The sequence below is a fragment of the Rhizobium sp. 01T417 genome (assembly GCF_056398905.1).
This window is the reverse complement of sequence record NZ_JBFTQH010000007.1, coordinates 164,750-220,743: the sequence shown is the minus strand read 5'-3', so window position 1 is coordinate 220,743 and position 55,994 is coordinate 164,750. Positions and strand designations below refer to the sequence as shown.

The 55,994-nt window shown below is 59.8% G+C and carries 55 protein-coding genes, 2 tRNA genes and 1 pseudogene (2 of these 58 running past the window's edge); 21 read left to right on the top strand and 37 right to left on the bottom strand.

The annotated features are described in order from the left end of the window. Together AC1DPR_RS10705 and AC1DPR_RS10700 are read right to left on the bottom strand one after the other, a co-directional pair. Positions 1-199, bottom strand: partial view of a GDYXXLXY domain-containing protein gene (locus tag AC1DPR_RS10705; RefSeq protein ID WP_018859361.1) — the 5' end (the start) only. Its footprint begins 389 nt before the window's first position; 199 of the gene's 588 nt are visible here — the first part of the coding sequence; it begins with the start codon at positions 197-199; its stop codon lies off the left edge, out of view. Then, positions 196-1,299 carry a DUF2157 domain-containing protein gene (locus AC1DPR_RS10700; RefSeq protein WP_018859362.1) on the bottom strand — a complete coding sequence of 368 codons (1,104 nt, stop codon included), beginning with the start codon at positions 1,297-1,299 and terminating at the stop codon, positions 196-198. Before AC1DPR_RS10700 ends, AC1DPR_RS10705 begins: the two co-directional genes overlap by 4 nt. An 869-nt stretch (positions 1,300-2,168) precedes the next feature. Between AC1DPR_RS10700 and AC1DPR_RS10695 the strand changes: the two genes are divergently transcribed. The 3 genes from AC1DPR_RS10695 to AC1DPR_RS10685 all read left to right on the top strand — a co-directional run bounded on the left by AC1DPR_RS10695 (position 2,169) and on the right by AC1DPR_RS10685 (position 3,141). Next, positions 2,169-2,315: a DUF1127 domain-containing protein gene (locus AC1DPR_RS10695; RefSeq protein WP_018859364.1), complete on the top strand. Its 147-nt coding sequence runs from the start codon at positions 2,169-2,171 to the stop codon at positions 2,313-2,315. A 296-nt stretch (positions 2,316-2,611) separates the two neighbouring features. Beyond that, positions 2,612-2,755 (top strand): DUF1127 domain-containing protein, encoded by a 144-nt coding sequence (locus tag AC1DPR_RS10690; RefSeq protein WP_018859365.1) that lies wholly within the window; start codon positions 2,612-2,614, stop codon positions 2,753-2,755. A 182-nt stretch (positions 2,756-2,937) separates the two neighbouring features. After that, positions 2,938-3,141 carry a hypothetical protein gene (locus AC1DPR_RS10685; RefSeq protein WP_026372073.1) on the top strand — a complete coding sequence of 68 codons (204 nt, stop codon included), beginning with the start codon at positions 2,938-2,940 and terminating at the stop codon, positions 3,139-3,141. A gap of 58 nt (positions 3,142-3,199) precedes the next feature. Here AC1DPR_RS10685 and AC1DPR_RS10680 read toward each other — a convergent pair whose 3' ends face one another. Further along, the gene (locus tag AC1DPR_RS10680) at positions 3,200-4,087 is read right to left on the bottom strand and encodes a LysR family transcriptional regulator (RefSeq protein WP_026372074.1); all 888 of its coding nucleotides are present in this window, start codon (positions 4,085-4,087) and stop codon (positions 3,200-3,202) included. Positions 4,088-4,198: 111 nt separating this feature from the next. On the opposite strand from AC1DPR_RS10680, the gene AC1DPR_RS10675 reads away from it, so the two are divergent. The 4 genes from AC1DPR_RS10675 (at position 4,199) to AC1DPR_RS10660 (ending at position 9,129) form a co-directional block, all read left to right on the top strand. Beyond that, a complete protein-coding gene (locus AC1DPR_RS10675) occupies positions 4,199-4,816 on the top strand; it encodes a glutathione S-transferase family protein (protein ID WP_018859368.1) in 618 nt (205 codons plus the stop codon). Between the two features lie 48 nt (positions 4,817-4,864). Then, positions 4,865-6,934 (top strand): 2Fe-2S iron-sulfur cluster-binding protein, encoded by a 2,070-nt coding sequence (locus tag AC1DPR_RS10670; RefSeq protein ID WP_018859369.1) that lies wholly within the window; start codon positions 4,865-4,867, stop codon positions 6,932-6,934. A gap of 76 nt (positions 6,935-7,010) precedes the next feature. Continuing rightward, the gene (gene trmFO / locus AC1DPR_RS10665) at positions 7,011-8,444 is read left to right on the top strand and encodes a methylenetetrahydrofolate--tRNA-(uracil(54)-C(5))-methyltransferase (FADH(2)-oxidizing) TrmFO (protein ID WP_477816248.1); all 1,434 of its coding nucleotides are present in this window, start codon (positions 7,011-7,013) and stop codon (positions 8,442-8,444) included. An 88-nt stretch (positions 8,445-8,532) separates the two neighbouring features. Then, the gene (locus AC1DPR_RS10660) at positions 8,533-9,129 is read left to right on the top strand and encodes a class I SAM-dependent methyltransferase (protein ID WP_018859371.1); all 597 of its coding nucleotides are present in this window, start codon (positions 8,533-8,535) and stop codon (positions 9,127-9,129) included. On the opposite strand, the gene AC1DPR_RS10655 is transcribed toward AC1DPR_RS10660, so the two are convergent. The 8 genes from AC1DPR_RS10655 to yajC all read right to left on the bottom strand — a co-directional run bounded on the left by AC1DPR_RS10655 (position 9,102) and on the right by yajC (position 16,032). Further along, positions 9,102-9,284, bottom strand: a complete 183-nt coding sequence (locus AC1DPR_RS10655) for a GDCCVxC domain-containing (seleno)protein (RefSeq protein WP_312867262.1) — start codon at positions 9,282-9,284, stop codon at positions 9,102-9,104. The two genes, AC1DPR_RS10660 and AC1DPR_RS10655, sit on opposite strands and share 28 nt — an antisense overlap. A gap of 76 nt (positions 9,285-9,360) precedes the next feature. Beyond that, positions 9,361-10,398: an MBL fold metallo-hydrolase gene (locus AC1DPR_RS10650; protein WP_018859372.1), complete on the bottom strand. Its 1,038-nt coding sequence runs from the start codon at positions 10,396-10,398 to the stop codon at positions 9,361-9,363. 36 nt (positions 10,399-10,434) lie between these two features. Next, the gene (locus tag AC1DPR_RS10645; protein WP_018859373.1) at positions 10,435-11,094 is read right to left on the bottom strand and encodes a peroxiredoxin; all 660 of its coding nucleotides are present in this window, start codon (positions 11,092-11,094) and stop codon (positions 10,435-10,437) included. A gap of 191 nt (positions 11,095-11,285) precedes the next feature. After that, entirely contained in the window at positions 11,286-11,753 is a 468-nt protein-coding gene (locus AC1DPR_RS10640) for a hypothetical protein (RefSeq protein WP_018859374.1), read from the bottom strand. 68 nt (positions 11,754-11,821) lie between these two features. Beyond that, positions 11,822-12,673 carry a phytoene/squalene synthase family protein gene (locus AC1DPR_RS10635; protein WP_018859375.1) on the bottom strand — a complete coding sequence of 284 codons (852 nt, stop codon included), beginning with the start codon at positions 12,671-12,673 and terminating at the stop codon, positions 11,822-11,824. Between the two features lie 2 nt (positions 12,674-12,675). Next, positions 12,676-13,062 carry an Mth938-like domain-containing protein gene (locus AC1DPR_RS10630; protein WP_113470175.1) on the bottom strand — a complete coding sequence of 129 codons (387 nt, stop codon included), beginning with the start codon at positions 13,060-13,062 and terminating at the stop codon, positions 12,676-12,678. Positions 13,063-13,066: 4 nt separating this feature from the next. Further along, positions 13,067-15,628, bottom strand: coding sequence for a protein translocase subunit SecDF (gene secDF, locus AC1DPR_RS10625; protein ID WP_018859377.1), 2,562 nt, complete (start codon positions 15,626-15,628; stop codon positions 13,067-13,069). 56 nt (positions 15,629-15,684) lie between these two features. After that, positions 15,685-16,032, bottom strand: coding sequence for a preprotein translocase subunit YajC (gene yajC, locus AC1DPR_RS10620; RefSeq protein WP_018859378.1), 348 nt, complete (start codon positions 16,030-16,032; stop codon positions 15,685-15,687). Positions 16,033-16,240: 208 nt separating this feature from the next. Here yajC and AC1DPR_RS10615 point away from each other — a divergent pair, with 208 nt between their 5' ends. After that, positions 16,241-17,113 carry an ATP-binding protein gene (locus AC1DPR_RS10615; RefSeq protein ID WP_018859379.1) on the top strand — a complete coding sequence of 291 codons (873 nt, stop codon included), beginning with the start codon at positions 16,241-16,243 and terminating at the stop codon, positions 17,111-17,113. A gap of 52 nt (positions 17,114-17,165) precedes the next feature. Here the strand turns inward: AC1DPR_RS10615 and AC1DPR_RS10610 are convergent, their stop codons facing one another. The 13 genes from AC1DPR_RS10610 to AC1DPR_RS10550 form a co-directional block, all read right to left on the bottom strand. Further along, positions 17,166-18,719, bottom strand: a complete 1,554-nt coding sequence (locus AC1DPR_RS10610) for a peptidoglycan DD-metalloendopeptidase family protein (protein WP_477816247.1) — start codon at positions 18,717-18,719, stop codon at positions 17,166-17,168. Positions 18,720-18,856: 137 nt separating this feature from the next. After that, positions 18,857-19,510 carry a protein-L-isoaspartate(D-aspartate) O-methyltransferase gene (locus AC1DPR_RS10605; RefSeq protein WP_477816246.1) on the bottom strand — a complete coding sequence of 218 codons (654 nt, stop codon included), beginning with the start codon at positions 19,508-19,510 and terminating at the stop codon, positions 18,857-18,859. Between the two features lie 6 nt (positions 19,511-19,516). Beyond that, positions 19,517-20,284, bottom strand: coding sequence for a 5'/3'-nucleotidase SurE (gene surE, locus AC1DPR_RS10600; protein WP_477816245.1), 768 nt, complete (start codon positions 20,282-20,284; stop codon positions 19,517-19,519). 4 nt (positions 20,285-20,288) lie between these two features. Beyond that, positions 20,289-21,572, bottom strand: a complete 1,284-nt coding sequence (gene serS / locus AC1DPR_RS10595) for a serine--tRNA ligase (protein WP_018859383.1) — start codon at positions 21,570-21,572, stop codon at positions 20,289-20,291. 91 nt (positions 21,573-21,663) lie between these two features. Next, positions 21,664-22,491, bottom strand: a complete 828-nt coding sequence (gene tatC / locus AC1DPR_RS10590) for a twin-arginine translocase subunit TatC (RefSeq protein ID WP_018859384.1) — start codon at positions 22,489-22,491, stop codon at positions 21,664-21,666. Continuing rightward, positions 22,488-23,105, bottom strand: coding sequence for a Sec-independent protein translocase protein TatB (gene tatB, locus AC1DPR_RS10585; protein ID WP_477816244.1), 618 nt, complete (start codon positions 23,103-23,105; stop codon positions 22,488-22,490). The genes tatC and tatB overlap by 4 nt, the downstream gene beginning before the upstream one ends. A gap of 49 nt (positions 23,106-23,154) precedes the next feature. Beyond that, a complete protein-coding gene (locus AC1DPR_RS10580) occupies positions 23,155-23,352 on the bottom strand; it encodes a twin-arginine translocase TatA/TatE family subunit (protein ID WP_007532194.1) in 198 nt (65 codons plus the stop codon). Positions 23,353-23,537: 185 nt separating this feature from the next. After that, a complete protein-coding gene (scpB, locus tag AC1DPR_RS10575; protein WP_051085621.1) occupies positions 23,538-24,218 on the bottom strand; it encodes an SMC-Scp complex subunit ScpB in 681 nt (226 codons plus the stop codon). A gap of 32 nt (positions 24,219-24,250) precedes the next feature. Beyond that, positions 24,251-25,111 (bottom strand): segregation and condensation protein A, encoded by an 861-nt coding sequence (locus AC1DPR_RS10570; RefSeq protein WP_477816243.1) that lies wholly within the window; start codon positions 25,109-25,111, stop codon positions 24,251-24,253. A gap of 21 nt (positions 25,112-25,132) precedes the next feature. Beyond that, entirely contained in the window at positions 25,133-26,146 is a 1,014-nt protein-coding gene (gene nagZ / locus AC1DPR_RS10565) for a beta-N-acetylhexosaminidase (protein WP_477816242.1), read from the bottom strand. A 108-nt stretch (positions 26,147-26,254) separates the two neighbouring features. Next, on the bottom strand, positions 26,255-29,197 hold the full coding sequence (locus tag AC1DPR_RS10560; protein WP_477816241.1) for an SPOR domain-containing protein: 2,943 nt from the start codon (positions 29,195-29,197) through the stop codon (positions 26,255-26,257). 59 nt (positions 29,198-29,256) lie between these two features. Then, positions 29,257-31,014 carry an arginine--tRNA ligase gene (gene argS, locus AC1DPR_RS10555; protein WP_062369581.1) on the bottom strand — a complete coding sequence of 586 codons (1,758 nt, stop codon included), beginning with the start codon at positions 31,012-31,014 and terminating at the stop codon, positions 29,257-29,259. Positions 31,015-31,079: 65 nt separating this feature from the next. Next, positions 31,080-32,297, bottom strand: coding sequence for a deoxyguanosinetriphosphate triphosphohydrolase (locus AC1DPR_RS10550; protein WP_018859391.1), 1,218 nt, complete (start codon positions 32,295-32,297; stop codon positions 31,080-31,082). A 215-nt stretch (positions 32,298-32,512) separates the two neighbouring features. Here AC1DPR_RS10550 and erpA point away from each other — a divergent pair, with 215 nt between their 5' ends. Further along, positions 32,513-32,845 (top strand): iron-sulfur cluster insertion protein ErpA, encoded by a 333-nt coding sequence (erpA, locus tag AC1DPR_RS10545; RefSeq protein ID WP_018859392.1) that lies wholly within the window; start codon positions 32,513-32,515, stop codon positions 32,843-32,845. A 120-nt stretch (positions 32,846-32,965) separates the two neighbouring features. Next, positions 32,966-33,757, top strand: coding sequence for an exodeoxyribonuclease III (gene xth / locus AC1DPR_RS10540; RefSeq protein ID WP_112641435.1), 792 nt, complete (start codon positions 32,966-32,968; stop codon positions 33,755-33,757). 38 nt (positions 33,758-33,795) lie between these two features. Here the strand turns inward: xth and exoR are convergent, their stop codons facing one another. From exoR to AC1DPR_RS10515, 5 genes are all read right to left on the bottom strand, one after another. Continuing rightward, on the bottom strand, positions 33,796-34,599 hold the full coding sequence (gene exoR, locus AC1DPR_RS10535) for an exopolysaccharide production regulator ExoR (RefSeq protein WP_018859394.1): 804 nt from the start codon (positions 34,597-34,599) through the stop codon (positions 33,796-33,798). A gap of 707 nt (positions 34,600-35,306) precedes the next feature. Then, complete coding sequence (locus AC1DPR_RS10530; RefSeq protein WP_026372078.1) at positions 35,307-36,581, bottom strand: OmpP1/FadL family transporter; 1,275 nt, start codon at positions 36,579-36,581, stop codon at positions 35,307-35,309. A 402-nt stretch (positions 36,582-36,983) separates the two neighbouring features. Next, positions 36,984-39,827 carry a valine--tRNA ligase gene (locus AC1DPR_RS10525; protein WP_113470170.1) on the bottom strand — a complete coding sequence of 948 codons (2,844 nt, stop codon included), beginning with the start codon at positions 39,825-39,827 and terminating at the stop codon, positions 36,984-36,986. Between the two features lie 117 nt (positions 39,828-39,944). Then, positions 39,945-40,820: a DUF2497 domain-containing protein gene (locus AC1DPR_RS10520; protein ID WP_113470169.1), complete on the bottom strand. Its 876-nt coding sequence runs from the start codon at positions 40,818-40,820 to the stop codon at positions 39,945-39,947. Positions 40,821-41,040: 220 nt separating this feature from the next. Then, a complete protein-coding gene (locus AC1DPR_RS10515) occupies positions 41,041-41,706 on the bottom strand; it encodes a protein-L-isoaspartate O-methyltransferase family protein (RefSeq protein WP_018859399.1) in 666 nt (221 codons plus the stop codon). A 367-nt stretch (positions 41,707-42,073) separates the two neighbouring features. Between AC1DPR_RS10515 and AC1DPR_RS10510 the strand changes: the two genes are divergently transcribed. Next, a complete protein-coding gene (locus AC1DPR_RS10510; RefSeq protein WP_018859400.1) occupies positions 42,074-42,220 on the top strand; it encodes a hypothetical protein in 147 nt (48 codons plus the stop codon). 219 nt (positions 42,221-42,439) lie between these two features. Here the strand turns inward: AC1DPR_RS10510 and AC1DPR_RS10505 are convergent, their stop codons facing one another. From AC1DPR_RS10505 to AC1DPR_RS10495, 3 genes are all read right to left on the bottom strand, one after another. Continuing rightward, on the bottom strand, positions 42,440-42,622 hold the full coding sequence (locus AC1DPR_RS10505; RefSeq protein WP_018859401.1) for a hypothetical protein: 183 nt from the start codon (positions 42,620-42,622) through the stop codon (positions 42,440-42,442). A gap of 596 nt (positions 42,623-43,218) precedes the next feature. Next, positions 43,219-43,292: transfer RNA gene (locus AC1DPR_RS10500), tRNA-Cys, on the bottom strand. A 123-nt stretch (positions 43,293-43,415) separates the two neighbouring features. Then, entirely contained in the window at positions 43,416-43,880 is a 465-nt protein-coding gene (locus AC1DPR_RS10495) for a BA14K family protein (protein ID WP_113470111.1), read from the bottom strand. A 193-nt stretch (positions 43,881-44,073) separates the two neighbouring features. Here AC1DPR_RS10495 and AC1DPR_RS10490 point away from each other — a divergent pair, with 193 nt between their 5' ends. Then, on the top strand, positions 44,074-44,715 hold the full coding sequence (locus AC1DPR_RS10490; RefSeq protein ID WP_113470110.1) for a DUF47 family protein: 642 nt from the start codon (positions 44,074-44,076) through the stop codon (positions 44,713-44,715). After that, positions 44,716-45,720, top strand: a complete 1,005-nt coding sequence (locus AC1DPR_RS10485; RefSeq protein WP_018859404.1) for an inorganic phosphate transporter — start codon at positions 44,716-44,718, stop codon at positions 45,718-45,720. Here the strand turns inward: AC1DPR_RS10485 and AC1DPR_RS10480 are convergent, their stop codons facing one another. After that, entirely contained in the window at positions 45,721-46,017 is a 297-nt protein-coding gene (locus tag AC1DPR_RS10480; protein WP_025659101.1) for a hypothetical protein, read from the bottom strand. It lies immediately after the preceding gene. Between the two features lie 117 nt (positions 46,018-46,134). Between AC1DPR_RS10480 and AC1DPR_RS10475 the strand changes: the two genes are divergently transcribed. Beyond that, a tRNA-Asn gene (locus AC1DPR_RS10475) sits at positions 46,135-46,209 on the top strand. Between the two features lie 1,086 nt (positions 46,210-47,295). Then, positions 47,296-47,466, top strand: coding sequence for a hypothetical protein (locus AC1DPR_RS10470; RefSeq protein ID WP_162763386.1), 171 nt, complete (start codon positions 47,296-47,298; stop codon positions 47,464-47,466). 464 nt (positions 47,467-47,930) lie between these two features. Here the strand turns inward: AC1DPR_RS10470 and AC1DPR_RS10465 are convergent, their stop codons facing one another. Continuing rightward, positions 47,931-48,242: a hypothetical protein gene (locus AC1DPR_RS10465; RefSeq protein ID WP_113470183.1), complete on the bottom strand. Its 312-nt coding sequence runs from the start codon at positions 48,240-48,242 to the stop codon at positions 47,931-47,933. A 281-nt stretch (positions 48,243-48,523) separates the two neighbouring features. Between AC1DPR_RS10465 and AC1DPR_RS10460 the strand changes: the two are divergent. Beyond that, positions 48,524-48,833: pseudogene (locus AC1DPR_RS10460) on the top strand (hypothetical protein). A gap of 432 nt (positions 48,834-49,265) precedes the next feature. Here the strand turns inward: AC1DPR_RS10460 and AC1DPR_RS10455 are convergent. Both AC1DPR_RS10455 and AC1DPR_RS10450 read right to left on the bottom strand, forming a co-directional pair. Further along, entirely contained in the window at positions 49,266-50,099 is an 834-nt protein-coding gene (locus AC1DPR_RS10455) for an SDR family NAD(P)-dependent oxidoreductase (protein WP_018856950.1), read from the bottom strand. A gap of 100 nt (positions 50,100-50,199) precedes the next feature. Further along, positions 50,200-50,841 (bottom strand): ChrR family anti-sigma-E factor, encoded by a 642-nt coding sequence (locus tag AC1DPR_RS10450; protein ID WP_113470182.1) that lies wholly within the window; start codon positions 50,839-50,841, stop codon positions 50,200-50,202. A 230-nt stretch (positions 50,842-51,071) separates the two neighbouring features. Here AC1DPR_RS10450 and AC1DPR_RS10445 point away from each other — a divergent pair, with 230 nt between their 5' ends. The 5 genes from AC1DPR_RS10445 to AC1DPR_RS10425 all read left to right on the top strand — a co-directional run bounded on the left by AC1DPR_RS10445 (position 51,072) and on the right by AC1DPR_RS10425 (position 54,879). Continuing rightward, positions 51,072-52,112: a cysteine synthase A gene (locus tag AC1DPR_RS10445; protein WP_113470107.1), complete on the top strand. Its 1,041-nt coding sequence runs from the start codon at positions 51,072-51,074 to the stop codon at positions 52,110-52,112. A 6-nt stretch (positions 52,113-52,118) separates the two neighbouring features. Continuing rightward, positions 52,119-52,856 (top strand): alanyl-tRNA editing protein, encoded by a 738-nt coding sequence (locus tag AC1DPR_RS10440; RefSeq protein WP_113470106.1) that lies wholly within the window; start codon positions 52,119-52,121, stop codon positions 52,854-52,856. Positions 52,857-52,874: 18 nt separating this feature from the next. Next, positions 52,875-53,744 (top strand): 3-mercaptopyruvate sulfurtransferase, encoded by an 870-nt coding sequence (gene sseA, locus AC1DPR_RS10435; protein ID WP_477816240.1) that lies wholly within the window; start codon positions 52,875-52,877, stop codon positions 53,742-53,744. Between the two features lie 4 nt (positions 53,745-53,748). Beyond that, positions 53,749-54,312 carry a GNAT family N-acetyltransferase gene (locus tag AC1DPR_RS10430; RefSeq protein ID WP_025659110.1) on the top strand — a complete coding sequence of 188 codons (564 nt, stop codon included), beginning with the start codon at positions 53,749-53,751 and terminating at the stop codon, positions 54,310-54,312. A gap of 99 nt (positions 54,313-54,411) precedes the next feature. Beyond that, positions 54,412-54,879 carry a DUF1203 domain-containing protein gene (locus tag AC1DPR_RS10425; protein WP_018856956.1) on the top strand — a complete coding sequence of 156 codons (468 nt, stop codon included), beginning with the start codon at positions 54,412-54,414 and terminating at the stop codon, positions 54,877-54,879. A gap of 52 nt (positions 54,880-54,931) precedes the next feature. On the opposite strand, the gene ald is transcribed toward AC1DPR_RS10425, so the two are convergent. Next, on the bottom strand, positions 54,932-55,994 hold the 3' portion of the coding sequence (gene ald / locus AC1DPR_RS10420; RefSeq protein ID WP_018856957.1) for an alanine dehydrogenase. The gene runs 56 nt beyond the window's last position; only the last 1,063 of its 1,119 coding nucleotides appear in the window; its start codon lies off the right edge, out of view; it ends in the stop codon at positions 54,932-54,934.

Here is a 55,994-nt window from a genome sequence, read left to right as displayed (position 1 = left end):
AGTTCAGCACGACATAGTCACCGCGCAGAAAGTCGCGCGGATCGACGGGCGCGGTCTTCAGCAGAGCGTCGGTACCGCTGCGCAGAATCGACGCACGGCTCTCGATCGCATAGCCAAGAACGGCGGTCTGCAGCGCCGCTACGATGATTGCAGCGACGATGTAGCGGCTGCCTGAGCCTTGCGGCGAGAAAATGCTCATACGCTTGCCTCCGGAGTTCTGAGGGCAAATCGCCGCTCGAGGCGAATGACGAGCCACGCGACGGCCGCAACGAAGAGCCCCGAGAACAGGAAGAGGCTCGATGTCCCGAGAATCGACCCGACGGTCACCGACGCAAGGTAGAGCATCTCAGCGGCAAAGGCGGCGTAGGCCAGATAGCGCACCGCACCGTTGTTTCGTCCCTGGAGCGCAATGGCAACAACTGCGGCGCCCAGCGTCACCAGCGCCAATGTCACGAACTGCCAGCCATGCTCCAATTCAATATGGAGCAGAAGGAGACCGATGATGGCGACGAGGAAAGTGTAAAAGGCAGGAGCCGATCCGGCAGTCCTGAGAAGCGCGGAACGTCGTGCTACCGGCAGGCTGACGAGAACAAAGGTGAGCATGCCGCCGATAGCATAGGCGAGCGCGAGCCAGAAATTCTCGTTCACCGCATAGAGCCAGGTAAGCCAGGCGACAAGCAGCAGATACGCGAGATGGCGCGCGCGATCCGCGCCGGTGAGGTGGACGAGACCAATGACAACCGCTGCCATGAGCGGCACAATCCAGGGATCGAGGCCGACCCAGCGCGTATCGTAGGTATCGAGATAGGCCGCGAAGCTGCCCCAAGACAGAAAGCCTGCCACCGCGGCGACGACGCCGGAGCGAAACAGCACCGCCGAAACCACTGCCATGCCAAACCACAGGTACATGACCGTCAGTTGGTCTCCCGACAGATGATACATCTGCCCGATCAGCGAAATCGCTCCACCGAAGGCCAATGTCCCGATCACCAGCAGTCCGCCCGCTGCGCCGGTTGCGCCGCGCCTGAGCATGACCGCCGCGCCGAGATGCACGACCCAGATGATTGCAAGAATGACGGCGACGCGCACAAGACGCGGGATGGCTTCCCAATTCGAAGCGACAACCAGCAGGATCGCCGCCCCTAGCAGGATTGCCGCGAGGATCATCAGCACGTTGCCAAGGCTGAAGCTTGCCGGGCGCGCGTCATATTCCTCCAAGAGCGCTCCTGCAGTTGCCTCCGGCAAGAGCCCCTTTTCCACCCAAAGCGAGAGGTCTCGCTCCAATCGACCGCGATACATGCCCTACTCCGCCAAACGCGCGACTACGCGCTTCCTCTCTTTGCTTTATAGCCGTTGATCGAGCACGAGGGAAATATTCCCATACGAATTCGTCATTGGGCGAATTTGGGGTGCTTTTTAACCGATCCATAACGGCAGGTTGCTAATATACACTCCATACTCGCAAGCCATGCGATTTCTGCATGGGCAGCATGATTATATTGCACTGCAAAATACCAGTAAGACGATTTATATTACTAATCAGAAGGCAAGGGGACGGCGCCCTGCCCCGGGTTACCGGAAAAGCCTGCGAAGATGATCTTCGTAACGAAATTCGGAGCAGCGCACTCCTCCTCCCAGCGCCCTCCGATAGACTGACGACACTCCTCCTCCTCCCGGTTGTCAGTCACCCTAACGACGCCCACCGGATCCTCCCCCGGTGGGCGTTTGGTTTTCGACAATATCGCAGCGTGGTTTTCCAATGCCTGTTGGACAGCGGTGGCGGATGTGCCTCCCGCAGGTCGCGCCGGTCTAATGGCCTGGCAGCAGGCTCATCGGAGGCAGCAACGACCCCGCAGCCGCTGACCGCCGAACCAAATTTTGCTGCGACCTCCTTGTCGTAGCTGAATATGCCAACCGGCGGCCACTCTGCCTCGCAAGGAGAAAAGGCAACGCGGGCCGGCATACACCAACCATTCTGCCTAATGATTAACCACATAGGCGCGAAATCACGGCGACTAGCACTTGAGACTTGCGCTTAGTGCATAGGTGATCTGAAATCTTGTCTCTGCTACGACTTCGCAGCGCAACATATATTGCAGTCATCAAATAGAGGTCAGCGCCGATCGGCGGCAGCTGGCAGATCGCAAGCCCTAGGAAAGGGGACAAAAATGAACTTCTCTCGCTCTTTCAACAACTGGCGCAAGTATCGTCAGACTGTTTCCGAACTCGGCCGCATGACCAACCGCGAATTGCACGACCTCGGTATCGACCGTTCTGACATCCATCGTGTTGCTCGCGAGGCTTCTGCCCGCTAATCCAAGCGACTTGCTATCCTCCCAAGCAAGATCGCCTTGATAAAACGCCCGCTGCCCCTAGCAACGGGCGTTTTCTTTTGCCTGGCTACCAGCTTCCGCGATAGTTGCAGTCAATTCCCCGTCCCTTTTGGCGTGGCTCAGAAAACAATCGCTGCATTCGGAATGAGCATCACATGCACAATTGCATAGCAGATGCCGCTTCTTTGCACTGCACAATATGACAGAGAAGACTTATATGAACGTCAACGATGAGACGGCGATGGGGCCGCTCTGACGATCATTCTGAGGAAAAGAACATGAACCCGATCCGCATTGCAAAGAACTGGATGAGCTATCGCCGCACGCTCAGCGAACTTGGCAGCCTCTCCAACCAGGCGCTCGCTGACATCGGCGTTACCCGCTACGACATCCGCAATATCGCTTCCCGCTCGTTCCGCTAATAGCGGCAAGCGTGAAGCTTCCAAGACGGCGCCTTTGGCGCCGTTTTTGATTCTGAGCCCCTTCACGGCGAGCGCGCCCGCCACGGGCATGGCTGTTAATACCGCACTTCCATCATCCTTTAGGATGGACTCATATTAGTCATTGTGAAAGTATCCGGCATTACCCAAGGGAGACATGCGTAATGTGCCGATATAATCTTCGCATGGAGGACGGACTCTGGACCGTTGTCGATGCCACGACACAACGGCCGGCGGAGTTGAACAACGTGCAGATGGCTCGGATGACGTGGCGCGAAGCATGCGATATGGTCGATATCCTGAACAACCTCGATCGTATAAGCTCCCTGTCCGAATGCTACGAAGCCTCGGCCAAGGCCATGGCATAAATGCCGCCTTTGCGGCACAGCGTATCGGGCTGATATCTACCTCGACATCGGTCTGCCTCTAGAGGCCGAGCGCCTTTATCTTCTGAACAGCAAAGTCCACGAAAGCACGTGTCTTGGCTGAGACGTGCCTGCCCTCTACGTGGACCACGTGGATCGGCAGTGGCTCTTCCTCGTACTGATCGAGCACCGTCCTCAACCGACCGGCAGCAAGATGCTCCGCCACCTGATAGGACAAGGTCCGCGTCAGGCCCCACCCCGTCAACGCCGCGGAGATCGATGCATCGACGGTGTTGCAGTACATGCGCGGGTGAAGCTTGACGGGCGTATGGTTGGGCGCGAAGTGCCAGTCCAACGGCGCCGATGATCCCGTATTGACGATGGTCACGTGCCGGGTGAGATCCGCCGGCGTTACCGGCTCGCCATGACGCGCGAAATAGGCCGGCGCGCCGCAGACAACGCGGCGCACGCCGCCGACTTTGTTCGCCTGCTGGTCCGAGTCCTGCAGGTGGCCGATACGAATGGCGACGTCGATGCCCTCCTCCACGAGATTGACCATCCTATCGAAGAACAGGACGCGCCCGGTGACCGCCGGGTGCGTGCTGAGAAACGCGGTCAAAATCGGGACGACATGGATCTGACCGAACAATACCGGCGCAGTGATGCTGAGGATTCCGGATGCCGTTGAATGGGATCCACCGGCAGAGGCTTCCGCCTCGTCGATATCACTGAGAATCCTTCGGCAGTCGTCGGCATATCGGCTGCCTGATGGCGTCAGCTTCACCGAGCGCGTTGAGCGCACGAACAGCCTAGCACCTGTAGTTTCCTCCAGATAGGCAACTGCGCGCGTAACGGCCGGAGCGCTCATGTGAAGTTGGCGTGCAGCCTGCGCAAAGCTTGCCGTCTCGGCGACCTTGACCAAAACCCTCATGCATTGAAGCCGATCCATAGGATATCCCGCAATATTCCACAAATTGAAATAGTGACTTTCATATTATCGCAATTCAACGCGCAGCAGGAAACAATTATTGTTTGTTCACCTCAATCGGAGATCAGATCGATGAAGCTGTACTCGCATCCTCTATCGGGCCATGCCCATCGCGCCCGCCTCTTTCTGTCGCTTATCGGCGTCGATGCCGAAATCGTGGAGGTCGACCTAGCGGCGGGAGAACACAAGAGCCCCGATTTCCTGGCGCTCAACCCATTCGGGCAGCTGCCGGTGCTTCAGGACGGCGACACCGTCGTCAGCGACTCCAACGCCATTCTTGTCTATGTCGCCAAGACGTATGCGCCGGAGGGATGGCTGCCGGAGGAGCCGGCAGCGGCGGCTGCGGTTCAGCGGTGGCTGTCGGTCGCGGCGGGCGAGATCGCCTATGGTCCATGCGCGGCCCGTCTTGTGACCTTATTCGGCGCGAAATTCGATACTGAAGAAGTGATCGCGAGAGCTCATCGCATTCTTGGCCTTGTCGATGCCCAACTGACCGGTCGTGAATGGATCGTCTCAACGAGACCGACGATCGCCGACATCGCCCTCTACAGCTACATCGCACGGGCGCCTGAGGGGAACGTCGACCGGTCTGCCTACCGTAGCGTAACGACCTGGCTCGAGCGCATAGAAGCTCTTCCCGGCTTTCAGCCTTTCCAGAAATCACCCGTCGGCATTGTCGAGGCCGCTTAAGGCGCCGCATCGCACCGCACCCGACCAAAAGCCGTGAAGGAGCCAGTTATGCCCACCGAGGCACAGAGCACCACCTCCTCTCCCTGGCATGCCGGAGAGATCGCACTGCAGGAGAAGGTCGGCGTCGCGAAGCGAATGGACGAAGTGGGCCGCCGCGTGCTGCGAGATCACCTGATCGATCAGCATCGGCAGTTCTACCCGCAGCTGCCCTTCATCGTACTTGGGGCGGTAGATGAAGACGGCAACGCATGGGCGACACTCCGTGCCAATCGTCCGGGCTTCCTTCAGAGCCCGGACGTCCACACACTGAGTGTCGACCTTCCCCGTGAGCCGCTCGACCCGGCCGACGCGGGAATGGACGACGGCAAGGCCATTGCCATGTTGGGCATCGAGCTCCACACGCGCCGTCGCAACCGGCTGAATGGCACTATCCATCGAACCGGGCAGGACGGCTTCGATGTGCGTGTTGGGCAGGCCTACGGCAACTGCCCGCAATATATCCAGCTGCGCGATTTCGAGTTTACACGGGATCCAATGCAGCCCTCCGGGTACGACCCGGTCAGTTTTGGCAATCTGGAGGGTCGGCCTGCCGAAATGATCGCCAAGGCGGATACATTCTTCGTCGCCTCGTATGTCGGCCGCGACCATGAAGGGCGCCAAATCGATGTTTCGCATCGTGGCGGCCGGCCCGGCTTTGTCAGGATTGGCGAGGACAGTGTTCTGACGATCCCGGACTTTGCCGGCAATCTCTTCTTCAACACGCTCGGCAACATTCTTGCCAATCCGCGGGCGGGGTTGGTCTTCGCGGATTTCGAGAGCGGCGACCTGCTGCAGTTATCGGGCAGCGCCGAGGTCATTCTGGAATCGCCTGAGATAGCGGCGTTCCAGGGGGCGGAGCGTCTGTGGCGCTTTCGCCCGACACAGATCGTCTACCGGCAGGAAGCGTTGCCGCTGCGCTGGCGATCGCGCGCCAATGGTCCATCTCCCAACTCCCTGATGACCGGGAGTTGGGATGAGGCTGACGCGCGGCTTCAGGCGATTGCCCTCGCCAAGAGCTGGCGGCCCTTCCGCGTCACCCGGATCGTCGAAGAGAGCGCCAGCGTGCGCTCGTTCTATCTCGAACCGATAGACGAAGGCGGGATCATTCCGCATGTCTCCGGCCAGCACCTACCGATCCGCATCAAGCTCGAGGGATCGGATGTGCCGGCGGTGCGCACCTATACGATCTCCTCGGCCCCCTCCGACAGTATCTATCGCATCAGCGTCAAGCGCGAAGGGCTTGTCTCGGCGCATCTTCACGATGCCATCCGGCAAGGAGACATCATCGAGACACGCGCCCCGACAGGCGCGTTCACGATCGACCCCGGCGAGAGACGCCCTGCCGTCTTGCTGGCGGCGGGCATCGGGATCACCCCCCTGCTCGCGATGCTGCGGCATGTCGTCTACGAGGGGCTGCGAACCAGGCGGATACGACCGACCTGGCTGATCTATTCAGCGCACAACGCGTCGGAACGTGCATTCAATGCCGAGCTGCAGGCACTCGCCGCAGTGTCCGGCGGCGTCGTTAAGCTGGTCCGGTTGCTCAGCGATACTTCTGATACGGTCGCTGGTGAAGACTATGACAAGCAGGGGCGGGTCGACATGACCCTGCTCAGCAGCGTGTTGCCGTTCAACGACTACGACTTTTATCTGTGCGGTCCAGCCGGCTTCATGCAGTCGGTCTATGATGGCCTGCGTGGATTGAATATCTCCGATAGCCGCATCAATGCCGAAGCGTTTGGACCCGCGTCTCTCCAGCGATCGGGAGATGCGCTCCCGCGATCGCCCGCGCGCGCCGCCGCTGAAGAACCGCAGCCGGTCTATTTCATGCGCTCCGGTAAGGAAGCACGCTGGGAGCCAGGATCGGGCACGTTGCTCGAGCTTGCCGAAGCGCGCGGCTTGGCGCCCGAGTTCAGCTGTCGCCTTGGCAATTGCGGAAGTTGCAGGACGAAAATCCTGTCAGGCTCCGTCGCATACACGAAGGAGCCGACCGCCGACACCGCCGATGACGAAGCGCTGATTTGCTGCGCCGTGCCGGCGGCGAGCGACACGGGCGCTCGGCTGAAGCTGGATATTTGACGGCATCGGTGCCGGCATCGATCAGTCGCCAATTCTTCGGTTTCCTGCGCCAGCCCAGCGTGGTAATCAGCCGCGCATGAACAAGACCTTTTCCCATTCTCCCATCCATGTGGTCGGCGGCGGGCTCGCCGGCTCCGAGGCAGCCTGGCAGATCGCAAATGCCGGCGTGCCGGTTATCCTGCACGAGATGCGCGGCGTGCGTGGCACCGACGCCCACAAGACCGACGGCTTGGCCGAGCTCGTGTGCTCCAACTCCTTCCGCTCTGACGACGCGACCAGCAACGCGGTTGGCGTTATCCATGCCGAAATGCGCATGGCGGGATCGCTGATCATGGCGTGCGCCGACAAGCATCAGGTCCCCGCCGGTGGCGCGCTGGCCGTCGACCGCGACGGTTTCTCGGACGCCGTTACCAAAGCGATCCAAGAGCACCCGTTGATCAAGGTCGTTCGTGAAGAAGTAACCGGCTTGCCGCCGACAGAATGGGATCTCGCCATCGTTGCCACCGGCCCGTTGACGGCACCTTCCCTTGCAAGCGCCATCCAGGCCGAGACGGGCGCGGACGCGCTGGCCTTCTTCGACGCAATCGCGCCGATCGTTCATCGGGACAGCATCGATATGGATATCTGCTGGTACCAGTCGCGCTATGACAAGGTCGGTCCCGGTGGCACCGGCAAGGATTACATCAACTGCCCGATGACCGAAGAGCAGTACAACGCTTTCGTCGATGCCCTGATTGCCGGCGATACTGTCGGATTCAAGGAGTGGGAAGGAACGCCTTACTTCGACGGCTGTCTTCCGATCGAGGTGATGGCAGAGCGCGGCCGCGAGACGCTGCGGCACGGCCCGATGAAGCCGATGGGCCTGACCAATGCGCACAACCCGACGGTCAAGGCCTATGCCGTCGTTCAGTTGCGCCAGGACAATGCGCTCGGCACGCTCTACAACATGGTCGGCTTCCAGACGAAGTTGAAATACGGGGCCCAGGCCGAGATCTTCCGCATGATCCCGGGGCTCCAGAAAGCCGAATTCGCTCGCCTCGGCGGCCTTCACCGTAATACCTACATCAATTCGCCCACGCTGCTCGACCCGTCGCTCACGCTCAAGTCCCGCCCGGGCCTGCGCTTTGCCGGGCAGATTACTGGCTGCGAAGGCTATGTCGAAAGCGCCAGCGTCGGCCTCATGGCTGGCCGGTTCGCCGCTGCCGAGCGAAAGGGAGAAGGAGTATCCCTGCCGCCGGCCACGACGGCGCTCGGCTCGCTGCTCGGCCACATCACGGGCGGACACATCGTCAACGACGAGGAGCCGGGCAAGCGGTCGTTTCAGCCGATGAACATCAATTTCGGCCTGTTCCCCGAGCTGGAGCCCGGCTCGATCGTCAAACCCGAAGGCGTGAAGCGTTTCCGCGGCAAGGACAAGACGATCATGAAGCGGCAGCTGATCGCCAAGCGGGCGCTTGCGGATTGTGCCACCTGGCTCGGGCAGGACGTCAAGCTCGCGGAGAGTGCGTAATCGAGCCGGGAGCCTACCGATCTAGCCATCGACAGGCGTCTCGTCGCTGTCGAAATTCTGTGTGGTGAGACCTCCTCGGGGGCGTGACATGGCAGCATTGTTTCAAGGCACGTCCATGCCGGACAGGGATTGGTGGTCTGTGCTGTGGCCTGATCCCCAAGGGCTGCTTCAACAGATTGGCATCCGGCGGGGCATGAGCGTTCTCGACCTTTGCTGCGGCGACGGTTACTTCACCGGCCCGCTCGCAGCACTGGTCGACGGACGGTTGGCGGCGCTCGATCTCGATCCCGCCATGATCGAGCTGGCAAAGGCCGAAGTTGAGCGCAGCGGCGCGTCAGTTCGCCAGTGGATTTGCGCGGACGCCACGTCGGCGCTGGCGAAACACCTTGACGAACCGGTCGATTTTGTCTTGATCGCCAATACCTTCCACGGCGTTCCTGACCAAATAGGTCTCGCATGTTCCGTAAGGGAAGTTCTGAAACCGGACGGCCTGTTCTGCATCGTCAACTGGCACCCGGCTCCGCGAGAGGAAACGGTGGTCCTAGGCAAGCCCCGGGGACCGCGAACCGAGATGCGCATGTCGCCCGAAGCGGTTCGTACCGTTGTTGAGACTGCTGGCTTTTCCATGCAGCGGGTCGTCGATCTGCCGCCCTATCACTACGCGGCCCTGTTCGAGGTGGCCTGACAACACCGCGAGATCGCGCGGGTTTGGATCGGCGGGCACGGAACCGACCCGTATGAGCAAAAGACGCAGCAATCGCCGTGCTTCGCCTTAAGCGTCGCGCCGCAGCCCTGGCATTCGTGGAACCAAACGCAGGCATCGACCGGCACCGTTTCCACTGATCGGTGCCCTCAGATCGGACAGGTCAGAATCGATTGCCGCTGCACCATTGCATCGCTTGCCATAGGGCGCTCGTTAATGCGCGATCGGTCCGTCCGCCTTCTTCCAGGCGTCGATGCCGCCTTGAATATGAAAGGCCAGCGGAAGACCGGCGTCATGCGCTGCCTGCACGGCCATTGCCGATCGTTCGCCGAACGCGCAATAGAAAAGCAGCCTCTTGCGGGTTGAAGTTGCCAGCTCATGCAGCGTACCGCCAGCGCCTATGCTTTCCTCGAGCGAGGGATAGGGGACGTGAAGAGAGCCCGGGATCGTGCCGTTTCGCTGCCGTTCGGCATTCTCGCGCAGATCGACCAAGGCGACGTCGCCGAGGCCGACGACGCCCAGCGCTTGCTGCGCCGTCAGCGCCCAGCCATGGCGCATTACGTTGTCCTGGTTCATCCCGACCTTCATGTTAGCCGGAACGGCTACGTCCATCATCTTCGGATTGGCCAGTTTCAGATTGTTCATCAGATCGGCATATTCATCGGCGGATCTTACCTGCAGGCGTGGATTGAAGGCCTTTTCCTCGCCGATGGTCGAGACCGTATCGCCCTTGTAGTCGTGTGCAGGGAAGACCATCGTCGATTCCGGAAGCTTCAGCAGTCGGCCAAAGATCGACTCGTATTGCGCCCGGGGATCTCCGTTCTGGAAATCGGTGCGGCCGGTGCCGCGAATGAGCAGGGTGTCGCCGGTAAAAACACGGTCGGGCAAAACGAAACTGTAGGAATCGTCGGTGTGTCCCGGCGTATAAATCACATCGAGGGCGAGTCCCTCGATGGTCAGCTTCTCATTGTCCGACAGACGCATCGAAACGACGTCGGCCTTTGTTTGCTCTCCCATCACGGTAATACAATGGGTCTTGTCGCGCAGCGCGCCAAGACCTGTGATGTGGTCGGCATGGAGATGGGTATCTACGGCCTTCACGAGCTTCAGATCGAGCTCGCGGATGAGCTGAAGATAGCGATCAACCCTTTCCAACACCGGATCGATGATCAGCGCCTCGCCGCCATTCCGGCTTGCCAGCAAATAGGAATAGGTGCTCGACACCGGATCGAACAGCTGCCGGAAGATCATCCCCACCTCCTTCGTGGCGGCTTGCTTTGCGATTGCCTATCCGTGCGGTTGCGGCACGATCCTGATATAGGGCTTCGGTGCTCGCCAACCTTGCGGGTACTGCTTCTTTGCGTCGTCGTCGGAGACTGAACCGGCGATGATCACGTCCTCGCCGTTCTTCCAGTTCACTGGCGTAGCGACCTTGTGCTTTGCGGTAAGCTGCAGGGAATCGATGACCCGCAGCACCTCATCAAAGTTGCGCCCCGTGGTCATCGGATAGACCATGACCAGTTTGATCTTCTTGTCAGGCCCTATCACGAAGACGTTGCGGACGGTCTGATTGTCGGCTGGAGTGCGCTCGGTCGGATCGCCGGATACGAGCGCGGGCAGCATGTTGTAACGCTTCGATACCGCGTAATCGACGTCCGCGATCATCGGATAGTTTGGACGATAGCCCTGCGTTTCCTCGATGTCTATCATCCAGCTGGTGTGGCGTTCGAGCGGATCAACGGAAAGACCGATAATCTTCACACCGCGCTTGTCGAATTCGGGTTTGATCCGCGCCATGTAGCCGAGTTCGGTCGTGCATACGGGGGTAAAGTCCTTCGGATGCGAAAACAGCACTGCCCAGGAGTTGCCGATCCACTGGTGAAAACTGATCACGCCTTCGGTTGTCTGAGCTTCGAAATCCGGAGCGGTATCATTGATTGCAAGCATCACGCACCTCCATCGCGTTTGTGAATACAAACTCAAACTAATGCCGGATAGCGTAAATCTTGCGCCTATTTCGGACCGTAGGCAACGGCAAAACGGCCGCGGCGACGCATCGCGCGGGCCGCGCCGACGAGGATCATTGTGAATGCGGGACGGCCGCAGCGAAGGGATATCCCGGTTCGCCAGAACCTTTGCTACTGGCCGTTTGCGACCGTGGGATTGTGCGACGGCAATGCCTTGTCAGGCTCGGCCACGTAGTTGCCGAGCAGCCAAAGTGCGACCTCCGACGCCACCCTGGCGGACGCGAATTCAAAGGTGCCGCTGTGATGTGGTGCGTCGAGGAACTCTATGTTGAGGCCTCGCCCGGTTTCGGAGCCGAGCACACGCGCCCTTCCCGGCTCAAGAACATGGCACGAATAGTGCCGCTGCATATTCCGCATGATGCCGGCCTTGTTGTCATGCAAACGCACGAACACCGCCTGCCCATCGGCAGTCGCCTGCAACTGGCGGATTGCTTCGTTGGGGAAAGCCCGGTTGAACTCGATGATCGCGAGCCCGGTATCGTGCAGGCCATCTTCCTTGTTCTGCGCCGCCATGCGCGTCGAAATGAAGGCGATGAAGATGACGATCGCGAATATAACGCACCAGACGATTATGCTCACATCCCTCTCCGATCAAATCGACAACGGCGTCTTTATAACGCACGAGCCTTGCGCGAGTTTAAACAGGGTCAGATTTTCTTGCGCATCAGCGCAAGCAGCATGCCGGCCTGGCGCCGAAACTGCGATCGCTGGATCTGCCGATCGAACAGTCCCGCGCCTACCTTCTGGGCGTTGGAAAGAACCGGCTCCGCCATGGTGACAGGCAAAAAGGCGGGAAACACCGACTGCGGTATTGCGACACGTCTCGCCTTGGCAAGATGGTCGCGTCCAAGTCCCGCAAAGGCTTCGATCGCGGCAGAGATTCGCGGCTTGTCCTCGCCGGCGAGAAACGCATCACGATCGAGCCCGGTAGCGGACAGGATTTCAAGGGGAAGGTAGAGCTGGCCGCGGTGGCGATGCAACGGCATCAGGAGCAGAAGACCGGCGATGGCCTGCGCAACGCCCGCGTGCCCAGCAGCCTCAGCAGATGCGGTGGCCGCCTCCGGCGCAAGCACGAGACTTGCCAGTTGGATCAGCGCAGACGCCGTCTCGCCGGCATACCCCTCAAGTGAGACCCGCGTCACCATCGGATCGTCGTAGAGATCGAAGATGCGGGCATCGATCATGTTGACGAGTGTCTGCGATGGCAGGCGGTGGGTTTCAATCGCCGACAACAAGGCGGCGGCAATCGGGTTTGCCTGGGTGGAGCCGTGCGCGCCGCCCTCCAGCAGATCGCGCCAGTACTGCATGCGAACCTCCCCTGGAAGGGGATCGTGCACCAGATCGCGAATGCGCGCGAGCTCGGCGTTGAAAGCGTAGAGAGCTGCCAGAGCGCCCCGCCTTACTTCCGGCGCCAGCAGGCAAGCCAGATAGCGGTCGCGGTCGTTGTCACGCAGCGTCGCCAGGCAAATGTCCTGGTTCGTCAAAGACTGCTCCGCCATTGTCAAACCGCGATCAGTGCCGCGGCGACAGCGCGGGATTCCATGAGCATGATATTGAAGGTGCGGACGGCCGCGCCGGTGTTCATGGGATCCGAGGAAATACCTGCAGCCTTGAGCGCGGCCTTCAGATCAGGCGGGATCGGACGCATGTCGTCTCCCGTCCCGATCAGCAGAACCTCAATCTCGGCTGCTTCATCGAGCACCTTTTGAAAATTCTTGATCGACAGAGGCTTCGACATGTCCATGTCCCAGCCATAGATGCCGGACGGCAGGCAAAGGATCGACCCGCGATGAGACATGTCAGCGAAACGGAAGCCGCCATTGCCGTAGGTATCGATGGGCGCACGTCCAGGAAAATGCGCCTCGCGGATTTCTATGCCTCTTGCCATATTCTCACACTGCCGGATTGCCGGGGTTCGTATCCGGCTCGGCCACTTTCTTGTTCTGATCGTTGTCAATCGCGTCCGGGCGGAGCTTGAAGGCTATCAGCACGGGCGCGGCTATGTAGATGGAGGAAAAGGTGCCAATGGCAACGCCGAACAGCATCACAAAGGCGAACGGGCGGATCACGTCGCCACCGAAAAGGCAGAGCGCCAGCAGCGCCAGCAGCGTCGTTGCCGCCGTCAGAACGGTGCGCGACAGCGTTTGGTTGATGGAAGCATCGATCAGGATCGGCATAGGCATCTTGCGATAGCGCTTCAGATTCTCGCGCATCCTGTCGTAGACGACGACTGTATCGTTGAGCGAATAGCCGACGATCGTCAGGAGGGCCGCAACGCTTGTGAGATTGAATTCCATGCCGGTCAGTACGAAAAGGCCTAGCGTCAGGATGATATCGTGGAGCGTCGCGATAATCGCGCCGATCGCGAATTGCCATTCGAAGCGGAGCCAGATGTAAAGCAGGATGATAGCGAGCGAACCGAGTGTGCCCAACGTCGCGGCCCTGGTCAGTTCGCCTGATACGGCGGGGCCGACAACCTCGACACGCCGGATCTCATAGTCGTCGCTCAATTCATCACGCAGCAACGTCATGGCAGACTGTTCGGCATTCTCGCCGCCGCCTTGCGCCTGGATGCGGACCAATGCCGTCGACGGGTCGGAAAGGCGGCGAGCCTCAATGGCCCCGATGTTCAGATCACCGAGGCGAGCGCGGATATCATCACGATCGGCAGCACCTTGCTTCGCCTTGACTTCCACCAGCGACCCGCCCGCAAAGTCGACGCCAAGATTTGCACCGACTGTCGCGAAGCCGACCATGGCGAGAATGGAAAGCACGGCCGACACCGTGAAGGTGTAGCGCCTGATACCCATGAAACGGATGTTCGCGCGGTCGAAAATGCCCGTCTGAACATCCCTTGGCAGATGCCGCGGGTGCTTGCGATGCAGCCAGGTAACGACAATCCAGCGCGTCAGCGTGAAGGTAGTGAAGACCGTCGTCAGGATTCCCGCGGCCAGTGTCACTGCAAAACCGCGGACGGTATCGCTGCCGAGATAATAGAGAATGACGGCCGCAATGACGATCGTGACGTTGGCATCAAGGATCGTCATAAATGCCCGGGAGAAGCCGTTGTCGATCGCATCCGCGAAGGAGTGACCGGCTTTCGCCTCCTCGCGAATTCGCTCGTAGACAAGCACATTGGCGTCGACGGCCATGCCGATGATCAAGACGATACCTGCGAGGCCGGGCAGCGTGAGTGTCGCGCCGATCACGCTCAGCACAGCAAGAATCAAAAGCAGATTCAGGACCAGCGAAATGCCGGCAATGATGCCCAGCTTGCGATAGAAGGCAAACATCAATCCGGTGACAAGGATCGCAGCGACGAAGCCGGCGATCAGACCGGCGCGCTTTGATTCAGCGCCGAGGACGGGGCTGACGGTGCGCTCCTCTACGGTCGTCAACGTCGCCGGCAGAGCGCCGCTTCGCAAGATCAGCGCAAGATCGCGGGCTCCGTCCTCACTGAAGCTGACCGGCACCTTCCCGGTGCCGTCCAGGATCGGCGCATTGATCAGAGGCGCCGCCATGACCTGATCATCGAAAAGTATGGCAAGGTGCCGACCGATGTTCTGGCGAGTCTTCTGCGCGAGGCGTTCGGTCCCTTCAGCATCCAGCTTGTAACTGATTGCGACTGAATCCGTGTTCGCATCGGCGACGGCCTGAACGTCAACGAGATTGTTGCCCGTCACGAAATCAGTGCGGTCCACGAGATAGGGAACGGGCGGATCGTCGAGCGAGTAGAGAACCTCTGACGTCGCGGGCCAGCGACCGGCAAGGGCCTCCTGCCCCGACATGCTTTCATCGATCAGCCGGACGGAGAGCTGGGCCGGCTCGCTCAGAATATTCTTCAGGCGCTCGACGTCGACCGAGCCCAGTGCCTTGACGTCGATACGATCGCGCCCGTCTCCGCGGACTGAAAAACTGCTAATCCCAATGCCGGCGATGCGACGCTCGACAACCTCGATGGACTGCGTCTGAGCGGCCACGATACCTTGGTCGATGCTAGCGTTCGAAATTCGTAGCGTAAGCTGTCCGTCATTGCCCTTCTGCAGGGAAACATTCTGAACCGAGCCACCGAACCAGCCACTTTTCGTGCTCACGGTCAGCGCGCTCAACGCACTGACGGCAGCATCCACCTGGCTGGCAGCGGTAATCTTGACGGTGATCTCCTGATCGTTGCCGGTCAGGCCAGTGTAGCGAATATTGGCTTCGCGCAACTTACCGCGAACATCCGCGACTGTGCGTTCGAGCTGGTGCTTTACGATATCAGCGCGTTCTATCTGGAAAAGCAGATGGGAACCGCCCTGAACATCGGGGCCAGGAACAATGTGGCTATGAGCCAGCCACAGGGGCAGCCTCGAACGCTGCCCTTCAGACAACAGATTTGGGGCCGCGAGTATCACGGCCACCACCACCAAAACCCAGATCAGGACGGCCTTCAAGCGGGAAAAACGGTGCATTTTCTCTCGACTATTTCCGACCCGGCCTAATCCGGTTCACATCTTGGTTTGCAATACTATGCAGCGTCCGCCTTGACTGGCTCACCCTTGACGCGAACTTCCGAAATGCCGGTGCGGACGATGCGAACGCGAACGCCGTCTGCAATCTCCACTTCGAGTTCTTTGTCGTCAACAACCTTGGTGACCTTGCCGACGAGGCCACCGCCGGTCACAACCTGATCGCCACGACGGATCGCCTTCAGCGTTTCTTCCCGCTTTTTGGCCTGGGCGCGCTGCGGACGGATCAGCAAGAAATACCATACAACCATCAACGGCACGAAAAGAATGATCATTTCGAAGCCGGAACCGAACGGCGACGCCGCGGTATCGGTGGCAGCCTGGGCAAATGCCGGGGTGATGAACATGCTAAACTCCTCAAACTTTCCGGAGGCGGAACTCCGCCTTTTCTCGGGTGGCCGGACTATAATTGCGGTCTTTGCGAATGCAACAGAAACAGCTGGAAACCGTACCGATTCCGCTGCCTCATAACCTTTCCGCTCGTAAAAGGCCATGCTACGCCGCAGGCAAAAGACACAGTACACTGGTTGCAAGCAGAATTCAGGAGGAAGGCCCATGGCCGGAGACGTCAACAACGCCATTCTGACGGAGCTGCGCCGGCTCACAGATGCGATCGATCGGTTGGCGGGGCCGCCGCCCGCATTGAACGACTGGAACGCGGCCGACTGCTTCGTCTGGTCCCCTGCCCGTCAGCATCTTCAGCCGGTTGCACGGCCGAACCGCGTGGCGCTGAAGCTCATCCGCGGTGTCGACCACGTGCGCGATATCCTGCACGAGAATACGGTGCGCTTCGCCGAAGGCTTTCCGGCCAACAACGTTCTCCTCTGGGGTGCGCGCGGCATGGGCAAGTCGTCGCTGGTCAAGGCTGTTCACGAGGATGTGCGGCGCGAGAGCGGCGTGTCGATAAAGCTGGTGGAAGTGCATCGCGAGGATATTGCGAGCCTCCCGACGCTGCTCGATCTTCTCAAGGACACGCCGCACCGTGTCATCGTCTTCTGCGACGACCTTTCGTTCGACCATGATGACACGGCCTACAAATCGCTCAAGGCAGCCCTTGATGGCGGCGTGGAAGGTAGACCGGACAACGTCCTGTTCTATGCGACCTCGAACCGGCGCCACCTGCTTCCGCGCCACATGATGGAGAACGAGCAGTCGACGGCGATCAATCCTTCGGAGGCGGTCGAGGAAAAGGTTTCGCTGTCCGACCGGTTCGGCCTTTGGCTGGGTTTTCACAAATGCAGCCAGGACGACTATCTAACGATGATCGACGGCTATGCCGACCACTTCAGGCTGCCAATCGATCGCGAGAAGATGCATGCGGAGGCGCTAGAATGGGCCACGACGCGTGGCGCACGTTCGGGCCGTGTTGCCTGGCAGTACATTCAGGATCTCGCCGGTCGGATGCGCATTGCACTCGACCGTGCATAATGACAAAAGCCCGGCTTGAGGCCGGGCTTTTGAGTATCCTCGGACGCAATACCTATTCGAGGAAGGTAATCGGGTTGACCGGCGTCGCGTCCTTCCGAACTTCGAAATGGACCTGCGGCTGCTTGACGTTGCCGCTCATGCCGGAGACGGCGACCGTCTGGCCGCGCTGGATCTTCTGGCCGCGGGCAACACTCAAGGTATCGGCGTTGCCGTAGACGGTGACCGTACCATCGTCGTGGCGGACGAGGACCGTATTGCCGAGCTCCTTCAGGCCGTTGCCAGCATAGATGACCACGCCGTTTTCGGCCGCCTTGATCGGCGTACCTTGGGGCACGGAAATGTCGATGCCGTCGTTGCGGCTGCCGTTGACGTTGGCGCCGTAGGCGGCAATGACAGCTCCACGAACCGGCCAGCGATACTTGCCGATGCCGGTAGCCTCGGGTGCGGCGGACGCCACTTCCTTCTTGGCAGCCTCATCCACCGTCTCGGTGGCGACAGGAGCCTTGTAGGTTGCCGGCTGCGCGGCAGCAGTCGACGTTGCGGAGGCGGGCTCGGCGACTGGCTTCGGCTCTGCCTTTGCCGGAATGGAAGCCGTCTTCATGCCATCCTGAGAACCACCCGGAAGATTAAGCTCCTGACCGATGCGGATAGAACCGGCCGACAGGTTATTGGCGGCCTTCAGATCGTCGATGCTGGTGCCCGTCGCCTTGGCGATCTTGGCGAGCGAGTCACCCGGCTTGACGACGTAGGTGCCGCCAGCGCCCTTTGGCCCCTTGCCTGCACCGGCCGCAAGTTTGTTGGACGGATCGGCATTTGCGACTGACTTGTCACGGGCGGAGTTCGCACCCGGAACGACCGCAACGTTCTGTTCCTGCTGCTTGTTCGGTTGCGGCAGATGCCCACCCTTGGAGAGGTCGGCGCTTTGGGCGGCTGCCTTTGCTGCATTGCCTCCGTTGAAGGTCGGGATCAGGATGATCTGGCCCGGCTTGGCGGCAGCGGCAGTCTTGAAGCCGTTGACGCGAAGGATCTCCTTCTCCGGCACACCGTAGCGGTTGGCGAGTGTCGCGATGCTTTCACCCGGGCGAAGTGTGACGGACGGCGCATTGGTTGCCGACCAGCCGGAAACCTTGGGGTTCGTGCCGGTGACGATCGAGTCTGTCTTCGGTGGAACGAGAATGGGCGCCGACTTCTTCGGAGCAGTGGCGGCAGGGAATGGCTGGGCGAGTGCGACTTGCCTTTCACGGGATGGCGCTGCCGGTGCAACGGCGGAGGGAGCCGCAAGTTCGGAGCGCTGGACGGAAACAGGTGCCGAGGCCATGCGGGCGCTGGAGGCGCCATAAGCGGGCTGCGCGGAATAAGGCTGGCTCATTGCCTGGCTACTTGGCGCGTAGCCGCCCTGTGCCAAATCCGCCTGCGGCACCGGATCGGCCTGCATACCTCTACGAGGGATTGAGTTGGTCGTCATCTGATCCTGACCGGATGACGAGAAGACACCACCGAAACGTGTCACATCGGAACTGCAACCCGTTGCCGCACTCGCCAGCAAAGCCGCTATCAGGACATTACCGGCAGACTTGCCCACTCTTGGCGAAAGACTGAAACGCATGACTCGACCCACTGATTAACGCAACCATTTGTGGGTTTATTAAAGCGCGTTAGTATTACCACGCGGTTAAGGTGCCGGAATCCGCGAGATTTTTTTGAGGGATTGCTAACCATAGCAACGCTTGCGAGCCGATCGCCCTAGAGTTGAGATGCGAGACGAGGGACGATCGGAAGATAGGGTGTGTCGAACAGCTCCTCGCGCTCGAAGCGGCTGCCCGTTTTCGTGAGCCGCACGAGGCGACACTCCTTGTCGGAAATCATCAATGGAGCGATCATCGAACCGCCGGAAACGAGTTGGTCGGTGTAGAACCGTGGCATCGAATTGAACGCAGCGGTTACGACGATACGGTCGAAGGTCCCCTCTCCCTGCAGACCGGCGCTGCCGTCAGCCTGGCGGATGATGACGTTTCGCAGTCCGAGCGAGTCTATACGGCGCTGCGCATTCGTCGTCAGTGTCTTGTAGCGGTCGATCGTCAGCACGCGCTCGGCCATGCGAGCCATGACGGCGGTCATGAAGCCGCTGCCGGTGCCGACCTCGAGCACGCGTTGCCCGGGTTTGATTTTCAGGTGATGAAGGATCCTGACCGCGAGATCGACGCCTTCGATGAAGGAGCCGCATTCGATCGGGATCGTGCGGCGCGAATAGGCCTGCTCGGCAAATTGTGCCGGCACGAACAGCGACCGCGGCGTCTGCTCGACTGCAGTCAGCAGGTCCAGATCGGACACGCCTTCGGCTCGCAGCCTCAAGACGAGCGCCGCAAAACCTTCCTTCTCCACCAGCCGTGCCGTCAAAATAGTCTACTCCGTACCCGAAAGCGCCCGCGCGACGCGGTCCTGTACGGAATAATCAGTCAGATCCAGTTTCAAAGGCGTTACCGAAATCTTGCGGCTTCTCAGGGCGTGAATATCCGTGCCTGCGACGAAGGCGCCGGCGCGTTCTCCAAACCGGAGCCAGTAATAGGGCAGGCCGCGCCCGTCGGAACGGGCATCGACCTGCAGGTTGAAGGCAAGCCGCCCTTGCGCCGTCACTTCCACGCCCTCGACCTCTTCCGGCCGGCAATTCGGAAAGTTCAGGTTCAGGAAGGTGCCGTCAGGCAGGTCGAGCGATATGAGCTTGTCGAGAAGTGCCGGCGCATGCGCCTCGCAGACCTCCCAGGGGACCACCCTTGCCCCGTCTTGGTGCAGATAGGCTTGGCTCAACGCAAAGGAGCGGACACCCTGCAGCGTGCCCTCGATCGCCCCGGCGACGGTGCCCGAATAGGTCACATCATCGGCGACGTTAGAGCCTGAATTGACGCCCGACAGCACCAGGTCGGGCCTGACGTCCATAACATGCTTGACGCCCATGATGACGCAATCGGTCGGAGTTCCGCGCAGCGCGAAATGCTTGTCGGAAATCTTCCGAAGCCGCAACGGCTCGGAAAGACTCAGCGAATGCGCAAGGCCGCTCTGGTCCGTCTCCGGCGCGACAATCCAGACATCATCGGACAGCGTCCGCGCAATCCGCTCCAGCGCCGCGAGGCCTTCCGCGTGAATGCCGTCGTCGTTGGTGAGCAGAATGCGCATCGGCTCAGGCCGCCCGTTCGATCTTCGTCAAACCGCCCATGTATGGCAGCAGTGCATCGGGAACGGTCACGGAACCATCCTCGTTCAGGTAGTTCTCCAGAACCGCAATCAGGCAGCGGCCGACCGCCGTGCCGGAACCGTTCAGCGTGTGAACGAACTTCGTCGCCTTGTCTTCCTTGCCGCGATAGCGCGCATTCATGCGACGCGCCTGGAAATCGCCGCAGACCGAGCAGGACGAGATTTCACGATAGGTGTTCTGGCCGGGCAGCCAAACCTCGAGGTCGTAGGTCTTGCGCGAACCGAAGCCCATGTCGCCGGTGCAGAGCGTCATCGTGCGGAAATGCAAGCCGAGGCGCTTCAGCACCTCTTCGGCGCAAGCCGTCATACGCTCGTGCTCGGCAAGCGAACTCTCGGCATCGGTGATCGAGACGAGCTCGCACTTCCAGAACTGATGCTGGCGCAGCATACCACGCGTGTCGCGTCCGGCAGAGCCTGCCTCCGATCGGAAGGACGGGGTCAGCGCGGTGAAGCGAAGCGGCAGTTTCTCCTGGTCGAGGATTTCGCCCGAGACGAGATTGGTGAGCGTCACCTCGGCGGTTGGGATCAACCAGCGGCCATCCGTGGTCTTGAACAGGTCCTCCGCAAACTTTGGCAGCTGGCCGGTGCCGAACATGGCATCGTCACGAACCATCAGCGGCGAGCTGACTTCGGTGTAGCCGTGCTCGCGCGTATGCAGGTCGATCATGAACTGACCGAGCGCACGCTCCAGCCGCGCCAGCGGGCCGGTCAGCACGGTAAAGCGCGATCCCGAGAGCTTCGCAGCCCGTTCGAAGTCCATGTAGCCGAGCGCTTCGCCGATTTCGAAGTGTTCCTTCGGCGTATGATTCCAGCGGGGCTTTTCGCCGACGACGCGGGCAACGGAATTGTCGTGCTCGTCCTTGCCAACCGGCACGTCATCGTGCGGGATGTTCGGAATGCGCGACAGCGCATCGTTCAGTTCGTCCGTCGCCTGCCGCTCGCCCTCTTCCGCGGCCGGAAGCAGCGACTTCAAGTCGGCTACTTCGGCCTTCAGCTTTTCAGCAAGCCCATTGTTTTTCTGGGCCATCGCAGCGCCGATCTCCTTGGAGGCGGCATTGCGGCGGGACAGCATGTCCTGGACGCTCTGGATGGCCGAACGGCGCTTTTCGTCGATCGCGATCAGGTTTTCGGACAAAGGCTCGGCACCACGCTTGGCAAGTGCCGCATCGAGGGCTTCGGGATTCTCACGGATCCATTTTATATCGAGCATCGTCGTTCCAGGTCGTTGTAAAAAAGATAACCCGGCCAAAGCCCGGCTAGGCCTCGACCGGATGCTTGGAAGCGCTCATTGAGGGAGATCGTCAGACGTTGTCCGTCTTGGCAACGTCCGTGTTTCCTTCAGCCTCTTCGACCGCCTCGCGGGCACGCTGGCGCTCCACGAGTCGCGCCGCGTAGATGGAAATCTCGTAGAGAAGGATGGTCGGCAGTGCAAGGCCGATCTGGGACATCGGATCGGGCGGCGTCAGCACCGCTGCCACGATAAAAGCGAGCACGATCGCGAACTTGCGCTTCTCGGCCAGCCAATCGGAAGTCAGCAGCCCAACACGGGCGAGCAGCGTGGTGATGACAGGAAGCTGGAAGACCAGGCCGAACGAAAACACCAGCGTCATGATCAGGCTGAGGTACTCAGAGACCTTCGGAAGCAGCGAGATCGCGACATCGCCCTCACCCGGCGCCTGCTGCATGGTCAGGAAGAACCACATGACCATCGGCGTGAAGAAGAAATAGACGAGCGAAGCACCCATCAGAAACAGGACCGGCGACGCAATCAGAAACGGCAGGAAGGCCGCTCGCTCGTTCTTGTAGAGGCCAGGGGCGACGAACTTGTAGATCTGCGCGGCGATAATCGGAAAGGCGATGACCAGGCCGCCGAACATGGCGACCTTTACCTGCGTGAAGAAGAACTCCTGCGGCGCGGTGTATATGAGCTGCGCCTTGGACACGTCTAGATGCGCCCAGGTCACCGCCCACTTGTATGGATAGACGAGCACATTGAAGAGATGCTTGGCGAATATGAAGCAGGCGATGAACGCGACGAAAAACGCACCGATCGACCAGATCAGCCGCGTACGCAACTCCATCAGGTGTTCGATCAGCGGCTGCGGCTTGTCTTCGATTTCACCGCTCATGCGTCGTCCTTCTTCTTCTTTGCTGCCGTCTTCTTCGGAGCGGCTGTGGCGGCAACTGCCGCAGGCTTCTTGGCGGCCGCTGTCTTCGTCGAAGTCCGCTTGGGCTTTCCGACCGGAGCAGCAACTGCGGCAGGCGCAGGCTCCGCCTTGGCGCGCGGTTTACGGGCCGCCTTCGGCTTTTCCTGGGCTGCCGCATTTTCAACGCCTGCTGCAACAGGCGCCGGTGCTACGACCGGCGGCGTCTCTGGCAGGCTCATCGACGGCTCAGGAACCAATACGGCAGCTGGCGGAACTTCGGTCTTGTTATCGACCGTCGTCGCCTTCTGCAGGTCAGCCTTGATTTCGTTGCCCATCTGGCGAAGCGGGTTCATTGCTTCGCGCAAGGTGTTGACGGGGTTCAGCTTCTGCGCATCGGTCAGCGTCTGGCGAACTTCGTCCAGATCCGCTTCACGCAGGGCCTCGTCGAACTGGGCACGAAACTCACCGGCGACCTTACGAGCGCGCTGCGTCATCTTGCCGAACGCACGAAGCATCGGCGGCAAGTCCTTAGGACCAACCACCACGATCAATACGACCGCGATGACAAGCAGCTCGGTCCAGCCAATATCGAACATTCAAGGCTCCTGAACGGGAAACGTGGGGGCTACGTTGCCCGGAAGTGGATTACTTCGTTTCGTCGGCCTTGTGATCGACGGTCTTGGCAGTCGTGGACTCAGGCGCGTCTTCGTCGTTCATGCCCTTCTTGAAGCTCTTGATACCCTTGGCGACATCACCCATCAGCTCCGGAATCTTGCCGCGACCGAACAACAAAAGCACGATGACCAGAACGATCAGCCAGTGCCACATGCTAAAAGAACCCATTACGCTAACTCCCTGTTGCGATGTTTCCAGATGTAAGAGCTTCCTACACCAATTCCAACATCAAAGTTCCCCTTGGATTGTCGCTTAATGTCACGGGATCGCCCTCTGTGACAAGAGAATACACATCCGAAAAACTATGATCGGCATTGTTTTCGCGATGCGTGGCGGAACCAAGACAAATCCGATTAGTCTTCGGACCCGCCGCCCGGTGCAAGCAGGCCGAGTTCCTCAAGATCGAGTTGCGTTATTGGATCTTCGTCCTCGGTCAACTCGTCGCTCATCATAGGCGATGGTACATTGAAATTGGCCGGTATGCGACCGGAGAGCAGCCCTGCCCCCTTCAACTCTTCAAGCCCCGGCAGGTCGCGGAGTTCTTCCAGGCCGAAGTGATCGAGGAAATCGCGGGTGGTGCCGAGCGTGACAGGCCGGCCCGGCGTGCGCCTGCGGCCGCGAAACCGAACCCAACCCGCCTCCATCAGCACGTCGATCGTGCCGCGAGAGGTCTGCACGCCCCTGATGTCCTCGATTTCGGCTCGTGTCACCGGCTGATGATAGGCAATGATCGCCAATACTTCCAGGGCCGCGCGCGAGAGCTTCTTCGTTTCGTTCTCGTCGCGCCGGATGACGAAAGAGAGATCAGCGGCCGTTCGAAACGCCCACGCATCGTCTACCTGGACGAGGTTGACGCCGCGATGGGCATATTGCTCCTTCAGGCGCAACATGATGGCGCGGACGTTGAACGTGCGAGGCAAGCGGTCTGCGATGAAGCTTTCGGAAACGGGCTGGGCGGACGCAAAGACCAGTGCCTCGGCGATGCGCTCTGCCTCGGTCTCCGCACGAACCTCGTCGTCTGAATTTTCCACCATTGCGCTATCGATGTGTTCTTCTTCCAGATCGGTCACGCCGGTCGCTCCTGTTCGACGACCTGCAGCGTCGCATGCTTGGGGCCTCGCCGCATGTAGAGGGGCTGGAAGGCTCCATCCTGCCGGATTTCGACTTTGCCTTCGCGGACCAGCTCCAGCGAAGCCGCAAACGCACTGGCAATCGCCGTGACCCTGTCTTCCGGAGACGACATGTAACGCAACAGATAGGATTCGAGTGCAGTCCACTCGCTGACCTCGCCGATAATGCGGGTCAGAAGCTCGCGGGCGTCCGTCAGCGACCAGACGTTGCGGCGCGCGATGGTGACCTGCGTCACGGCCTGACGCTGCCTGAGCGACGCGTAGGCCGTCAGCAGATCATAGAGGCTTGCATCATATGCGGACTGATGCCTGTCCGGGATGTGCTCTGGGACGCCGCGAGCGAAGATATCCCGTCCGAGGCGGTTGCGATTGACAAGACCGCTCGCGGCCTCGCGCATCGCTTCGAGGCGTTTCAGGCGGAAGGCGAGCGTCGCCGCCATCTCCTCGCCGGAGGGCCCGTCGTCCTTGGCCTGCTGCGGGATCAGCAGACGCGATTTCAGGTAGGCAAGCCAAGCGGCCATCACGAGATAGTCGGCAGCAAGCTCTATCCGTATCCGCCGCGCGCTTTCGATGAACTGCAAATATTGCTCCGCCAGCGCAAGAACAGAGATGCGGGACAGATCGACCTTCTGATTGCGGGCGAGATAGAGCAAGAGGTCGAGGGGACCTTCGAAGCCGGCAACGTCGATCAGCAGGGCCGGATCGGAGGTCGCGCGCTCAGCACCGCTCTCCTGCCACAGCTTGTCCATCGGCGTAGCCGCCGTCTGTGGCAGTTCCGTGTCCTTGGCCGTCGTCACCCTGCCCTGTTCCTTTCGCAATCAGACCGTTGCAAACATCGCATCGAATTCGGCCCGAAGCGAGGCCTCGTCGGCCTTGTCAGCTGTCGGGAAGCCATTCAGCACCGCTTCTGCCCGCAAATGCGACTGGCCTTGCAAGACCGGTACGTTTGCGACCACCTGCTGCATTTCGTCCATGTGGCCATTGCAATGCAGCACGATATCACATCCACCGCCGATGATGTTGGCGGCGCGCTCACCGATCGTACCAGCAAGCGCGTTCATCGACGTATCATCGGAAAGCAACAGTCCTTTGAAGCCGATATGGTCGCGGATGACGCCGTCAATGACCTTGCGTGAGGTCGTTGACGGACGCTCCGAGTCGATGGCCGCAAAGACAACATGACACGTCATCGCCATCAATTCGTTCTTCATGGCAATGAACGGCGGGAAATCGTGCGCCTCGAGTTCCGTGCGCGAGACGGTGACAACCGGCAGTTCGTGATGTGAATCCGCAAAGCCGCGCCCGTGGCCAGGCATGTGCTTCATCACAGGTAGAAGGCCACCCGCCTTCAAACCGTCGGCAGCGGCACGCCCCATGGCCGTCACAGTTGCTGGATCACCGCCATAGGCGCGATTGCCGATCACGTTGCTGCTGCCTTCCACCGGCACGTCCAGAACCGGCAGGCAATCAACGTTGATCCCGAGGCCCGAAAGATCGAAGGCGTGCAGCCGCGACATCAGCCATGCGGCTCGCAGGCCCTTTTCTCTGTCCTGCCGATAGATATCACCAAGCTGTTGCCCCGACGGATAATGCTGGAAGATTGGCGGCCGGATACGCTGGACGCGTCCACCCTCCTGGTCGATCAGGACCGGCGCGTGCCAACCGACAGCGTCTCGCATTTCCGCGACGAGGTCACTGATCTGTTGCGGCTCGGAAATATTGCGCCCGAACAGAATGAAGCCCCAGGGGCGCTCGGTGTTGAAAAACGCCTTTTCATCGGGAGTGAGGGATAGGCCGCTACAGCCAAAGATCATTGCTTTTGATTCGGTCATACCCGAATCATAGAGGTGCCTTGCGGAATTACGAGCCGCGTCAATCGGCATTCACAAAAAAAGCGGCGGACCAGAGGCCCGCCGCTTTCATTGAATGTTTGCAGAAACTTACTTCGAGATAAGGCAGCTGCCGCCTGCAGCACGGTACTTTTCGCAAATGGCCGCGGCTTCGTCCTTGGAGCCTGCCGGGATACGAAGGCGGTAGAACGTGCCCTTGCCCGCAATATCCGCCTTGCGGATCTCGTAGCTGCGACCGGCAAGCACGCTCGCGAACTTCTTCGAAAGGCTAGCGAAGGTCTTCTTCGCCTCTTCCTCGGAGGGAAGCGATGCGATCTGGACGCCATAACCGCTAGCCGATGCAGTCGGCTGAGCCTGGGTCGCAGCCGGCGAAACAGCGGCAACGTCCTTCGGCTTCTGGGCTGCCGGCGCTTCAACCGGTGCCTTCGCCGCATCGATCACGGGGCGCGCTGCGGGAGCCGGTGCAGTGTCGCTAACCGTCGAGCTCTTCACGGCGCGAACCGGCGGATCGACATTCGCCGGAGTGGCGGCAGCCGCCTTGGCCAGCGCGTTTTCAGAGGGAGCCTGAGCCGCCGTCGGCTTGGTTGCTTCAACCGGAGTCGAACGGATGTCAGCGGCAGCAACCTGTCCCGACGCCGGGAAATTAGCAGCTGTGCCGCCAGCCGGCTTTGAGCCAGCCGTGATCTTCTGCGTCTGAACCGGCGTTGCCTTCGGCAGCGTCGGGGCCGCTTCAGGAGCCGGCTCGTCGCGGGCAACCAGAGTGCCGTCCGGTCGGACGATCATGGTGCGGACCTTGCGGGCGGAAACCGATGGAGCCTGATTGGCATTGTCTGCCTCGTCGGCAGCGGCCGTATCCTCGCTCGGCAGCAGGCGCGGATCCTCGGTGTCTCCGACAGGTGTCGCCATGGGCGGCGTCGCGATATCGCTGTCGTTGTCCTCAGGCAGCGTTTCCGGTGTCAGCGTGCGCTGCACGACGTCCACCGGCTGCTCGTCACTGGATACAAGCGCCTTCTGCTTAGGCGCCTCAGCAGCGGCCCCACCAACGCTGTCGTAAACAGCCTTGTCCTGGTTCGGCACGGTCTTGCCACCGGGGTTTTCCGGTACGACCTTAACCGGCTCGTTGTCCGCCGTGATCACGCGCGGCTCGCCGGAGGCGATGCCGAGGCCTCCATCGCGGGCCAGGAACGTGTAACCTGCATAGGCGACACCGCCGAACACGACGATTGCCGCAGCGGCAGCCAGCATACGCTTCATCGAGCGTGCGCGGCTCATGTCCTCGGCTTCACTCGCCGACTGGATCTGTACCTGAGAAACGTTCTCGCGGCGCTGTACCGGCTCGTTGACGCTCCGGCGGAAGTCTTCTTCCAAAGCGCGCTCGAACTCGTCCAAGCCCTGCAATGGTGCCTGCTTGGCGACGGACGCTGCCGGTGTTGCAGTCGGCGCGACGGATACGGGCGCACGGGTCCGCCATTCCTCGACGACCGGTTTCGCGGGCATTTCCACCGGATTTGCGGGTGCAAGAAGGTTGGCGATCTCGGCGTCGACGTCGAAATCGAAATCGGAGGTCGCTACGACCGGCTCCGGCTGCTCAATAGGCGGCAGCACGGGCACGTGCATCTCTTCGACGGCTTCCGGATGATATTCCGCATCCGAGATCATCGACGGATCGAACGGGAGATCGTCTCCGGCATCGGCCGTGAATGCGGGTGTAACAGGCGCCTTCGCGACGAACGCAGCCTCGGCCGGGGCCTGGTGGATCGGGGCGGCAGCAACGACCGGAGCGGGCACCGGCTGGAAAGCGGGCACCGGGGCAACCGGCTGAGGTCTGACCACCTCGACATGCTGTGCCTGAACTCGCGCCGGCTCGACCGCTTGCGGTTGCACCTTCACGGGCTCAGCAAAGTCAAAGTCGGCAAGCTCCAGCTCGATACCTTCAAGATCGAGTTCAAAGTCATGCCCAGCGAAAGGATCGTCACCTTCCGGTTCGGCCTTGGCCGTGGGAGCGGCCAGAGGCGGCTCGACCGGCTTCGGCAACGGCGCCACTACGCGGGCGGGCTCCGGCGAGTGCGGAATCTCTGCGACATCGGCCGCAGGCGTGTTCTGACGCTCAGGAACAGGGTAATGCGATACGTCGGCGAGGAGTTCGTCGATATCGAAGGCAATATCGTCGCTCTCCGTCGGCGCGGCTTCGGTCAGCGCGGCATCGGCCTGAAGGGCACCGTCATCCTTCGCTGCAGCAGCCAGATCGAAGGCGCTGTGATCGATGACAGGTTCATCGAACGGCGCCCCTTGAGGCACCTCAGGCGCATCGTAAACCGCCTCGGCTTCTTCGTGCCGGTCGATTTCAGCAGGAAAGCCTGCGGCAACGGGCACTTCGAAAACAGCAGCACTCTCCGACGCAGCGGCGACTGGCTCCGGCGCTACAACAGGAATAATCGGCGCGGGTGAAGGCTCATCGCGACGTGCCGGATGGAAGTTGGCGATCGGCAACCGAATGCTGGCCGCAGACCACTGCGGCGCCTTGGCGGGGGCCACCGGAGCAGCGGAGGCCGGCGACGCGCCGATCGACATCTCGAGTTCTTCGATCAGATCCCGTGCGCCACCAGAAATCTGCTCGCCCTCACGGACGGCATTCGACGCCCAAGCGGCAGGGGTCAGGTTGGAAGCCGCGTCCAAAGACCGATGGGCCACCGGCTCGCTCGCGACTTCAGGCTCGACAGCAAATTCGGGCTCGGCCTGGGCGACCGGCGAAAGATCGGCTTCGACAAGAGCCTCAAAGGCAGCCGGTTGCTCGAAAGGGGGTTCAGGCAGATCGAAGGAAGCCTCAGACTGAGGCGCATCGTAGCGCTCGAATTCGCGCAACAATTCATCCTCGAGATTGAAGGCCGGCTCCTGTCGGGGGGCATCTTCGACGGTATTTGCTGCTACCCGCGGCTCGAAGCCGACGATGCGGGCAAGTTCCGCCAAAGGATCATCGTCAGCAAAGAGGTCCGTATTCTTACGCGTGTCATACGCCCGCTGTTTGTCTGCCATACTCATCCCACTCGCAACTGCTAAGGTTTATGCCAGAGCATTGTGGGTAAATGGTGACGCTACCGCATCTCATCCGGCGCAGCGGTACCCGCAATGGCAAGTCCCGACTTCAAAACCGACGCAACGGCGTACACCAGCCCTAATCTGGCTATACTCGATTCTCGGTTCTTATCGTTAATAAATCGTAAGTCTACTTGATCCTTACCTTTATTCCAGTGCGCATGGAAAGAACTCGCCAGATCATAGAGGTAAAATACGACGCGGTGAGGTTCCTGTGACTGCGCCGCAGACTCGACCAAGCGTGGAAACTCCGCGGCCTTCGCAACCAGCTGCAATTCCGCGGGATCCGAGATGCCCGCAACAGCGTTAGCAAGGTTGGCCGGGGTCACGTCGAGGTCAGGAAATGCCTCCTTCGCCTGCCGGAAAACAGACATGCAGCGCGCATGTGCATACTGCACGTAGAACACCGGATTATCCTTCGATTGCTCCGTTACTTTGGCGAAATCGAAGTCCAGCGGTTCCGAACTCTTCCGGTAGAGCATCATGAAACGAACCGAATCGCGACCGACCTCCTCGACGACGTCGCGGAGCGTGACGAAGTCGCCCGAGCGCTTCGACATCTTGACCGGCTCGCCATTCCGGAACAGCTTCACGAGCTGGCAAAGAAGGACGGTCAGCTTTGCCTTACCTTCGGAAACGCCGCGAGCGACCGCTTCCAGGCGCTTGACGTAGCCGCCGTGATCAGCCCCGAGAACATAGATCATCTCGTTGAAATCGCGGTCGAATTTGTTCTTGAAGTAAGCAACGTCGGCAGCAAAATAGGTGTAGGAACCGTCCGACTTGATCAGCGGGCGATCCATGTCGTCGCCGACTTCCGTCGAGCGAAACAGCGTCTGCTCGCGATCTTCCCAATCCTCGGGCAACTGGCCCTTCGGCGGCGGCAATGTGCCCTTGTAGACGTGTCCCTTGAATGTCAGGTCGTTGATCGCCGTGCGGATCGCGGCGGCGCCATTGGCATGCAGCGTGCGCTCCGAGAAGAAGACGTCGTGATGCACGTTCAGAGCATCCAGATCATCGCGGATCATCGCCATCATCGCATCAATGGTGCGATCCTTGACGAGTGGCATCCACTGCTCTTCCGGCATGTTGTGCAACTTGACCCCGTAATCATTCGCGAGCGACTGACCGACCGGGATGAGATAGTCGCCAGGATAAAGGCCGGGCGGAATCTCTCCGATCTTCTCTCCGAGCGCTTCGCGGTAACGCAGGAACACGGAGCGCGCCAGCACGTCGATCTGCGAGCCGGCATCGTTGATGTAGTACTCCTTGACGACATCAAAGCCGGCAAAAGAAAGCAGGTTGGCTAGGGCGTCGCCGACAACGGCGCCGCGGCAATGGCCGACATGCATAGGACCAGTCGGGTTTGCCGACACATACTCGACGTTGACACGCTTGCCAGCGCCAATCGTCGAGCGGCCGTAGTCTGTACCGGCCTCAATCATCGAGGCAAGCAGGCGCTGCCAGTAACCGACGGAGAGCCTGATGTTGATGAAGCCGGGTCCAGCTACCGAGACGTCAGCGACGTCGGCGTCTTCCTTCAACTTCTCCGTGATGATCTCAGCCAAGGCGCGCGGATTGGTGCCGAGCGGCTTTGCGAGCACCATCGCGGCGTTGGTTGCAACATCGCCGTGGCTCGGGTCGCGTGGCGGTTCGATCGCGATGCGGCCGAAATCCACCTCGGATCGCTTCTCCTTGACCAGATCGATCTGTTCAAGGGCGGTTTTAATCCGGGCGTCGAAATCGGTAAAAAGGTTCATCGCACTCTTCCATGCATAGGCTTTGCCACAAGGCATTTGTCCGGTCGTAGCCGGGCGACCGCTGCCTATCGCAAATCTGGAGTGTGGTCAAACAATCGCCTGTGGGCACTGATCGCGTAGGTGTCGGTCATCCCCGCCAGATAGTCGCCGACATGGCGCGCCCTCGCCGGTTCGGCAAGCCCTGCGATGTGATCCACCCAATAGTGGCTCTGCATCTCCTTTGGATTGGCCATATAGGCCCCGAAGAGATCGGTCACAATCTGCCCAGCACCGGCACGAATACGCATGATCTCGGGGTGCCGGTAGATGCGCTTGAACAGCATCGCCTTGATCTGCCGGTCAGTCTCGGACATTTCGTCGGAGAATGTCGCGATTACCCGATTGGCCAGGCGAACATCCGTTGCGCTTTTCGGCTTGATCTCCGCAAGACCCCGTTGGGCAACGGAAATGACGTCTTCGACCATCCGTGTGATCTGGCGGCGCATGATCTCGTGGGTAAAGCGGCTGGGCTCAAGGTTCGGATAGCGTTCCCGTACCTCGGCCATCAGACCGGCCAGAAACGGGATCTCCTCCAGCATCTCAAAGCTCAGGTAGCCGGAGCGAAGCCCGTCGTCGATGTCATGCGTGTTGTAGGCAATATCGTCAGCGATGGCGGCCACCTGTGCCTCAAGGCTGGCATAGGTATCCAGTTCCAGGTCGTGGATCTCGCAATAATCCAGGATCGGCTGTGGAACTGGCCCGCGTGTGCCGGCACCGTCCTTCGTCAGAAGCGGGCCGTTGTGCTTGACCAGCCCTTCAAGGCTTTCCCATGTCAGATTGATGCCATCGAAATCGGCATAGCGGCGCTCCAGCTTAGTGACGATGCGCAGCGATTGGGCGTTGTGATCGAACCCGCCGTAGGGCAGCAGAACCTCGTGCAGCGCATCCTCGCCGGTGTGACCGAAGGGCGTGTGGCCGAAATCATGGACGAGCGCCACGCCCTCAGCGAGATCTTCGTCCAGCTTCAATGCCCGGGCCAGCGCGCGGGCAACTTGCGCGACCTCGATCGTGTGCGTCAAACGGGTGCGATAATGATCGCCATCCTGGGCGATGAAGACCTGCGTCTTGTGCTTCAGCCGGCGAAATGCGGTCGTGTGAACAATACGATCCCGGTCACGCTGAAAATCCGACCGTGTCGGGCTGAAATCCTCGGGATAAAGCCTGCCGCGAGTCTTCCAAGGGTCCGCTGCATAGACGGCCCTCTCGCTGTCGCCATAACCCAAAGCATGCCTGTCGATCGTCATTCGTCACCATTACTTATATGCGGCAGCCCGCCCATTGACGCCGCCCTGCACTCTTCATACCTATAAGAGCATAAACGGCAAAGTGATGCTTTAGCAGTCACTTTGCCCGAACTGGCGCTTTCGTGGTATAGAGCGCAAGTGGCTATGAAATCAGCCGCTTGAAACGAGCGGCTAACAGATATTCTCTCCGGATCTTGACCCCGGCAGGAGCAAACATGACGGACACAAGTGTAACCCTTTCCGATGCCGCGGCAAAACGAATCGCAGCGATCGTCGGCACCGAACCCGGGAAGAGCGCGCTGCGCGTTTCCGTAGAAGGCGGCGGCTGCTCAGGCTTTTCCTACAAGTTCGACCTTGCAGATGACCCGCAAGACGACGACACGATCGTCGAAAAGAACGACGCCAAGGTGCTGATCGACAGCCTCTCGTTGGTCTACATGGCCGGATCCGAGATTGACTTCGTCGACAATCTCCTTGGCCAATCCTTCCAGATCAAGAACCCGAACGCAGTTGCAAGTTGCGGCTGCGGCACAAGCTTCTCGATCTAATCCCTATCCCTGGTATCCACATCGAACCGCCGAAAGATTCCCTTGCGGCCGGTTTTATCGTCTTGTCCGCGATCGAAAGAGCGCGATACAAGAAGCCGACGAAGCGGAATAGGACACCCCATGAAGATCGCGACCTGGAACATCAATGGCGTCAAGGCGCGCATCGACAATCTCACGCAATGGCTGAAGGACTCCGATCCCGATATCGTCTGCCTGCAGGAAATAAAGACGATCGACGAGGGCTTCCCGAGGCTCGAAATCGAAGCGATGGGCTATCATGTCGAGACACACGGCCAGAAGGGCTTCAATGGCGTCGCGATCCTCTCCAAGACCAAACCTGACGAAGTGAGCCGCGGGCTGCCGGGCGATCCGCTCGATGAGCAGGCTCGCTTCCTGGAAGCCGTCTTTTCGCTGCCGGGCAACCGCGTCGCCCGCGTGTGCTGCCTGTACCTGCCGAACGGCAATCCTGTTGAAACCGAGAAATACAGCTACAAGCTCGCCTGGATGGAACGGCTGCGCTCATTCGCGGCCGACCGTCTGGCCTACGAGGAAATCCTGATCCTCGCAGGGGACTACAACGTCATCCCGGAGCCGCATGACTGCTTCGACCCGAAGGCCTGGGAGAACGACGCGTTGTTCCTGCCGCAGACGCGCCAGGCATTCCGCAAACTAGGAGGCCTTGGACTGACGGATGCCGTGCGCGCGACGACCGATGCCGTTCAACTCTACTCGTTCTGGGATTATCAGGCGGGTGCCTGGCAGAAGAACAACGGCATTCGCATCGACCACCTGTTGCTTTCGCCCGAGGCTGCCGATCGCATGACATCATCAGCGATCGAAAAGCACGTTCGTGCCTGGGAGAAGCCGTCAGACCACGTGCCAGTCGTAGCCTACTTCGATTTCGCGGCCTGAGCTTTTTCGTTCAGATTGGCGACAGCGCTCAGCGCGCTTTAATCGGCGCCGTTGACAGCGATCTTGTGAGAAAGCGCCACGGCCGAGCGGCGATCGCTTTCCGTTGCGACGGAGAAAGCCTGCTCCTGCAGGGTCTCCATCCAACCGCAGTCCGTGGGCTTGCAGCGGTCGAGCGCCGCGGTCATTAGCGCGAGCCCGTTGGCTGCCTGCCCTTCCTGGAAGAGGATATTGCCGAAGACGGCCATGGCACCGGGATGGCCGCTCTTGCGGGCCTGGTTGAGCCACTTCTTTGCCTGCTGCGTGCTGGTGCTGCCGCCTTCGCCCGCCAGCATCATCTGTGCCAGCTGGAACTGCGCCTCGGGCACCCCGAAGGTAGACGCGACCTGGAAGTAGAGTTGACGCGCCTGGTTGAGATCGGTCTTTACAGGGCTACCGGGAATTCCGTGCTTGTAATAGTTGGCAAGCGACAGAAGGGCGTTGACGAAGAAGCCTGTATCTTCAGAGCCAGGCTCGACGCCCTGCTGCGCAATCTCGCTGTAGATCTTGAAAGCTTCGAAATCATCCTGCGCGACGCCATCGCCGTCGGCATACATGTTGGCGAGCGCCCAGCGTGAGCCCGTGTGTCCCTTTTCCGCCGCGTATTTATAGGCTTCGACCGCCTCTTCCTTCTGGCCGTTCTTGTAGGCTTTGAAACCGAACTTGAAGAGGTCGAACGGGCCAGACTCCTTCGATACACCCGACTTTATGTCGAATGCACCCGCTGGGGAGACAATTGCCGCGCAACAGGCAATGGAAATCCCCATGAGCATCATTCTGAAAGGTCTGAACTCGGACGTCAGCATTTCACTCGGTTTCTTTCGATTCCACCCGTGCGGACTTTCGATCCGCGGATGCATTCCTCCCGGCGAGCGATCCCGCGGTGGGCTCAATGGCCCCTTTGCCCGCGTCGCATCCAGCCTTCCGCCCTCCTGCGAGAGCTTCAATTCCAAGCGCATCGACACTGTCCGCCCGCTGCCCGGCGCGGCTCCCCCGCGATGCCATTCGCCTCACTCCCGCGGCCCGGCTCCGCGCCTTTCCGCAGTCGAGAAAAAGGTAATCACCAATTGTGACCAAACCTGTATCGTTGTTACCGGAAGCCGATTCCGACAACGCCAATCGGTTTGAATGCGAGAAGAAAGAGAGGTTCGGAAGCGCAACGTCAGAGCGAAGTTCTGAGACGGAATAGCCTTGCGGGAAAAGGGAAATCGCGCTGGCCGCGGCATCGTTGCCGCAGGCCTTACCCACCCTGACTGTATCCGCTACGAATTCGCTCATCGTACTCTTTTACGCGCACCTTACGCCTGTCATTCCCTCGCCCGCATATAGCGCTGCGCCTAGTTTGTGGCGGGAAATGGACAATTTCAGCTTGGCATCATCTTACGCAAATGCTGGTAAAAAACTGTTGCTGAATCGTCACAAAACGAGACAGGGAAACGCCATGCTTAACGACCCGTACACAAAGAAAAGCCCGGCAGTTTTGCCGGGCTGATCTGCGGTTCATCTTTGAAACCTAGAATTTCACCTTGATGCTGGTCGAGACAGCGGCCACGAGATCATTGCCGAAGTCGTAAGAGACGTCGGTTCCGTAGGGAACACCATTCTCCACAAGCACTCCGGAGGAACCGCTCGTCAGAACGCCGAGGGCACCGGCAAGGCGCCATTCAATGTTGTCGGTCGGGTTATAAGCAGCGCCGACCCCAACCGTCCAGCTGTCCGTCTGCGAGCCATAGCCGTGGCTCGTACCGCGGTCCCAAGTCAGGCTGACAGCGCCGGTCCACTGCTCATTGAACTTGTGACCAATGCCGCCGGTAATGGTCCAGCCATCTTGATAGAGCAGATCAAGAGACGTGAGCTGAGTTCCGCTCGTGGCAGTGCAAGCCCTGCCCTTCGTGTATGTAGGGCAGAGTGAGATCGACTGGAGGACACTCCAGTTGGTCCATTTCACAGAACCAAATGCCAGCCAATCTGGCGCAATACCACTCTGAAGCTTTAGCTCCAGCGAGTCGGGAGCTTCCGCCTCGCCGAAGACATTCGTGACTGCGCCATAGGGCGCGGCATTCAGCGGTGCGACTGGCGCCCGGACCTGCGTCAGGTCAACCGTACCACTCAGGCTGTCATACTTCACACGGCTGTTATAGACCAAGCTCGCGCGCATCGCGTATTCTGGAATTTCATATGCGATGCCAGTCCGCCATCCCCAAGCATTGTCTTCAAGGTCCAACCGACCTACGCCCGTTCCGGTGCCGAATGCGATTGGAACCGTGCTAACTAGGCGCTCCTTGAAGCCTTCCACTTCCTGATAGAAGGCGCCGCCAATCAAGCGAAGCTGGCCAGGGCCCACATCAAACTTGTACGAGCACGTCGTGGCATAGTTATGCGTCTTGATCTTCGTTTCGATGTTGTTGTTGGCACCTGCCCAATTGATGCCGGGATTCGTGTGTGCGCCAAATGGCTCGGAGTAGTCGAAGAGGCAGTCCACATCTTCATACCCGGCCTTGAAACCGACGTAGGGGACTGCATAATTCTCTGTGTCGTCCGCCGAGTGGGACCGATTGTTCAGGTTTCCGCCGCCGGGCCGAATGGAAGGATCAGTGTCCCTCACATTCTTCAATTCGCGCTGCGGCATGACATAGATCACGGCCGACTGCGCTGAAAAGCGCGACTGATCAAACAGCAGATCGATATTATAGCCGCTGCGGTCAAGACCGCCCGCGAAGGACGGCTGCGCCAGCGTTGAAAATAGAACCAGCGACACAATGCTGGCCGAAGTCATACGAGATGCCAAGGTGTCTCCCCCACTCGGGCAATTGCAATGGCGGGACTGTGCCGACGATGCCGATAAATGGCAACTTTGTGATCGGGCGTGATTAGAAACTGCACCAACAGATGCTTTACGTAAAAATTTGACGGGCACGTCAATATTCCAACAATTTAGAAGAAAATTCCACGAAAGGTAAAACTACCCAAGCAATTGAGGTCGACCATTCCACGATAACGCCGCCCTGTAACAGAGAAACAACAGTCATATTTTTCGCCAAACGGCTCAAGAAAACGTGTGAAATCAAGGATTCCCGTCAGCGATCCCGGCAAGCCTGGCCTTGAAATCCATCAATCTCGACCGAGCCTGAAAAAAGGCGCCCGATTCGCAATCGGACGCCTTAGAATATATTACTACCAAGCGTTGATTTTATGCCGCCTCAGACACACGCGATAGTGCAACCCGCAGGCTGGCGATCTGGCCTTGCAATTCCTCGAGGCGATCACGTTCAGCGGCGACCACCTCAGGGTTGGCATTCGCGACGAACTTCTCGTTCGAGAGTTTGCCGTTGATGCGGGCGATCTCACCGTCGGCCTTGGCGATCGCCTTCTCGAGGCGAGCTTTCTCCGCGGCAAGGTCGATCAGGGTGCCGAGCGGCAGGCAGACAGTTGCCTCGGCAACGATGATCTGCGCGGCTCCCTTCGGTGCCTCGCTGCCCAGCGAGATGGCGTCGACACGGGCAAGACGCTTGATCGCGGCGTCGTGCCGAACGAGCCGCTCGCGCGTCAGGCTGTTGGCGTCCACAACGACCAACGGAGCAACGGCAGACGGCGGAACGTTCATTTCGGCGCGAACCGAGCGAATGCCGGAAACCAGATCGATCAGCCAGTTGATCTCATCGGCCGCCGCATCGTCGGCGTAGGACGGCGCCGGCCATTCGGCATGGCAAACCAGCGTGTCGCGTTCGATGCCCTCGCCTGCGGTGTGCGCCCAGAGTTCTTCCGTCATGAACGGCATGAAGGGATGCAGGAGCTTGTAAATTTCTTCCAGGATGTAGGCCGCGCAGGCCTGCGCTTCCTTTTTAGCACCCTCGTCCGTGCCGTTGAAGACTGGCTTCAGCAGCTCGAGATACCAGTCGCAGACCTGATTCCAGACGAAGCGATAGAGCGCCCCTGCTGCATCGTTGAAGCGGTAGGATTCCAGGGCTTCCGTTACGTCACGTTCCGTGCGGGCAAGCTCCGTCAGGATCCAGCGGTTGATCGTCAGTTCAGCTGCTTCCGGCACGAAATGCGGATCGCTCTTGGCGCCATTCATCTCGGCAAACCGCGTCGCATTCCAAAGCTTTGTGCCGAAGTTGCGGTAGCCGGCAATGCGGGCTGGATCGAGCTTCACGTCACGACCCTGGGCTGCCATGATCGCCAGCGTGAAGCGTAGCGCGTCGGCGCCGTATTCATCGATCAGTTCCAGCGGATCGATGACGTTGCCCTTGGACTTCGACATCTTCTGGCCGTTCTTGTCGCGGACCAGCGCGTGGACATAAACCGTGTGGAACGGCTCGACCGGAACGCCATCGTCATCCTTCATGAAATGCAGGCCCATCATCATCATGCGGGCAACCCAGAAGAAGATGATGTCGAAGCCGGTGACCAGAACGTTGGTCGGATAGTAGCGGTCCAGCTCCGGCGTCTGTTCCGGCCAGCCGAGCGTCGAGAACGGCCACAGCGCGGAGGAGAACCAGGTGTCGAGAACGTCTTCATCGCGCGTCAGGATTTCGCCGGGCTTGAAGTTCTCGAGCAGGTCTTCGACGTAGGCCTTCATCGGGCCTTCGTGCGAGAGATAGTGCTGGATCGCCGCCTGCAGCGCTTCTTCTTCGGTCTTTTCAACGAAGACCTGACCATCCGGACCGTACCAGGCCGGGATCTGATGGCCCCACCAGAGCTGACGGGAAACGCACCACGGCTGGATGTTCTCCATCCACTCGTAATACGTCTTGTCCCAACTGCGCGGAACGAGCTTAGTCCGGCCTTCACGGACCGAGGCGATCGCCGGTGCCGCGAGCGTCTTGGCGTCGACGTACCATTGCTCCGTCAGGCGCGGCTCGATCGGGACACCACCACGGTCACCGTGGGGAACCATGTGTTTGTGCGGCTCGACCTTGTCGAGCAGGCCGCCTTCTTCAAAGATACGAACGATGATCTTGCGGGCCTCGAAACGATCCTTGCCCTCAAGTTCGTCCCAGGCGCCGTGCAATGCGGCGGCATCCGGAATCCCCTCCAGGAAATCCTCATTATCCTTGAGCGTGATCCGAGCGTCGGCAGTGAGCACGTTGACGACTCGCAGACCGGCACGCTTGCCAACATCGAAGTCGTTGAAATCATGTGCCGGCGTCATCTTGACAGCGCCGGTTCCGGCCGTCGGGTCCGGATAATCATCGGCGACAATCGGAATTCGCCGACCAACGATCGGCAGGATGACATGCTTGCCGACGAGCGGCTTGTAGCGCTCATCCTTCGGGTTCACCGCGACGCCCGTGTCGCCAAGCATCGTTTCCGGGCGAGTGGTCGCGACGACGATATAGTCACGCGCTTCCCATTCCGTTGCCTTGCCGTCGTCATCGAAGGCGATGGGATGCTGATAGGTGACGCCGGGCTCCAACGGATAGCGGAAGTACCAGAGATTTCCGTTGACCTCGTGCTGCTCCACCTCGATGTCGGAGATCGCCGTCAGGAGTTTCGGATCCCAGTTGACAAGGCGCTTGTCCCGATAGATTAGGCCTTCCTTGTAAAGCGTTACAAAGACTTCAAGAACGGCCTCCGAAAGCCCCTCGTCCATCGTGAAGCGCTCACGCGACCAATCGCAGGAGGCGCCGAGGCGCTTCAACTGGTTGAAGATAAGGCCGCCCGATTCCGCCTTCCACTCCCAGACCTTATCGATGAAGGCTTCGCGCCCCATGTCGCGGCGACCTGGCAGCTGCTGTTCCATCAGCTTGCGCTCGACAACCATCTGGGTGGCGATGCCAGCATGGTCCATGCCCGGCTGCCAGAGCACATCCTTGCCACGCATGCGCTCGAAGCGGACCATGATGTCCTGCAGCGTGTTGTTCAGCGCGTGCCCCATGTGCAGCGAGCCGGTCACGTTCGGCGGTGGGATGACGATGGTAAAAGTCTCGGCGCCCGGCTTGGCGTTGGCGCCCGCGCGGAAGGCGTCCGCCTCATCCCATTTCGCAGCGATTTTCGGTTCAACGGTAGCGGAATCGTAGGTCTTGTCGAGCATTTGGGGACCAAAATCTGGAGGTTCTTAGATGCGGGTTGTAAATAGGATGGCTACGGGCAAGTCAATAAAAAAGCCGCCCCGGAGACCGGAGCGGCTTTTGAGCAAAGGCGTTTCCGATCAGCGGCGCGGGCCACGCGCCACGCGTTCGATCTCTTCGCGCACGAGACGTTCGACCAGCGTCGGCAGATTGTCGTCCAGCCATTCGCGCAGCATGGGGCGCAGCATGTCTTCGGCGATCTCATCAAGCGACCGGCGCTCGGCACCATCGATTGCGGCGGCAAGCTCCTCAAAGGAACGAGCGATCTGCAGTCCGGCGTCGTGCGAGAGCAGCGCTGGCTGCTGCTCGTGCTCAACAACGCTTGGCATTGTTTCTTTCGCAGCCTCGGCGACAGCGGCAACTGCTACCTCGGCCGCAGGAACGACAGCTGGTCGCGGCTCCATGGCAACGACCGGAGGTAGCTCGAATGGAACCTCTACCGGCGGGCGAACAGCAACAATTTGCGCCGCAGGAACTGAAAAGGGTGCGGTAACGGCTTCCGTAGGGCGCGGGGACAGCGGTGCCTCGCCGACAGCGTCCGGCGTTTCAGTCCTCACCTCGGTGGCTCTTGCTTCCGGCGGCCGAAATGCCGGCGGCACTTCGCGCTGCAACTGCGCAGCGTTCCTCTCCGAGGCGGCACGGACGCGCGCAGCGACATCGGCAAGAGACATGGCGCGCGGCTGTGCCTCCGGCACGGGAGCCGACCCTGCCGAGTTGGCAGCGACGAAACGCGGATCGGGCTGAGCGACCGTTTCAGGGAATTCCACGCCAGCGTAGGTCTCGTCCACCGTCAAATGAATGTCCGAGTCGCGATCGTCCTCGTCAGCACCATAAACCGCCGGCAGTGACGCGGAGAGTGCCCTGCCCGCACCGGGGTCATTGCTCTCGATGATCTGGCGGATCGACGCCAGAATCTCTTCCATGGACGGTTCACGCGCTACGCTTGGCTGAGCCATATCTATCCCCGTTACTCCGAAAAACGACCGGATTGCGTGGAATGGGCATCCGAATCACCCATACCTTAGGATAGCCGAGGATTTAAAAAAATCATCGCGAATCAAATGAATGATGCCATGCACAGCTTTTCTGCCACGCTGCCTGGCGCTCGGATTCCATGGCGGGAAAGAAAACGGGCGCCAGAGGCGCCCGTCGAGAATCGGTCATCGGAGCTTTGGCTCAGAATACGAATTCACGCGCCTTGGCAAAGCCGGGCAGCGGCTTCACGGAGGCGTTGAAATAGACGTTTTCGGAAATTGTGCCGCGCTCGCTCACGAAAACCTTCGCACGCGCCGAACCGCCGTAGCCCTGTACGGTGACCAGACGGCCACCATCACGAAGCTGCGACAGCAAGGAGGAAGGAACCTCCTCGACCGAGCCGCTGACGAAAATGAGATCATAGGGAGCGCCTGACGCGTTGCCCGCATTGAGCGGCCCCGTGACGACCGACACATTTGTGTAGGCGGCGAGGTTGGTCTTGGCTTCCGCCGCCAGCGTTTCCTCCTCTTCAACGGCGATCACCGTACCGGCAAGCTGCGAGAAAAGAGCCGATACATAGCCACTGCCAGCGCCGATCTCGAGGACGACGTCATCCTTCGTGACAGCCGCAAGCTGGAGCAGCTTTGCAAGCGGCGACGGCTGCATGAGGTAGCGCGCCGGCTTGCCGGCCGCTGCAGGACAGATTTCAACATCACGATCGATATAGGCGAGCGGTTTGGCCTTCTCAGGAACGAAAGCCTCGCGCGGCACCGTGAGGAAGGCCGTCAGCACTGAATGCGAGGTGACGTCCGTCGTGCGAAGTTGGTTGTCGACCATGTTTGCGCGTGCTGATTCGAAATTCATCATGTCCTCTCGCCCGTAGAAGCGGCTTTGTCTGCACGTCTCTTAATCTCAGCACACCGGCCTTTCAAGGCTTCGCGAATGCCTGCGCCAAGAATTCCAGTCGAGTGTCGCGGAAGTGACCCGACCGCAATCCTTCATGGAACAAACGCGGGCGCCGTGATAGTGTTGCAACCGGAGGAACAGAGGAGGAGTAGGCCATGCCTAATATCATCGAATATCTCTCGTTGTTCGACTTCTTCATCATCGCAACACTGGTCGGCATCTTTTGCTGCGGTCTTTTCGATCGTGAAACGAGCTGACTGCCTGCCTTCAGGCCGTTGTCAGGTTCTGCCCCAATAGTGTCGTTCCCTTGGGATTCGACGGACGGGACATGGCAATCAAACCAATCTTGCTGGGCAGCCTTTTCATCTGCGTGCTGCTCGCGATCATTCTCCTGATTCCCTTTGTGCGTGTCGGCGCTCCGAATGTCGCGACGTCGGGCGTGTCGCCAGTGCCGTCACTGCAGCGAGTGAACTGAACGCCAACGGGGGCGTTTTCGCTGGGTGACAAATGGACCGCCACTGCAAGGTTCTTTTTAGGCAAGAACAAACGACGAAACGTAGCTCTAAGCACCAATAGCGGTCGTCAAACAGGAGCTGTAGCGTATCGACGCCGACCTTGGAGCCTCCCCAGCCCCTCCCCGGTCGACAACCCGGCCGGGGCTCTTGATAGCCGCGGCCGGGGCCGCCCGGCGGGCCTATTGCAGTTCCGTTTCCTCTTCTATGTCGACGAGAATGCCGTAGCGCAGCGCTTCTTCCTTTGCCTCTTTCAGGGCCTCGTCGATCAGTATCACCAGCACGTCGGCGTGCCGCTCGCGCTTCGCCATTTCCCGCGCCACGCTCAGGGCAAAGATCAATTGCGGCATTTGGGTCGCCGGCATGGGAGGCGCTCCTAACAACTCAACACAAGCTTAGGGCCTATCGAAAATTCGGCAATCCGACGATTTGGGTATGGAAGACATGCGCCAGCGCTAGTGTTGTGTGGATTCTCACTATGCCGATGGAGCAATTGCCAAAGCAGGTGAACTTGGCGGCGCGGGAACGGACGCAACAAAGAGAGTGCTGTCGACACTGAAGGCTCTTACGTCGAGGCGGCAACCCAGAAGCCGGGAGGGCCAGCCTACTTGGCTAGCCCCTCCAGCATTTCGGGACAGTGAACATACCCCCGCCGAGTCTGCCACGGGCAATGGACCTGTTCAGCAAGTGGGTCCGGTGCCTCAAAGCCCCACCGTCCTCCGCAGACTTGCAAGAGACACAATAGCCCCGTAGCAGGGGCTATCCTAGACGGACCTAGGTCCTAATCCGATTGGAGTAGGTGGTTGCCGAGGTTAGGCTCGAAGTTTCGTCGGATGAAACCAGCACGTTGAATTCGCCGCTGTTGTCGACCGAATGGCGGCCTGAAGACGCGACCACAACACCGCGGCACTGTGGGAAACACAGCCGCAAAATCAATGACTGCAGAATGTATGGGAAGGTTTGGAGGCCTCGCCCGGAATTGAACCGGGGTACAAGGATTTGCAGTCCTCTGCGTCACCACTCCGCCACGAGGCCTCACGACGCTTCATGACCGAAGCGTTGGCGGGCATTTAGAATGAATAGAAATCGAGTGCAAGGGGGTAGTTGAAAAACCGGCGGTATTTTGGATCGTCATGCCGCCGGTTCCGTAATCAACCACTAGTAGGGCGAATAGCACTGCCGCCGCGGACCGTAATAGGGCTGATAGGTGTTGTCATAGGCCCGATAGGACCGGTAGCGGCTGTAACACCAGTCGACGTGCGAATTGCCCACCGGTCTGGCCTGCGGCTGCGAAGCGATCAGACCGCCGATGAGTGCGCCGGCAGCAAGACCGCCGAGCAGCGCGCCAGTATCGTTGTAATCGTTGCGGTAGTAGCCGTCGCGATAATAGCGATTTCCGTAGTACCGATTTCCGTAGTCGCGATTCCCGTAGTGGCCATGGCGGTAGCCGCCACAACGATAGATGTTGCAGCGGTCGAAGCCGCGGCTGTTTCTGACGCCGGAATCTCCAAACCCACCGCGACTCTGAGCGGAATGCTCATCGCCTGAGTTTTCGGCAAAAGACGGACCGACGCCAGCGAGGCTCGTCGCAATTGCCAACATCAATACCGCAAGTTTTTTCATTCCGGCACCTTCTAATTTCGTACGCACTTCGCGTGAAGAACGCTCAGGATAATAACGTCCAAAAAGCTTCCAAGTTCCGCCTTACGCCTTCCATCTCCGGGCGAAAAGAATCGCGGCTGGTGCAATTGTGACACTTTTATTGCAAGTCCCGCTATTTTATGACGACCTTCAAAAATAGCTATGGATGGATGGAATGCTCAGCTGGTTTCGTAAACTTCTTCCTCGCGAGGATCAGTTCTTTGATCTCTTTGCACAGCACTCCCGAACAATCGTCGGCGCGGCGGAAGCGCTCAACGAATTGCTTGCAGGCAAGGATATCGAACACCATTGCGACCGGATCGTCGCGCTCGAAAACGATGCCGACAACATCACGCGCGAGGTGCTGCTTGCGGTCCGCCGGAGCTTCATCACGCCTTTCGACCGTGTTGATATCAAGGATCTGATCCAGTCGATGGATGATGCGATCGACATGATGCATAAGACCGTCAAGACGATCCGTCTCTTCGAGCAAACCGAATTCGATCCGCGCATGCAGGAAATGGGAGCGGCGATCGTCCAGGCAGCACACCTCATAGCCGAGGCGGTCCCCCTGCTCAGCCGCATCAACTCCAATGCCCCGCGCCTGATGGCGATCACCGAGGAAGTCACCCGCGTCGAAGGACGCTCCGACGAACTGCACGACAATGGTTTGAAGGGACTCTTCGTACGGCATGGCGCGTCGAATGCGATGGCCTATATCATTGGCAGCGAAATCTACGGCGAACTCGAGAAGGTCGTCGATCGCTTCGAGGACGTTGCCAATGAAATCAGCGGCATCGTGATCGAGAACGTCTAGATGGACGCCACCCTCGCCTTTCCATTGCTGGCGGCTCTCATCGCGGTCGCTCTCTTCTTCGACTTTCTGAACGGCCTGCACGATACCGCGAACTCGATCGCGACGATCGTTTCGACGCGTGTGCTCAGGCCGCACCACGCGGTCGTCTGGGCCGCTTTCTTCAATTTCATCGCGTTCCTGTTCTTCGGCCTGCACGTGGCTGAGACCTTGGGGACGGGCATCATCGATCCCAACATCGTGACGCCGCTGGTGATTTTCTCGGCGCTGATGGGCGCAATCATCTGGAATATCGTCACCTGGATCTTCGGTATCCCCTCCAGTTCCTCCCATGCGCTAGTCGGCGGGCTGGTAGGCGCTGGCCTCGCAAAGGTCGGCTTCAGCTCGATCGTATGGGGCGGATTGCTAAAAACAGCCGGCGCGATCGTCATGTCGCCGCTGATCGGCTTCATCCTGGCGCTCTTCCTCGTTCTTGCCGTTTCCTGGATCTTCGTTCGGCAAACGCCGTTCGCCGTCGATCGGACGTTCCGCCTCATGCAGTTCGTTTCCGCCTCTCTCTACTCGCTGGGCCATGGCGGCAATGATGCGCAGAAGACAATGGGCATCATAGCAGTGCTCCTCTATTCGCAGGGTTATCTCGGCGGAACCTTCCACGTACCGCTCTGGGTGGTCCTGTCCTGTCAGACAGCCATGGCAATGGGAACGCTCTTCGGCGGCTGGCGAATCGTTCACACGATGGGATCGAAGATAACCCGCCTTAACCCGATGCAGGGATTCTGCGCGGAGACCGGCGGCGCGCTGACGCTCTTTGCGGCCACGTGGCTCGGCATCCCTGTTTCCACGACGCACACGATCACCGGCGCCATCATCGGCGTTGGCGCGGCACGGCGCGTTTCAGCCGTCCGCTGGGGCCTGGCGGGCAACATCGTCGTCGCCTGGGTCATTACGCTTCCGGCAGCGGCACTCATTTCCGCATTCTTCTACTGGGCTGCAGGCCTGTTCAGCTGATCAAGGGGCGGGTTTCCGCCCCTTCTTCCACCAGACGGACAATCGCCGCCGCATCCGCCGGACGAGAGGAAGGTCGTGCGATAGAATAAGGAACCCCAGCGGAAGCATCCAGAAGCCGAGGACGGGCAGGAATCCCAAAAAACCGCCCAGGATCAGCACAACGCCGATCGACATCCGGGCAAGGCGCGACCGCGGGAATGGGAAACTTACGGACCCCAGAATGAGACGGCCCGTGGTGTGGTCGATGCCAAATCGCTTGGCGGCCGGTTTTCCAGTGGTATCATGTGCTTCAGTCATCCACAGGAGATGGGGTTATACAGAACGAATACAAGCGGATGTCATTTTTTTGAAAAAACCGCTTGGCAAATCGGGCAAGCATTTGTATTAGGCCACTCACACCGCGGCGAGCGGTGATCCCTGGTAGCTCAGCGGTAGAGCATTCGACTGTTAATCGACAGGTCGCCGGTTCGAATCCGGCCCGGGGAGCCAGTTTCAGAGATAAACGCCTGCTTTTGTTGATATTCCAAAAGCAGGCGTTTTCTTTCCCCACTTTTGAAATCGCGTTTGGCCGATTGGTTCCTGTGGATAATCTTCTACGACGTCCACGCCAGGCTGTGGTGGAATCAGAAAATTTGCGTCCGCTGCTCACCGTTCGACCATAGACCGGGAACTTTTCCTCGCCTCAGCGGTTTCCCTCACGCAGCGCTTCCAACACGCTGTGGGACTATGCATCGCCCAACATCCAGGTCCGCGTTAGGCCCGGCGCCGGCTCCCTGCCCGCCGGGCGAGTGCTTGTATGTCCGGTCCGATCTTTCACAATTCTCCCACCCAAATGCGCGCTATAATAGCATTTGCGCACTGCTTGTCTCGATTATCGTGACCGCCAGGCTCCGGCCCTCTTCAATTTCCGCATTCTTGAATCCAATGCGCGCCCTCCAACGGCGTTGCGAGATCGGTGTATTGAAACTGGGGATCTGCAGCATGGAATCAGCAATATACTTCGGAACTGGCGTCGTAGTAGCGAAGCGGACAGATGCATTCCCCTGGGAGGTCAGTGGGTGTTCTTGTCATCGATAACAGCCACTTTCCAGCCCCGTCCCACGGCTTAGGGACGATCCTCTACGAAAAAGACGCCATAGAAGAACTTTGGGAGAAAAGACCAGGATCTCGGTGGTCGCGTCCCGATCTCCAGATTCTGACCGGCGAGGGAGACAAGGCAGAGCTGAGCGGCACTTACGCTGTGCCGATCGCGCCGGGAGAAAAGTATGTTGTCGGCATCTTTGAAAATGGGTCTGGCCCCCTCTCAGACCCACATGTCCGCTGCACTGGCACCATAACAGCGGTGCCAGGCGCGCCGAAAACAACCGATCTCATAACCGACGGTGAGAACGGATCAGGCGGCACCTTCCATGTACACACATCGAGACAACCGTTCATACGGATATTGTATTCGTTGGAGCAACCATGGAGCCGCCAAGTTTTGACAGCGGGATCCCAGTCCTCCGAGACCCGGTCGGTAGGATAAAAATCACTCCCAGTTCTGGCAGAACGCATCACGTCACATTGGATTCATTGGTGCCCGGAAACCCCTTTCATTTCACGATCATGGTCGTCAATCCCGGCGGAAACTGGGACGTGCTGACGAGCAGCTTCGCGACGCTCGGGCGGAGGGTGACGGTGCAATTCCCCCAGATGCGCATTCTCAATGATGGCGACCCATCCAGCGTTGGTGAAGGGGAGTTTTGATTTCGTGTTTCCGCAGGCGATGACCACCGTGCAATGAACACATTGCAGGATTTCCACCTCCCAACGATGGATATTGACGATTGGTCGGAAACCGGTCGCCCGTATTCAATCGGATTCGCTTATGTCGAGAATACATTTGCATCGATCCCAACGGACCGCCCAAATATTTGGGTGGGATCGTGGGGCTTGGAGCATGACGCCCCCCTGGAGTCGGATGAGGGAGCCGGAAACTTTCTAATGAAACTTTCGCTGCCGACCGGGTCCAGGGAGACCGTATCGAGCAGAACTGTAAAGCTGCGATGCCCCACGACCACGACCGGCGATGACTTCGGTTACGAGGTCGATGTGACATTCTCTGTCGAATACGGTCGATGATAGTGGCAGTTCTCAAAGAAAAGCCGCCGACATTCGCGACGACGGCTTCTTTTCGTGGGTGCCACGGTTGGCGCCCGTGGCACTGCTGACTAGAAGTTAAAATACAGGCTCACACCTGACCTACGATTGTAGGGGTAATAGTCGCGATAGCCGTATCGGGGATAGCCGTAATACCGCGGACGGTAGCACGAGCCGTAATACCGACAGTCGCGATAAGCGTACCGCCGATTCTTCCAGTGGCCATTCGCATATCCGTTACAGTGGCCGCGGTGCTTGACCTGCTCGACGTCGGCGGTGTGGATAGGTGCTGCTTTCGGCACGCCAATTGGCGCGGCGTTTAGCGGCAGGGCGAAAGATCCAGCCAGGACCATGGCTGCGAGTGCGGCCAAAATCTTCTTCATCATCGGATCATCCGTTCAGGCTGCGAGCCTGGTTAACAGGCATTAACCTCCGATGAACGGCTGCGCGCTGCGGACTTCGCAATAAAGTCAGCCGGCGCGCTGCTTTTGTTGGAGCAGGTAATGACCACGCCAGCCATTGGTGTAGTTCCCGGAAAATGAGATCGAAGAGCTCAGCCCTAGATGCTCCTCCTAACACCTCGCGCATACAGGCTTCGGCTCAGCATCGGAACAATTTTACCTGCAGAAGAAATAGCCCGCGAAGGTTGGGCGACCGGTGAAAAATCCGCGCGATTTTTGCCGCTGGTCTGGCGACCTCCGCTTTTGCCCAATCCGTTCCCGACCCGATCGGCCCGACCAATGGCGGCTCGAAAAATCCGAGCTCCAGCACCTACCCCGGCGACTAAACGAGCAGTGAAACGGCATGCATCCGATCACTGTCGCTCCGGTTGACCCGATGACAACGCCGAGCATCGCACCACAGCCGAGGCGCTGGATTGCCGAGGCATGCCGCAAGCGAATTCGGGTGTTAATACCCGTGGTAGCGAGAGCGGCGTATCCATCAGTGACGCCTGCCGCGAAAGCGACGACTGATCTGACACGTCGTTGATTTCCAAAGGGCCGGTGTAACCGGCACCGGTGTAACCGGGGTGTAACCGGCCCTTCCCCTTTTGTACTGCCGACCCGCTCGGCGGAGGATGCCACGGTGGCAATACCGCTCCCAGAAGCTGAATTGTCACTGGTCAGAGACTTTTGTTTCTGATTAGACTGCGCCATTCTCCTGCCGAAAGGCGCGAGCGTTTTTGGTCGACATTGGAGCGCATTCGCCTATTTCGTTTTGATGAGCGCTTCAAACGGCCGTTGGGAGTTCGAGTTATTTCGATTGTGAGCAGACTTCCGCACTAGAACATAGACGTTCGCCAGGACGTCTATTCGCGGAGCTGACGAGAGCGGATGGCGGCCCTTTTAGGCAGATGACCTCCTGTCTGGCCGTCATCCGCCTCGTCCTTGCCTGGAAACTGAACATCACTCCGCAGGATGCGGCATCGCCGGACGGGCGTGCTTTTCAAGCGGTCGCTCCCGCCATCCCGTCGAGCGATTGACCAGCCAGAAATAGAGCCCGTAGGGAAGAAAATTGACGAGCTTCATCATGTAGGTGAAGCGCTTCGGGAAGGTAATCTCGAAGCGTTGAGACTTGAGTCCTGCCGAAATCTGTTCGGCGGCCTCCTCGACCGAGACCAGCGAGGGCATCGAGAATTTGTTCTTCTTAATCGCAGGGGTATCGACGAAGCCCGGATTGATGAGCTGAATGCGGATGCCCATCTTGTCGAGATCGAATTTCAAGCTCTCGGCCATGTTGATCAAGGCGGCTTTGGTCGCGCCGTAGGCCGCGCTTGTCGGCAGGCCGCCATAGCCTGATACCGATGAAACGACGGCGATCTGCCCCTGCCCTTTGGCCTTCATGTGCCGCACGGCCGGGATGAGGCAATTCACGACACCCTGCAGATTGACCGCGAAGCTCTGCTCGAAATCGCTGAGCTTCAGTTCCTCCGCGTGGACGGGGAAATAGACCCCCGCATTGAAAACCGCCAGCGCAAGTGCGCCATGTTCATATTCGATTGACGCAAGCACGTGCTCCATGTCTTCGGCGTTGGTGACATCGCCGTCGAGCACGATGATGCTGCCGGGTAGGTCCGAAGCCTCGGCCTGCAATTCCGCAAGCTTCTCGTGGTCGCGAGCGGTGACGGCGACCTTGTATCCGTCTCCGGCGAGCTTCAATGCCAACGCTCGCCCGATTCCGGAACTCGCGCCCGATATCCAGGCTATTCCATGTTCGGGACGGGCGACGAAATCTGGCATGGCACATCTCCTCCGGGCTGTTTTCCAAACGTCAAAACAGGTCCGGGAGTTCCTCGCCATCTCCCGGTTTCAAGGGAATATCACGCCATTGTGGCTGCTTTCAGCCGATCAGGTCTCGGATGAACTCGGGGAAGGAGCCGGTGAGCTTGATCGGCGCGTCAAAAACCGAAAACGCTATGCAGGGACGATCTTTTTCGGCAACAGGTCGGTGGTCGACGCTCTCGTCCGCTACGGAGATGTCGCCAGGCCCGAAATGGCCGCGACTGTCGTTGAACGCGCCGTCCAGGATCAAGGTGAGCTCCATGCCCTTGTGGGTGTGTGCAGGCAAAGCCCGGCCAGCCTTGATCCACATCAGGCTGACTTCGCAGCCATCGATATCGGTCGAGTACTCCTTGAAGCCGGGAAGCTTCGTCTTCCAGGGGACCGTATCCACATCATAGCCGACCAGGTTGCGAATCGCCTTCGGGAAGAACCCCTGTTTTGTCGGCAGGTCGGCTGGCTTTTCAGCTGGCAGCGCAGAGGCGAAGACCGCGGCGAGCCGCACCTGGCGATCGCCCATTGCGGCTTCGGGTGTCTCCTCGAGGGCCTCCCCAGCAAGGGATTCCAGATCTCTCACCAGCAAGCGATGATCGGGCTTCATTTCAAGATGCGATTCGACCAGCACGCGTGCCGGCTCAGGAAGGGATCCGGCGACGTAATGCGCCATCAACGCATCGACCGTGTCGATATGCTCATGAACCATGACGGTTTCGGTTGTTTTTTCTTCTAGAGACTGCTTTGTCGTCATCCCTACGCTGAAAGTCAATCTCCGGATCACAAGGCCGGCGAACGGCTCTGGCTCGAGTGCCTGGACGGCAGCGAAGTCTAATTTTGTCGCTGCGCTCAAAGGGATGGAATAGCATTTCTTGCCAACCTAGCCTTGTGAAGGGAAAAGACCGTTCCTAAACTAAGCGTTCAAAAGAGGCAGAGTCCATGACCGTCCATCCCTCCGTTCTAGAGGCAATCGGCAACACCCCGTTGATCAAGCTCAAGGGTGCGTCGGAAGCGACCGGCTGCACTATTCTCGGCAAGGCGGAATTCCTCAATCCCGGCCAGTCGGTCAAGGATCGCGCGGCGCTCTACATCATTCGCGACGCAGAGAAGAAGGGCGTGCTGCGGCCGGGCGGCGTCATTGTCGAGGGGACCGCCGGCAATACCGGCATCGGCCTGACGGTCGTTGCAAAGGCGCTCGGCTACCGGACCGTAATCGTCATCCCGGAGACGCAGAGCCAGGAAAAGAAGGATGCGCTGAAGTTGCTCGGCGCCGAACTCGTCGAGGTGCCCGCCGTTCCCTACAAAAACCCGAACAATTATGTGAAGGTCTCAGGAAGGCTGGCCGAACAGCTGGCGAAGACGGATCCCGACGGCGCGATCTGGGCGAACCAGTTCGACAACGTCGCCAACCGGCAGGCGCACATCGAAACGACGGCCAGCGAGATCTGGAACGATACCAACGGCAAAGTCGACGGCTTTATCTGCTCCGTCGGCTCTGGCGGGACGCTTGCGGGTGTGGCCGCCGGCCTCAAGGCATTCAACAAGGACATCAAGATCGGCCTGGCCGACCCCGACGGAGCCGCGCTCTACGAATTCTACAAGAACCGCGAATTGAAAGCGTCGGGTTCCTCGATCACCGAAGGGATCGGTCAGGGACGGATCACAGCGAACCTTGAAGGCTTCACGCCCGATTTCGCCTATAGCATTTCGGATGCGGAAGCCCTGCCCTACGTCTTCGATCTCGTCGAGCATGAAGGCTTGTGCCTGGGCGGATCGACGGCAATCAACATCGCCGGCGCAGTACGCCTTGCCAAGGAGCTCGGTCCCGGCCATACCATCGTGACAATCCTCGCCGACTACGGCAACCGCTACCAGTCCAAGCTTTTCAACCCCGATTTCCTGACGTCGAAGGGCCTGCCGGTTCCGGCGTGGCTCGCCAAGACGCAAGACATACAGATCCCATACGAACCAGCAGCGTGAGACCCCATGCCCGTCAATGCCCTCTATCGTGACGATTTCTATCTTTCGACATGCGAGGCGGTGGTAACCGCCGTTCACGACGACGGGGGCATTGAGCTGGATCAAACCTGCTTCTATGCGACATCGGGAGGCCAGCCGGGCGATACGGGATTCCTCGAGCGCGCCGATGGCAGCAAGATCACGCTTGGGCAGACGAAGCATGGAGCGACCAAGGACATCGTCGTGCATGTGCCGCTCGAGGGCCAGGAACAGCCGGCCGTCGGCGAGAAGCTGGTACTGCATGTCGACTGGCCGCGCCGCTACAAGCTTATGCGGATGCACACCGCCTGTCACCTGCTCTCCGTCGTCTGCTCCTATCCGATCACGGGTGCAGCTGTCGGCGAGGATGAGAGCCGTGTCGACTTCGATATGACCGAGACGATCGACAAGGACGACGTCACCGAAAAACTCATGGAACTGGTGCGGCAGAACTATCCGGTCTACCTGCAGTGGATCACCGACGAGGAGCTTGCTGCCAACCCTGGTATCGTCAAATCCAAGAACGTCCGTCCGCCGATCGGGCTCGGTCGGGTCAGCCTTGTCTGCATCGGCGAAAACTCTGCGATTGACAGCCAGCCCTGCGGCGGCACACATGTGTCCGAAACTCAGGAAGTCGGTCAGATTCACATTGCCAAGATCGAAAAGAAGGGCAAGGAAAACCGTCGCTTCCGTATTCGCTTCGGCGCTCCCGGCGACGAAGCCTGAAGCCCCAGGGAGAGCAGAATGAGCGAAGAAAAGAGCCGTTTCGTCGTTTCGGCCGATTGGCTGCAGGCGGAATTGGGCAAGCCGGATTTGCGCGTCCTGGATGCGTCCTTCTATCTGCCGGCGCAGAAGCGCGATGCCGACGCCGAATACGCCGCCGGCCATGTCCCGGGCGCTATCCGCTTCGATCAGGACAAGATCGCGGATCATTCCGTACTGCTGCCGCACACGATCCCCTCGCCAGAGTTTTTCGCAACCGAAGTCGGCAAGCTCGGCATCGGGGAAAACGATCATATCGTCGTCTATGATGGCATCGGGATGTTCGCATCGCCGCGTGTGTGGTGGCTGTTTCGCGTGATGGGCGCACGGAATGTTTACGTACTTGATGGCGGACTGGACGGATGGAAAGCGGAGGGCCGGCCGCTTGAGGCAACCGTTCCGCGCCACGAGCCAAAGGTTTTCAAGCCCACCTATGACGCCTCGCGGGTCGTCAATCTCGATGCCATGCGGGAGATCGTTGCACGCGGCGCGCTGCAGATAGCGGATGCCAGGAGCGCGGGCCGCTTTGCAGCGGTCGAGCCTGAGCCGCGCGCTGGCATGCGCTCCGGTCACATGCCGGGCGCGCGAAACCTGCCATCGGGTGTCTTCGCCACCCAGGGCCGCTTCAAATCCCTGCCGGAACTCAAGCAGACGATTGAGGACGCGGGCGTAGACCTGTCGAAGCCCGTGGTCACGTCCTGCGGTTCGGGCATCACCGCGGCCATCATCACGCTGGCGCTGGAATCCCTCGGCCATACCGACAACAAGCTCTACGACGGTTCCTGGAGCGAATGGGGTGGCCGGGACGACACGCCTGTTGTCACCGGTCCGCCGGAACCGGTCAAAGCCTGACACGATGGTGAAGCCCCCCTCTTCCCTAAAAGCCCATATTACGCGCCTGGAAATGACGGCACCGCCGAAGGCAAGCCTTCCGGTGCCGATCAACATCCAGACGGCGATCATGCGGGCTCCCGACATTCCGCTGCCATTCTATCGCTATCTCTACCGTCAGGTCGGTGCCAGGTGGCAGTGGGTGGACCGGCTGCGGATGCTTGACGAGGATTTGGCCAGGTCGCTGCACGACAAACGCAACAATATCAGCGTGCTCTACGTCAACGGCGCGCCTGCTGGCTTCTACGAGTACTTCGTCGAGGATGAGGACACGATCGAGCTCAGCCACTTCGGGCTGTTCGAGCATGCGCTTGGTCTGGGGATCGGAAAGTGGTTCCTGCTGCAGGCGCTCTACGCGATCTGGACGCTCAATCCGAAGCGGGTGACGACGACGACCAACGATCTTGATCACCCGCGCGCTTTGCAGCTCTACCAGATGTTCGGCTTTTCACCGGTCTCCACCGGTTCGGGCATCGTCCGGCCGCTCAGCGACAAGGAACTTCTGGAGTTGAGCAAGAAGGACTGGTGAGTCGGCCAGGAGCTGGAGCCCTCGAGGGCTCTGGCAGGAATCGGGTGGTTTCTACCCCGATAAAGGCGCATCTCTTGGCAATCATCAAGGAGATCCGCCATGACCGACATCCGCTTTTCCGCCATGCCCACCGCCAACGCGGAGAATCTCTGGAACGGCGGTACAGACGCCTACGGTTTCTTGCCCGAGACGATGGTCTCCGACGGGCCTGGCCATCCCTGCCGTCATTGCCTGAAGAATATCGATGCCGGCGAGGAATTGCTGGTCTTCGCCTACCGGCCGTTTCCGGAGCTTCAGCCCTATGCTGAGACCGGTCCGGTCTTTCTTCACAAGGAGCCCTGCGAGCGCTATGCCGCAGAAGAGGTCCTGCCGCCGGTTCTGACCAGCCCGGATTTCATCGTGCGCGGTTACAATGCCGATAACCGAATCGTGTACGGCACAGGCGCGGTAACTCTGACACCCGATATCCGCTCCTATGCCACCCAGCTCCTCGAGCGGCCTGAGATTGCCTACGTGCATGTGCGGTCGGCACGCAATAACTGCTATCAATGCCGTATAGACAGATGATGGCTGGTCGCAGGAGAATGCGACCAGCCTGCCTCACGTAACGTGATGGGAATTACGCCACGTTTAGTACGCTTTCCGGAGCATAGGCTTCGTAGCCCAGCGCTTCGGCCACCGGCTTATTGGTGACGCGTCCCTTGTGGATATTGAGACCGTTCCTGAGGTGACGATCTTCTGCAATCGCACGCAGGCCGCGATCGGCCAGCGCCAGACCATAAACCAGCGTTGCATTGTTCAGGGCATGTGCCGAGGTGACCGGCACGGCGCCTGGCATGTTGGCGACGCAGTAGTGCACCACGTCATCGACAACGTAGGTCGGTTCGGAATGGGTCGTTGCATGCGACGTCTCGAAGCAGCCGCCCTGGTCGATGGCAACGTCGACGATGACAGAGCCTCGCTTCATCCCCGACAGCATTTCGCGGGTCACAAGCTTCGGCGCGGCGGCGCCCGGAATGAGCACGGCCCCAATGACGAGGTCTGCCGCGAAAACTTCTTCTTCCAGAGCCTGAATGCTGGAATAGCGCGTATGGACGCGACCGACGAAGATATCGTCAAGCTGGCGGAGACGCGGCAGTGACTTGTCGAGGATGCTGACATCGGCGCCGAGGCCCGCGGCCATCCTGGCGGCATGCAGGCCGACGACGCCGCCACCAATAATAGCGACCTTCGCCGGCAGCACGCCGGGAACGCCGCCGAGCAAGATACCCAGCCCGCCATTGGCCTTCTGCAGGGCGGTCGCGCCAGCCTGGATAGACAGGCGTCCGGCCACCTCGGACATCGGCGCAAGGAGGGGCAGACCGCCCCGATCGTCCGTTACCGTCTCATAGGCAACAGCGGTGACGCCGGACGCAAGGAGACCCTTGGTCTGTTCCGGGTCGGGCGCGAGGTGAAGATAGGTGTAGAGAATCTGGCCATCGCGAAGCTGCGCCCACTCGGAGGGTTGCGGCTCCTTGACCTTGACGATCATATCGCACTTCTCGAAGATTTCCTTGGCCGAGGCGGCAATCTTTGCGCCAGCGGCCGCATAGGCCGCGTCATCAGCACCGATGCCGGCGCCCGCCTTGGTCTCAACCCAGACCTCGTGGCCATGGGCGACATATTCACGAACGGATGCAGGT

What these genes read in the sequence shown, in the direction of transcription:
- AC1DPR_RS10700 (WP_018859362.1), bottom strand. Translation starts at nt 1,299, where the DNA reads ATGTATCGCGGTCGATTGGAGCGAGACCTCTCGCTTTGGGTGGAAAAG.
- AC1DPR_RS10695 (WP_018859364.1), top strand. Translation starts at nt 2,169, where the DNA reads ATGAACTTCTCTCGCTCTTTCAACAACTGGCGCAAGTATCGTCAGACT.
- AC1DPR_RS10690 (WP_018859365.1), top strand. Translation starts at nt 2,612, where the DNA reads ATGAACCCGATCCGCATTGCAAAGAACTGGATGAGCTATCGCCGCACG.
- AC1DPR_RS10685 (WP_026372073.1), top strand. Translation starts at nt 2,938, where the DNA reads ATGTGCCGATATAATCTTCGCATGGAGGACGGACTCTGGACCGTTGTC.
- AC1DPR_RS10680 (WP_026372074.1), bottom strand. Translation starts at nt 4,087, where the DNA reads ATGGATCGGCTTCAATGCATGAGGGTTTTGGTCAAGGTCGCCGAGACG.
- AC1DPR_RS10675 (WP_018859368.1), top strand. Translation starts at nt 4,199, where the DNA reads ATGAAGCTGTACTCGCATCCTCTATCGGGCCATGCCCATCGCGCCCGC.
- AC1DPR_RS10670 (WP_018859369.1), top strand. Translation starts at nt 4,865, where the DNA reads ATGCCCACCGAGGCACAGAGCACCACCTCCTCTCCCTGGCATGCCGGA.
- trmFO (WP_477816248.1), top strand. Translation starts at nt 7,011, where the DNA reads ATGAACAAGACCTTTTCCCATTCTCCCATCCATGTGGTCGGCGGCGGG.
- AC1DPR_RS10660 (WP_018859371.1), top strand. Translation starts at nt 8,533, where the DNA reads ATGGCAGCATTGTTTCAAGGCACGTCCATGCCGGACAGGGATTGGTGG.
- AC1DPR_RS10650 (WP_018859372.1), bottom strand. Translation starts at nt 10,398, where the DNA reads ATGATCTTCCGGCAGCTGTTCGATCCGGTGTCGAGCACCTATTCCTAT.
- AC1DPR_RS10645 (WP_018859373.1), bottom strand. Translation starts at nt 11,094, where the DNA reads ATGCTTGCAATCAATGATACCGCTCCGGATTTCGAAGCTCAGACAACC.
- AC1DPR_RS10635 (WP_018859375.1), bottom strand. Translation starts at nt 12,673, where the DNA reads ATGGCGGAGCAGTCTTTGACGAACCAGGACATTTGCCTGGCGACGCTG.
- AC1DPR_RS10630 (WP_113470175.1), bottom strand. Translation starts at nt 13,062, where the DNA reads ATGGCAAGAGGCATAGAAATCCGCGAGGCGCATTTTCCTGGACGTGCG.
- secDF (WP_018859377.1), bottom strand. Translation starts at nt 15,628, where the DNA reads ATGCACCGTTTTTCCCGCTTGAAGGCCGTCCTGATCTGGGTTTTGGTG.
- yajC (WP_018859378.1), bottom strand. Translation starts at nt 16,032, where the DNA reads ATGTTCATCACCCCGGCATTTGCCCAGGCTGCCACCGATACCGCGGCG.
- AC1DPR_RS10615 (WP_018859379.1), top strand. Translation starts at nt 16,241, where the DNA reads ATGGCCGGAGACGTCAACAACGCCATTCTGACGGAGCTGCGCCGGCTC.
- AC1DPR_RS10610 (WP_477816247.1), bottom strand. Translation starts at nt 18,719, where the DNA reads ATGCGTTTCAGTCTTTCGCCAAGAGTGGGCAAGTCTGCCGGTAATGTC.
- surE (WP_477816245.1), bottom strand. Translation starts at nt 20,284, where the DNA reads ATGCGCATTCTGCTCACCAACGACGACGGCATTCACGCGGAAGGCCTC.
- serS (WP_018859383.1), bottom strand. Translation starts at nt 21,572, where the DNA reads ATGCTCGATATAAAATGGATCCGTGAGAATCCCGAAGCCCTCGATGCG.
- tatC (WP_018859384.1), bottom strand. Translation starts at nt 22,491, where the DNA reads ATGAGCGGTGAAATCGAAGACAAGCCGCAGCCGCTGATCGAACACCTG.
- tatB (WP_477816244.1), bottom strand. Translation starts at nt 23,105, where the DNA reads ATGTTCGATATTGGCTGGACCGAGCTGCTTGTCATCGCGGTCGTATTG.
- AC1DPR_RS10580 (WP_007532194.1), bottom strand. Translation starts at nt 23,352, where the DNA reads ATGGGTTCTTTTAGCATGTGGCACTGGCTGATCGTTCTGGTCATCGTG.
- scpB (WP_051085621.1), bottom strand. Translation starts at nt 24,218, where the DNA reads ATGGTGGAAAATTCAGACGACGAGGTTCGTGCGGAGACCGAGGCAGAG.
- nagZ (WP_477816242.1), bottom strand. Translation starts at nt 26,146, where the DNA reads ATGACCGAATCAAAAGCAATGATCTTTGGCTGTAGCGGCCTATCCCTC.
- AC1DPR_RS10560 (WP_477816241.1), bottom strand. Translation starts at nt 29,197, where the DNA reads ATGGCAGACAAACAGCGGGCGTATGACACGCGTAAGAATACGGACCTC.
- argS (WP_062369581.1), bottom strand. Translation starts at nt 31,014, where the DNA reads ATGAACCTTTTTACCGATTTCGACGCCCGGATTAAAACCGCCCTTGAA.
- AC1DPR_RS10550 (WP_018859391.1), bottom strand. Translation starts at nt 32,297, where the DNA reads ATGACGATCGACAGGCATGCTTTGGGTTATGGCGACAGCGAGAGGGCC.
- erpA (WP_018859392.1), top strand. Translation starts at nt 32,513, where the DNA reads ATGACGGACACAAGTGTAACCCTTTCCGATGCCGCGGCAAAACGAATC.
- xth (WP_112641435.1), top strand. Translation starts at nt 32,966, where the DNA reads ATGAAGATCGCGACCTGGAACATCAATGGCGTCAAGGCGCGCATCGAC.
- exoR (WP_018859394.1), bottom strand. Translation starts at nt 34,599, where the DNA reads ATGCTGACGTCCGAGTTCAGACCTTTCAGAATGATGCTCATGGGGATT.
- AC1DPR_RS10525 (WP_113470170.1), bottom strand. Translation starts at nt 39,827, where the DNA reads ATGCTCGACAAGACCTACGATTCCGCTACCGTTGAACCGAAAATCGCT.
- AC1DPR_RS10520 (WP_113470169.1), bottom strand. Translation starts at nt 40,820, where the DNA reads ATGGCTCAGCCAAGCGTAGCGCGTGAACCGTCCATGGAAGAGATTCTG.
- AC1DPR_RS10515 (WP_018859399.1), bottom strand. Translation starts at nt 41,706, where the DNA reads ATGATGAATTTCGAATCAGCACGCGCAAACATGGTCGACAACCAACTT.
- AC1DPR_RS10510 (WP_018859400.1), top strand. Translation starts at nt 42,074, where the DNA reads ATGGCAATCAAACCAATCTTGCTGGGCAGCCTTTTCATCTGCGTGCTG.
- AC1DPR_RS10505 (WP_018859401.1), bottom strand. Translation starts at nt 42,622, where the DNA reads ATGCCGGCGACCCAAATGCCGCAATTGATCTTTGCCCTGAGCGTGGCG.
- AC1DPR_RS10495 (WP_113470111.1), bottom strand. Translation starts at nt 43,880, where the DNA reads ATGAAAAAACTTGCGGTATTGATGTTGGCAATTGCGACGAGCCTCGCT.
- AC1DPR_RS10490 (WP_113470110.1), top strand. Translation starts at nt 44,074, where the DNA reads ATGCTCAGCTGGTTTCGTAAACTTCTTCCTCGCGAGGATCAGTTCTTT.
- AC1DPR_RS10485 (WP_018859404.1), top strand. Translation starts at nt 44,716, where the DNA reads ATGGACGCCACCCTCGCCTTTCCATTGCTGGCGGCTCTCATCGCGGTC.
- AC1DPR_RS10480 (WP_025659101.1), bottom strand. Translation starts at nt 46,017, where the DNA reads ATGACTGAAGCACATGATACCACTGGAAAACCGGCCGCCAAGCGATTT.
- AC1DPR_RS10465 (WP_113470183.1), bottom strand. Translation starts at nt 48,242, where the DNA reads ATGAAGAAGATTTTGGCCGCACTCGCAGCCATGGTCCTGGCTGGATCT.
- AC1DPR_RS10455 (WP_018856950.1), bottom strand. Translation starts at nt 50,099, where the DNA reads ATGCCAGATTTCGTCGCCCGTCCCGAACATGGAATAGCCTGGATATCG.
- AC1DPR_RS10450 (WP_113470182.1), bottom strand. Translation starts at nt 50,841, where the DNA reads ATGGTTCATGAGCATATCGACACGGTCGATGCGTTGATGGCGCATTAC.
- AC1DPR_RS10445 (WP_113470107.1), top strand. Translation starts at nt 51,072, where the DNA reads ATGACCGTCCATCCCTCCGTTCTAGAGGCAATCGGCAACACCCCGTTG.
- AC1DPR_RS10440 (WP_113470106.1), top strand. Translation starts at nt 52,119, where the DNA reads ATGCCCGTCAATGCCCTCTATCGTGACGATTTCTATCTTTCGACATGC.
- sseA (WP_477816240.1), top strand. Translation starts at nt 52,875, where the DNA reads ATGAGCGAAGAAAAGAGCCGTTTCGTCGTTTCGGCCGATTGGCTGCAG.
- AC1DPR_RS10430 (WP_025659110.1), top strand. Translation starts at nt 53,749, where the DNA reads ATGGTGAAGCCCCCCTCTTCCCTAAAAGCCCATATTACGCGCCTGGAA.
- AC1DPR_RS10425 (WP_018856956.1), top strand. Translation starts at nt 54,412, where the DNA reads ATGACCGACATCCGCTTTTCCGCCATGCCCACCGCCAACGCGGAGAAT.